We start from the raw sequence: 57,671 nt of genomic DNA, 5'->3' as shown, positions 1-57,671 counted from the left end.
TAATCCAGAACAGCCGGGGGTATTGCATCGTCAATCAAGTGGTGAGTAGCTCGCGTTTCGCCTAATTGGGATAACGTTAGTGATCAGCGGGGACGGGCGAACGACTTGCAAGCAGACGAGAAAACGCACCACCCGTCCTCCGTTGCATCACATGGTTATTTGCCGCCATGCTCGCGTTCAAATGCCGCAAGCTGTTCTTTCCGTTGTTCTTCGTAGGCATCTAGACACAGCATACCTAAAAACTGACCGACGCTCTCGAATCGGTATCCACCATCGTAGTTATCAAGTGGTCCACGAAAGTTTCCCTGCCAGAACCCAGGGTTCTTGGGCATTACTCTTGGCGGACCAACGGAGTTGACGACGTACATCATTTCGCCCGGCTGCCGTTCGGTTGTAAGCAAAGCGAGTGCAATCCCGCGTCCTCGCGCAGTCTTGATTGCACCCTCTTGGTATCCAACCGTTGTGACCATGATTCCCTTGTGGGCGCCAATGTCATCAATCTTGGAGTGAAATTCTTCAACGTCGTCCACCGGTACACGATGGCGATAGCACTTGCATTCGACCAAAAAGAGTAGGTCTGCGCCAGCAATCGAGTAGTTGAACGATACGTCAACCTTGATGTCACGTTGCGAAACTCGGCCCGTGTAGACGCGTTGGTGGTGGACGTTCACTGCAGTTAGTGATGCCATCACGTTTTGAATGAAGTGTTCGTACGCGTCGGACTCAGTCGTCATGAAGGTTTGTGCAAATAACGTTACCGATCACCGGGCGGCGGCGAACGATTCTCCATTGCGAAAAAGCTGACCACCGCCGCTCCGGTGCATCGGATGGTTATCCGCACCTGTGATTCGGGAGTGGCGATTCGATAATGTCTAGGGAATTTGGGGATGAGGCAAAACGCGTCGTAGGTCGTTGAGAAGTCGCTCGGCAGGGGCGTTGTCATCAAAGCCGAACAACAGCGTACTAGAATGTCCATTGACCGGGTCAATTTGGGGCATGTAGAAGTTTCGGCATTTCCAACATACGGACACGGAAAACAACAGGTCGTCGCCACGATAAAAGCGAAGTCCGTAGGCGGGGATGTGGCAAAACGTGGAATTCGGGCGAAACGACAGAGTGCGCCAACCGTCGGCAATCCGCTTACATTTCTCGTCGGTTATCAGTGTTGAGGAATGAATCGAGACAAAGAGTTCGCCGGGACGCACAGGAAAGGAATCTGCATCGGCATCCGGTGTGTCATCTGCATTAAGAACGCAAACCTCGATTCGGTCGATATTCGGGAGCGACGATGTATGCACTGCGTGTGTCATGCGTGCTAGTTCGGCGAACGGACCGTTAGCCACATCGGATTCACCAGCGGCGACGACGCAGGCGTACAGAATTGGGATTAGAGTCGTGAAGAATGGTCGAAGCATGGCTCTTCAGTCGGATAACGTTGGCCGTAACCGGGCGGCGACGGTAAATTGTCCATTTCAAATCCGCCGGACTTCGCCGCTCCGGTTCACGGCTTTGTTCGTCGGCGTTGAAGCGTCGAACGATTCTCCACGTGAGTCGGCCTGACCTACATTGCATTGTACGAAACGTACATGATACCCGATTTGTAATACACGCGCAATTGTTTTCCGTTTGGCGCGGAATCGGTCTCGAAGCTGAGTTCAGATTCATCGAAGCCAAGGCGAGGGCCGTCATGATGAAGCAGTCGGTTGTCGCCAGTATGCAATTGCCACGGGTGACTGTTCACCCACGACTCGAATTGGTCACGGCTCATGGAGTACGTCGCGTAGAGGTGTGAGAAATCAGGTTCGTACGTTCGGCATCCATCTTTCGGTAGCGCCGTGTTCTGCGATTTGTGCCATGCAGCGAACAATCGCTGATGGCTTGTATCGAGAACGAGGAAGCCCAAGAGCAGCCAGATCGGTAGCGCGGAAAGGATAACCGTTCGCCACGAACAACGGCGGAAGCGCAGCAGTGATGCAACGATCAACGCAAGAACGAACGAGGCTCCAATAATCGCGGCAAATGTCTTGATGTAGATGTCACCGAGATTCATTAGTCCGACGAACGCCCAGCATCACCGGGCAGGGGTGGCGTAGTGGAGGTGGTAGAATGGCGAAGCCAACCACCGGAGCGGAGACACACCTGCTCCGGTGCATGCAATCGTTATCCGCCAGCAGGAGCGGAGAGCAAACTCGCAGGGGCGTGGCTATGATCCATGTACGTCAAGCACGACAAATACAAAATGCAGCACATAAACCGCCGAGGCCAAAGGCGGACCAAAGACAACAGGAAAAGCAAACAGCCCGTTTCGTCCTGCTGTCAGCGAACACATCGCAGCACAGCAAACACCGACCATAGCGTTCGCGGCCGGGGCCAAACATATCGCCACGAACAATGCCATGTACCCCGGGTCGGACCGCGCAAGACCGACAGCCTCGACGGCAACAAAGAACGACAGGCCGGCCGACACGGCAAACGCAAACAAAGCACCGGTCGTCGCCCACGCACCAGTCGACGCAATGGACGGTGAGGCTTCCGGGCCGGCGAATCGTCAATTGGTATCGTGTATGGATTGCGGTCAGTCACGTCAAAATTTCAGTCGGATAACGGTACGGTTCAGCGGGGCCGCGCGAGCGACTCTCCACTTCAAAAAAACTCAACTCGCGGCCTCCGTTGCAACCGATGGTTCCCCGTTGTCTTGAGCGAGCATGGGGTGAACATCGCGTCGCGAATGAGTCGAACCACATTCTGGGCACTCCTGACCAACGATTCCATCGTAGAACGAATCACAGTTAATGCAGCGTCTAGTAGTCGGCGACCGGTATAGAAATGTCGGAGGGCCATCCGCGCGGGCATACTCGAAAGATTCGTCACAAGACGGACATGTCAGGGAAACGTTGAAATGCTGCTTTGGCGTTATGATACACTCGCCGACTTCCACATTGGTAGGCGTGAACAGGCATCCGCAGTCCGGGCAGTGAATCTCGTGCGAGAGCCAATACCGTGAATTCGCGGCTCGTTGACGCGAGCCGCTCCAGTCACCAGCCCAGCCGAGAATCGCAACCACTGCGACCACGATGAGCATCGTCAGAACTACGGTGCTGTATTCCATCGTAGGTCAACCTTCAGTCGGGGAACGGTCGGCGTCAGCGGGCGGCGGCGAACGACGTGCAAGCGAACGGAAACGCTAACCACCGCCGCTCCGTTGCACGCCATGGTTATCCGTCGTTTTCGCCAAAACGCGAATGAAGTTTTGAAAGGTTCCCAGCACGAGCATCAATGTATCCGGTATTGGGGTCGATGAAGTGCTCAAGTTCCCAGTATTCGGGTCCCACATACCAGAGTTTTTCCCATTCACGAAGAAAATGGTCCAATGTGGGTGCGATCGGGCGGTGGATTGTCGCTTCGTGATCCATGTAGACCACCGGGGGATCATTTAAGTCGTCGGCGATGTAGAGCCCAAGGAAGTCTGCATTTGCAATTGCTTTGAAGAGGAAAGTGTTACGCCACAGATTAGCGCAATCACGGTCAATGTCGTCAAAGACCGAGAGAACGCTCTCCGAATTCCAGTCGGCGAGTTGCTCTGACTGGCATAGGCTGGCGCCGCCATAGACGTGCGTCTCTGCGAACATGGCCGCCATTTCGGCACCGACCATCGCGATAGCCGACGCTTTGGGCGTGTGCTGAAACGTCAGGTAGTATTCGCAGTTACATGAACGAGATTCCGTGCAAAGGAAGTGTGCAAGCGAGTCCGGAATTGGGGAAGTGAGAGTCGATCGCAGTTCATCAAGCTCCGACGCAGTGAAAGGCGGGCTTGCAACTGCAGAGCGAACCGACTCTGCACCGAGTCGTTTGAGCGACTGAGTGAAGTTGACGGCGCGTTCGACCCACAGGGACATGATTCTACCTTCGGATAACGCTAGCCGTCACCGGGTACGGCGGGTTGATTTTCCATTTGTAAACGCGTCATGCCGTACTCCGGTGCACGGCATGGTTATCCGCACCGCATGAATTGGTCAGAACGTGTCAAGTGCGTAAACGTCCCCAGAAGCAGCGACGAAAGCACCTAGCGAATCGACGTCAGCGTCAAATCCAGCCAGAGCATCGGGGTTTTGCGCCATCCAAGCAACACCGGACGGCGAAAATGCAAAGATTGCAAGTCCATTCGATTCGTCGTAAACAACAGGTTGGCCGGTAATCCACGTAGATGCATCGTCACAAAGTTCAGTAAGTTCGAGCGTGTTGAGTGCACCGAGATCGCAATGCGTGAAGTTGTCAATAGCATCCAGCGAATTTGCAAGTTTGCGGAGTGCGCCAGTGTCGTCGGAGCGAATCAGGTACATGGTGGATCGAGTATGTTGCAAAGGGTGGAGCGAAGATTAGGTCAGGCGATTGTGGATCGCAAGTACTGGCATCGACCGCGCATAGTCGGATAACGCCCAGCATCACCGGGCAGGGGTGGCGTAGTGGAGGTGGTAGAATGGCGAAGCCAACCACCGGAGCGGAGACACACCTGCTCCGGTGCATGCAATCGTTATCCGCCAGCAGGAGCGGAGAGCAAACTCGCAGGGGCGTGGCTATGATCCATGTACGTCAAGCACGACAAATACAAAATGCAGCACATAAACCGCCGAGGCCAAAGGCGGACCAAAGACAACAGGAAAAGCAAACAGCCCGTTTCGTCCTGCTGTCAGCGAACACATCGCAGCACAGCAAACACCGACCATAGCGTTCGCGGCCGGGGCCAAACATATCGCCACGAACAATGCCATGTACCCCGGGTCGGACCGCGCAAGACCGACAGCCTCGACGGCAACAAAGAACGACAGGCCGGCCGACACGGCAAACGCAAACAAAGCACCGGTCGTCGCCCACGCACCAGTCGACGCAATGGACGGTGAGGCTTCCGGGCCGGCGAATCGTCAATTGGTATCGTGTATGGATTGCGGTCAGTCACGTCAAAATTTCAGTCGGATAACGCTAAGGATCAGCGGGTTTACGGGCCAATTGTGGAAATATTGAAGTGGTAGAGAGCGTAAACGAAGAGAAAAAGGGTTGAATGCCGGTGGATGAGTAAACTCCGTTGCATCCGATTGTTATTTGAACGCACTACTACGGTCTGGAGTCAGTCACTACACGAGTATGAACCATGTGACGGCGTCGACCAAGTGAATACTGATGGGGGCGACGGTGTCGAAATGAAGCCATACAGGGCGATGACGGTTTAAAGGAATTTAAATTGTCATCGCCCTTGTGTCTGAGTGAGGACTAGAGTTTTTTTAACGCATTTAAATGAGGCAAAGTGGGCGAGTCTTAGCCAATGTTCTCAGATGGCGGCATGGAGAAATGCAGCAATCAGGATGATTTCAATCAAATAACGCCCAGCATCACGTGGGACGGGCGAAAAACATGCAAGCAGTCGATAGACCGGGCGACCCGTCCTCACGTGCATGCAATGGTTATTCGCCCGCGCTGGATCAGCATGGGTATGGGATGGGTGTTTCAACGACGGATTAGCTTCGCATCGAGAGCGAGCGATGTCAAGCGAAACGGCATCCCCGCAGGGAAAACTCAGGCGAGAATCGTATTCGCCCCGCAGGGAAAACAGCAACGAGATTAGGCGGGCATCGTCATCCGGAGGCAAGCACTGTGAAAAGGATAGAAACTCGTTATGGAATTTCAAACGAGAAGCCGTGGGACATCTCAAAGCTACCGGGCCGTACGATAACTTTGTCTACAACCTGCCCATCTACACTAAGTGCATCGAGCCAGAAAGAGAGTCCCGAAGCAGGGTCACTGATATACGACTGGAGCAGGTAGGCCTCGTACACACTTACGTCCGAAGGATATTCTTGGGTGTAAACGAATGGATGGGCCCTGTCTGGCGACGCGTTTTCCTTCAGATCTGATTCGAGGGACACAATTGCTTTCCTCGCTTGTGCGAGTGTCATTCCATTTCGGATTGGAACCAAGTCAGTAATCATATTGCGACAAGCAATGAGTCCGGCATGGGTTTCACTCCCGTCAAGTATCCTCCCACGCATTCTCGACCTCGCAAACTCTCTAGCTGTAGGCGAATCAGTGAGTAGCATTGCCGTCTCGTCGGCCCATTCCGCTAATTCATCCGGGGTGTCCTCCAGAGCCAAGCGTGTTGTGATTGGATCGCCAGCGTGTCTTCTTAAAGCCACCAACAGGACGGAAACCGTCGCGATGACAAGCAGCACTGCTATCGATTTCTTGCTCAACGAGATGCGATGGGGATTCGAGGGATCTCAGTCGAATAACGGTGGAATTCACCGAGCACGGGCGAACGATGTTGTGATGGCCAAGAATCGCACCACCCGTGCTTCGGTGCAATTCATGGTTCGTCGTCATTGCCGTTCGTGACGGACCACGAGTTTAGGGCAGCGCTGTCGAATTTCCGCGACGCCACCGGCAGTCATAAGTGTACCCGATACATCAAGCGATTTGAGTCCGCGAATGGACGCGATCGCGGGAATTGCGTCATCAGATACCGCCGATCCATTAAGGCGAAGCATCCACACCGATCCGATGTTAGCAAGGACTTTCAGTTGAGCGTCGGTCACATTGCAATCCGTCAAGTGAAGCGTGCCGACGCCCTTGAGCCGTGACACATGCCGAATCGTATCGTCGCTGACGTTCGCGCCTGCGAAGTCCAGATCGTCGAATGTTTCGTACTCTGCAATTCGCTCCAATCCAACCGGGGAAACGAACCCAACACAGCTTGGATCATTGTTGTCATCGAAGCCAACGTGGTATGCACCCATCGAGTAAAGGTCAGACTCGATGCGACGCCGTTTCCGGTAGTCCCTTGTCGCAATCTCGGCGATCGCAACGATGATTGCCAGGAAAGCAACCGTTAACATCAACGTGCGAATTCGGAAACGCAATCAATCTCCAGTTCGACGAACGGTGCCGGTCACCGAGATCCGGCGGACGATGTTGTGATGGCCAATATTCTAACCACCGGATCTTCGGTGCACCGGATGGTTACCCGCCGTGGTTTAGTTCAACTCCCCTGTGACACGTTCCGCCATAGGTTCCCGCTTTGTCCAGCCGAGAAGCGGTTTGTAGTCGTGAACGAAACAATAGGTTGTGCCACGTAGATCCGGTATAGACCAGTCGTAAGCGGCGACAGCTGTGCCGCGAAGTTCCGCAATGTCATCGCGGTCAACGGCAACCAGTGTAAGTCGCGCGCCAGGAAGCCAATCGAAGCGTTTGCGATACTCGATTGCAAATTGGAATTCAGGATTGATTTCAGCGCCAGCAACCGGGAACGACTCGACGGCAAGATGTCGCTCGTAGCCCCAGGTTCCATACGTCGAAACCGCGGCAACCGTCGCAAGGAGAGTCGCAACAATCGTCCAGCGTAGACGTCGGTGAAACGTACGTCGTTTTGTAGGCATCAGTTCGCTCATTTGCGCTTCAGGCGGTCGTGAATCTCAGCCGGGTAACGACCGGGATCAGCGGGGACCGGGAGATGAGCATCCATTCGTACAAACTGACCACCGGTCCTCCGTTGCATCCGATGGTTACCCGCCGTTTTGTGTCGGGGTACCTAGTTTATCCATTGCGTATAGCGCTGCATCAACAACCGAATGGAAGTAAGTGTCGCAGTAGTCGAATGTGAGTTCATCGGTCAATTGCGTAAGGTCAATACCGCCGAAACCCGATAGTGGACCCCACACGTATTCGATTGTGGTCTGTTTGTGTGAGACTCGCAATCGCCATGAACCGAAGTGTTCAGTTACTGTCGCTGGCGAGAATGTTGCGTCCGGAAAATCGTTGTGAATCCAGTCCTGCAAATCTTGAGGGGAAACAACAGGAATTGTCAGTTTCCTATCGGGTTCGTAGTCCCAAGCGGATTGGATGCGAACGATTTCGGGGTCACCGTAATCTGGGCGATCTTCTTCATTGACCGGTGTGCAGGTGATGTTGAAAGTTCTTGTGCGAGCGATCACATACCCGCGATTCAAAGTCGAATCATCGAGTACGAAAATATCTCGTTGGATGTTGGGAGCAACGAGTTGCGTCTCAATACGATTTGCAGCGAATCTTAGCATCGAGTCAGTCGGGTAACGTCCAAGGTCACCGGGTAAGGGCGTTCGGTGAAGTTGGGACTGGGAAAAAGACTGACGTCCTTACTCCGGTGCACCGAATTGTTCCGCATCCGAACCGGCAGTCAGCGCAAGGGATCGTCTGCTTCGGCGTCCGCATTGTAGCAGCATGGTTCGAGCCTGTGCCGAGCATGGAATCGATGACGGTCAACGGCGTGGAGCTCCGCGTTCGGGTTGACGGTCGAATACGCCCATCCGAGTATGGATCGAGCATGGGGATCACGAGCCTGGATCAAGCGCACCGATCACCACGGATGACGGAGTGTGAGGTTCTGATCAACTGCGGAACTACTAAGTTATCCCCTGCTCGGCAGGGGGTAAAACCCCGTTTTAGCTTTTATCACGCTACTGAACAAGCGATTTGAGCATTATCCCTCGACTCAAAGCGAATGTACACCTACATTCGCTCGGTTCGCTATTTTTCACTCGGACCGGGGGATGCTGCCATGTCGATTGCGAGATTTGAGCGTGAGGTGCTGGGGGATCGGCTCGATGAAAACGACCAAACGTGGTTCCCGCGTTGGTTGCGGCGGTACGCAATGAATTTCCGAAAGGGGTTCGCAGACGACTTGCCTGTTACCCGTCATGCGGTGGTCAAGTATTCGCGAGATCTGCTTGCAAACGGAGCTCCAGCCTGGCAGCGGTACCAGGCAGTGCGGGCGGTTCAGTTTTACCGCGACTTTGTGCTCGAGCGGTCGGTGCCGGATCTGTCAGACATTGTTGCGACTCTGGCCAAACTCGGACGCCAAGAACGGAACATTGCACTGGAGGCTCCTCCAACGGCGGAGGAGCTCATCCAACTACGCGGCAACATCGATCGCGGCGAGCCGGCATTCATCCAAACGATGCGTGGTGAGATGCGAGTGCTGCACTATTCCATGGCGACAGAGAAGGCTTACGTGCGGTGGGTCAAACGATTTGCTGGCCACGTTGGGTCTTCCGAACTGGAGCAATTCAACGAGAATGACATCGGCGCGTTCCTGACTTCTCTGGCGGTTGAAGGGAGCGTTTCGGCGAGCACCCAAAACCAAGCCCAATCGGGGCTGTTCTTCTTCTATCAATGCGTGCTCGGCAAGCAACTTGGTTTCGTCAACGCGGTTCGCGCCAAACAGAGAGATTCGCTGCCGGTGTGGTTCAGTCGACAGGAAATCGAAGCCCTGTTAGAGAATTTGGTGGGGGTCCACCGCTTGATGTTCTTGTTGATGTACGGTGCAGGCTTGCGACACAAAGAGTGTCGGCGGCTGCGAGTCAAAGACGTCTGCTTCGATGACGGACATATCGTGGTACGTGATGGCAAGGGCGAAAAGGACCGGATCACTTTCTTGCCCGAACGCGCGGTCGAAGGATTGAAAAGCCAGATTGAGATCGCCGCTCAGTTGCACCGCATTGATGTCTTGGAAGGATACCCGCAGGTGTATTTGCCGTATGCGTTAGCGAGAAAATACCCAAATGCATGCCAGGAACTCGCGTGGAAGTGGGTCTTCCCATCGCGACAAAGATGTTTTGATAAGCGAAGTGGCCAGACGTGGCGTCATCATATCGCTGAGCAGCAGTTCGCCAACGCACTGAAGACCGCCCAGCGACTGGCCGGCATTCACAAGAATGGTGTGCCGCATAGCTTAAGGCATAGTTTTGCAACGCATCTGGTCGAGGCGGGAACGGAGATCCCGACGGTTCAAAAGCTGATGGGGCACAAGGATGTCGAGACGACCATGAGGTACGTGCATGTGACTCACCAACTTGGACGCAGCATCCAAAGCCCGATGGATACGTTGAACCTTGAAACTGACTCAGGTCGATGATTTTGGGTGCGTTTGGCGAGTGGTGCTTGCTTGAGGAAAAGCAAACTTGCACTAACCGCGAACACGTTCTTTCGGTGCATTTCCTGGTAACTGCAACCGGGTAACGGGTGGATGCTAGGAGACGCTGCTGCGTGTCCTTTGTTTCCCGTTGATGGTAACCGTGCCCAGTGGGAGTGCCCTGTGGGAGTGCCCTGTGGGAGCGCGGACTTCGTCTGCTTGGGTGACTTTCTTCCGGCAACGCGGTGTTGCCAATCAGTGCCCCTGAGCTTTCAACGCGGTGGATTATCTCCGATCCGCTGTTGCGGTGCAACTTTTTTCTAGTGAGCTTTGCGGGCGTGTTGCTTTTGGAGTGGCAGGCGGGCTGAGCGGGTTTTCGATTCGCTAGTGCTTCATCCATATTGAACTTTGGGGTGTAGTGGGCGAGGCGACGAGCCCGTCTGGTTGGTGAGTGGATGGGATTCGTCGCCTCATCCACTACGATCAACCCCAAAATGAAATGTAGCCGAAGCACTAGTGCGGGGAGGATTTTGGGCGTTTACGTGCGGGTGTGGGGGTGATGTTCTTGTGGATTGGTGTAGCTGACCGAGGCCCTCGGTCAGGGGCGGTGGGAAGCGACTGAGAGGCCTCAGTCGCTTACATGGGTGGTGGGGGCCGACTGAGGGGCCTCAGTCGGTTACGTGGGAGGGTGGATAGCAGCGGACGGTTGAGTGTGGCTGCGCAGTTGATGGTGGTGGGTTTTGGGGTGAGGTTTGTGTTGCTGACTGAGGCCCTCGGTCAGGGTTGTTGGATAGCGACTGAGAGGCCTCAGTCGCCTACGTGGTGTGGCGGGTGCCGACTGAAGGGCCTCAGTCGGTTACGTGGTGGGGTGGATAGCAGCGGGCGATTGAGTGTGGCCGCGTGGTGGGTTTTGGGGTGAGGTTTGTTGCTGACCGAGGCCCTCGGTCAGGGTTGTTGGGTAGCGACTGAGGGGCCTCAGTCGCTTACATGGAGGGGTGGGAGCCGACTGAGGGGTCTCAGTCGGTTACGTATTGGAGAGGAGGTGGCTTAAGAGGTGCGGAGGGATTCGTCGCCTCATCCACTACCGGTGGGATCCGCGTGCTGGGATTCGTCGCCTCATCCACTACGGGTTTTTCGCACCCGAAGGGCGTCTTCGGCGGTGTTCGCTTTGCTCGACCGCTGGCTGCTTGCTGCAACGCCTCCGGCGTGAGAACTTGTGGGCAATCGCTAGCACACATTACTCCGGTTCGCGGATTGGTTATCCGCTCACGAACGAGGCGAAGTGATAACGCATCATCTGCCTAGACTGACAAGACTGAATGCCCCCCACCCAACCAAACGCCTTGCTACCGAAACGCGAGGATGAACAACGACTCTCAGTGCGTCTGGATCAGCGGCATCCGCAACGCCGAATAACAAAGCGTCCTGCGTTTTATTGAACCAGTGGACTCCGCGACGACTAGCGAGTGCCGAATCAGGCGTTAGACGCTGCCTTGGGCTCGACGCCAGTTTCTCATTTGAGTTGGCAGGTCATGCTTCCCGTTCAGTTTCCGCCAGGCTTCGGATATTTCCGCTCCGACTTGCTTCGCAGACTTCCCACCATGCACACATTCTCGCACCCCAGCATCCAAGACGCCGTAGTACTCCGCGGCGCCTTGCAACTGCAACGCTGGCACAACGTTGGGATCCGCTAGCTCCTTGCGAAGCCAAGCCTGGTAGTCATCCGAAGAACTTAAGTCACCATCACCGGCACTTCCTCGGGTGTCGATTACCGAACCAATGTTACGATAAATCGGCTCGCTTCCCTGCCCGCCGGCAAGCCATCGCAGGAATCGATCCGCGGCTGCCGTTTGTCGGCACGAGGCGGCCAGCGACCCGACCAACATGAATGGGTTCATCATCGTCCGCCGCAAATCCAGGCTGCCCAAGGACAGATCCACTTGCTTTGCAGAATCAACCGTTCCACCGGGTAGCGAGGCAAACGTAACGGCAGAAACAGACTCGCCGGCTTCGACTTGTTGAGCTTCCAATTGCGGGAACCCAATTCCGCCCACAAACTCACCTTGCACGATCGCTTGATAGACTTCGCCGGGCGACAAGCCGTCGCCTTTGGCCAACGACGCATTGTGCTTGACCGTGGTGGCCATTTCCTCCAGCACCGCGATGTAGCTGGGTTCATCCAATAGCGGCCGCATGGTCTCGCGGTCGAACAACCAAGTTGCATCCAAGCTGGTACTTAGCCGCCACAAATACATCGCTCCCGCCCAACCTTGTGCCGTCGGCTCGGCACACTTACCAGCATGCTGTTTAGCAAACGCTTCGTACGCCGACCAGGTTGCCAAGCTTGGGTCTGCATCCTGCTCGCCTACCGATTCGCTCAATAGCAATGCAGGCAAGTGCCCACCCAACGGAACCGCTCGCTGTTGACCAGCGAACGAGGTCGCCACCTTCAAACCCGCCGGGGTCGTCGAGCGAGAATCGGGCGAGACCAATGCCGCATCGGCTGAACCGTTTTGACCTGACTTTGCGAGCAGCGGCATCAAACGTTTCTCGCCGATCATTTCGGCCAGCCACATCAGCGGATAAACCACCACGTCCGCTTTGGCCGCCATATCGACCACCGCTGATGCATCCGCGACCGAAGCGAATTGAGGTGGCGGGGTCAAACGCAGATCCAGCGGTTGTTCGCTGATCGATTCCCATGTCCGCCGCAAAATATCGGCTTCCACCTCATCGCCGACCCAAACGACTCGTAGCGGCACGTCGCGATTGACGGCAGCGGAATTCCCGGCGGTCTTTGCGTCGGGCGTACTTGGCTTGCATCCCGCCAAAGCGACCAGAGAGGCCGCACCCGCCAACCAGCTTCGTCGCTGAATCATTTCCGGCTTTGAAATCATTTCTGACTCTGCAAACGAGCCGCTAGTCGCCGGGTTGGATTCGATTCCTGGCTGCCTTGTCATCGATTTGGTTCTGATGGGGGAGAGAAAAAGAACGCCGTTCCCTGAATCCATGCGTCATCGCATGTCCGCGCATTTCAAGTTCCCTTCGCGCATTGCAGGTTCCCGGCGAGGAGGGCTACGCGAGACAACGCTTGAAGGTTCATTTCAAACTTGCCCCCGCTTCAGCGGCATTAACTGCTTCGCGACAAGTCGAGATTGTGGCAAACTGCAGACATCGGCAGAGTGCTAACTGGATACGCAAGTTGAAGTTCTCGCGGGATATTTATCGCCGTACATTCATCGCTGTAGACGAAGTAGGGAAAAGCCGGTGCGTGTTGAAGAGTTCGCGTCTCGAAAGGATCGATTTCAATAGGGCGACCGGACGGCTAGCGCCGATTCCACCAACCAATCTAGGTGCCGATGTTGTCCTACGTGCCGATGTTGTCGAATGAAGAGCCACCTAGTGGCATCGTGATCGGTAGCAATACCGGCCCAGAGTCATCCATCGACTCGGAATCGTCTTGCAACTCAGAGTCATTCTGCAACCTGGAATCATTCTGGCATTCCAACTCGACTGGCGATGCGCTTGCAACGTTCATCAACGCGGGGCTGATTGAACACAAGTCGATGATGCCAATGTCACTTTCCAGATCAGCTTCTTCGGTCAAGATTCCGGGACGTGGCAAGTGTTGACGATACTGATCGGCAAATGCTTCCTCACGTGTCGGCGTAGCGACAACGTTTCCATCACGCCGCTGCCGAACGAATTGCTTGAGCGACAAAATTCCGTCATAGAGTTTGCTGGCGATTTTCCCCGGCAAGGTTGGCGGGAACAGATCGATTAGCAACAACGGAATAGGCTCCGCTTTCAGTCGAGCTTTGTAAGATTCATCACCACGCATGTAATCGATCCCAGCGTAGCCGTGTTCATGCGCGTGATACATCAAATAGCTATTCAACATCGACCCGGGTGACAAGTCACTGTAGTCGTAGTCCACGCCGGTGCTGAAGCAGTACAACCGTTGGTCGTCGCCGATAAAATAGATCTGCGTCGCCAAGATCGTTTCCGCTTGGGTATCCGGATCAATCTGTACCAGTCTCGGCAAGAACAGACGACCGCGATGAAGTGCGTCCACGGCCGCTTCATGGATCATGTTTACCATTTCGGTGGCCGCATACGAACCGCGTTGTCCGCTGGCTTGCCAATGCGTTTGATGCAACTGAATCAGGACATCGATTGTACTCTTGACCGATTCTTCATCATCAGAAAAACGGACCGCGAACTTGTTATCAGGATCTTCCAGTTGTTCAATGATCAAACGAAGTCGGCGGCGTGTCCTGCGGGACGAACTTTCGAGGTGCGTCGTCCAATCCTTCTCACACGCTCGGAACCACACATTCATACGAGTTTGAATGCGGCAGACCGACTGTAAATCAGTCAAATGCTGCAGTAACTTCTGCATCCCAGGATCACCGGCAACGACACCGTCGAAGGCCAATCGATTCCAACCCAATTCAGGATCCATTGCGTGATCGACCAAAAACTTGGCGATCGTTTCGGCGACCGCGTCTTGGTCTTCGTCCCGTGTCAAAATTGAAACGTGATCCGAACAGGCATCGCCCGATGCAATCAACGTCCAACCTCGGCGGCCCAAACGGCACAACGGCAAAATGCCGCAAATCCGATCTTCCTGATCAACGACGGTGACGAAACACGTCTTCAGGTCGTTTCCGTATTGATTCCACCAAGCACGTAGCCAAGTGGTTTGCCGAAACGGCACCCCACCGGACAAACCATCCCACAAATCAGTATTCTGAAGCAGGAGGTCTTGGGGAGCAGAAACGAACGCGCGGTAGGCAAACAAAGTATTCATGCCAAAAGTTAGTTCGGCATCATCGACAAAGCCTCAACAGCAGACGCTTTTGGCTTACAATCGCAATCACCGGGGCGACGGAGGTCGTCACAATCCGAACCGCCTGCACATCTATCCCCGACCGCTGGTATCCCCGTTGCTTCCGGCGACACTTCCCGATTCCCCACCACGCCCTGTTCTGGGACGACATCGATATGCTTCCGCAATTCACTGCACGCCGACTACGACCTGTTACCCGCTTTGTACTTTTGCCCCTGGTCATCGGTGCAACATGGCGAACCACGCTGGCCGAAACGCCTACAACGGATTGGCCGCAATTCCACGGGCCATCCGGCATGGGCATCATCGAGGGAACGTTGCCCGAAAGCTGGAACGATGACGACTACGCTTGGACAATCTCGCTGAGCGGTACCGATGTGGGCTCTCCCGTGATCGTTGATGGCACGGTCTATCTGATTGAAACCGCATCAGCGGCGGCAAACGGCGGATCGGGCAAATCGAACCAGAACAGCAAATCAAACCAGACAAGTAAATCGATCGATCTGGTTGCTTTGGATTTGCAAACGGGCCGAGAACAATGGCGACGCAAGCATCCGCTGGTTGACCGAGGACGCCATTCGCGTAACTCGGCCGCCTCGACGACTCCGGTCGTATCGGGCGACCAAGTGTTCTTTGTTTACTGCGATGCAGACGGCGTTTATGTCCAGGCTTACCGCACGGACTCGACACCATTGTGGTCGCGCGACCTTGGACCGTGGTCCGGAGTTCATGGGTATGGGACAAGCCCCATGGTCGTGCAAGACAAACTCGTTTTGTTCAACGCACAACAAGCGTTGAAGCTAGATCCATCGCAAGTTCCCGGTCAAACCCTCGTACTGGCGATGGACAAGAAAACGGGTGAAGACATTTGGACGACACCGCTGGAAACAACCCGCCCCAGCTACGGTGTGCCAGCGATTCATTCCTACGTAAAGCCAGGAAGCGATCCAGCCGATCAATCGCTGGAACTGGTTTTGGCTAACACCGCCAACGGTCTTTTCTCGCTGGATGCCGACACGGGTAAGATGCGTTGGTCGATCAACGTCTTCGATAAACGCTCGTGCTCATCCCCTTTGGTCGTAACGGGACTCGCCGGTGGTGATTTGGCGATCGGAAGCTGCGGCAGTGGCGGTGGTGGAAACATTCTTTCGGCCGTTCGCATCCCGTCGACACCCGGCGAAGCCCCTGAAGAGGTGTTCCAGGTCAAACGGGCGGCACCCTACGTGCCCACGTCCGCAGTGAAAGGACAGTATCTCTTTGCGGTATCGGATTCCGGTGTCGCTAGTTGTTATGACTTGAACGAAGACGGTCGGTTGTGCTGGAACCAGCGTTTGGGAGGAAACTTTGGTGCCTCCCCGATCATCGTCGGCGAACGCCTGCTGATGATCTCGCTGGACGGGACGGCATATGTCACGACGGCTTCGCCAACTCGCAGCAAGGTTCAGCGAATGGATCTGGGCGGCCGAGTGGGAGCCACGCCTGCGTACGCGGACGGCCGTTTGGTGATCCGCGTTGGCAACCAACTTCGGTGTTTGGCACCATAAACGGCCGTGGCATCTTTGCGGCTGGTATCTCAGCATCCGGCGGATTTGCGGATGGCGTTGGCGTCCGACGAAAAAGTGTCTGGCCAAGCAAAGGCGTTCCGCAAAAAAGCGGATCGTGGTCATGTGCGTCAAAGACAAGTCAGTTGAGCGACCATTGCCAGACTGCGACTTTGCTGTAAGTCTCCGCTGAAAGTAGGTTTTCGGGCGTCGGGGCGGCGTACGACGCTTGTCCGCCGAATTCACCTTCACCGCTATCGAAGGTCAACAATTCGCCGTGGAATTGGCATCTCTTGGAAGTGTTCAGTTACACTGAACGAGCTGGCTGGCACCGGTCCCTCTGCGATCGTGCCCCTCTTTTCAGCCAGCCGCTAATCACTCTTCTCCGCTGACACCCCACTGAATCATGAAGCTGCACCCCACTCGCTCTTCTCTCGCCGCGATCGTTCTATCAATGGGAACGTTCACTGCCGGCTGTGCTGAGTTTGACCAGAACGCCGAGCTCCAAAACGCGACCGAACTGCTAAAGAACGCGACGTTATCCGTCACCGACTCAAAATCCGTAGTTTCCGATTTGGCCGCCGATGCGAAATCGAAAGCGGAAACCGCCAAGAAAGAAACTGCGAAGGCCAGCGAACAAGCCAAGTCGGTAACGACGGACGCGAAAGCGAAAGCTGCAGAGACCGCGAATAAGGCTAAAGACGCCGGCAAGTCGGCTAAGCAAAAAGCAGGCGACGCCGCGAAGGCCGCAGAAACCAAAGCAGCCGAAGCGACCCAAAAAGGGAAGGCCGTAGCGGAAGACGCGAGCAAGAAGGCAGCGGAAGCGGCTGAGAAATACACAGCGAAAGCAGCCGAGAAAGCCGAGGCGACGACAAAGGCAACAGCCAAAGCAGCAACCGAGAAAGCAGACGAAGTTGCCAAAGCGGCCAAGTCTAAAGCAAACCAATTGATAGACGGGGCCAAAGCAGAAGCCGCCCAAGCCACCGAATCGGTCAAAGCGGTCGCAGAATCCGTCAGCGAAAAAGCAACCGAAGCGAAAGAAGCGGCTACCGAGAAAGCCGCTGAACTTGCCGGCGCAGCAGAAGCTAAAACGACTGACGCCGCACAGCAAGTCAAAGCCTTGATGGACGAAGCGAAGAATCAAGCCGCCAAAGCAACCGTGGCTGCTGAGGAAGCGACCAAGGTAGCGGGTGAGAAAGCAGGCAGCTTGATGGCGGATGCAAAGTCGCAAGCAGCCAAGGCCGCCGAATCCGCCAAAGAGGTTACGAAGTCCGTCGGCGAGAAAGTCGCTGAGGCAAAAGCTGCAGTCGCGAAGAAAGCTGCTGAGCTGACCCAGGCAGCAGAAGCCAAGACAACCGAAGCCGCTGAGCAGGCTAACGCGTTGATGGCCGACGCCAAGAAGACGGCGTCCGAAGCTGCAACGGCGGCCCAGGAAGCAGCTAAGTCAGTTGGTGATAAAGCTGCCGAAGCAAAAGCAGCGGCCTCGAAGAAGGCTGCCGAACTGGCCAAGGCAGCCGAAGCGAAAACCGCCGAGGCGGCTGAGAAAACAAACGCGTTGATGGCGGACGTCAAAAGCCAAGCTGCGAAAGCGACCGAAGCTGCAAAAGAAGCGGCCACGGCAGCCGGTGAGCAAGCCAGCGACGTGATGGCCGACGCGAAAGCGGAAGCTGGCCAAGCCACGAAGGCTGCCGAAGAAGTAGCCGGATCCGTCGTCGCCAAAGCTGCAGCAGCGAAAGAAGCCGTCACGAAAGAAGCTACTGCGAAGCAAGCCGCTGAGCTTACCGAGGCAGCCGAAACCAAGACAACTGAAGTTGCTGAAAAGGCCAACACCTTGATGGCGGACGCCAAGCAAAAAGCATCCGAAGCTGCCGAGGCTGCAAAAGACGCCGCCAACCAAACAACTGAAAAGGCAGCCGATGTTGCCAAGACCACAAAGGCTCAAGCCGACGATATGACGGAAGACGCAAAAGCGGAAACGTCCGAAGCGGTTGATGCAAAAACGAACACAACGGAAGCGGCCGACACCAACGCCAATGCGAACGCAGCGACAAATGACGCTAAGAAGATGGCGGCCGAATCATCCAGTCAAGCGAGCGAAAACACGCTGCCGGCACCGGTCCAGATTGATGCCAAACCGGCTGCCGTGCCTGCGGGACCGCCTTGGGTCGGGGCGTCCGTTCGATCGGACAGTCTATCGATTTTCAAGCTGACGCCGTTTTCGCCCGCCGCAGTTTCGGACTTGAAACTGGGTGACCAAATCGTGTCGGTCGAAGGTAAGCAGGTGAACAACGGATCCGAGCTAAGCGAGCAAGTCCTGAAGTATTCTCCAGGCAAGAAGATTCGCCTTGTCATTCGACGTGGTGGCGTACAGCGAAGCCTCTTCATCACCTTAGGAAGCCAAGCGGATCGCAAGCGAGCAACCAGACAATAGGCTGCGTTGACCGGCCTGTGCACCAACAGGTTCGCCGATCGAAGAAGTGAGACTTCACCTTTTCAATCGGCGTTCCGTTTGGTTGCCGAACTATTCCTGCTCTGAATTCTCGGCGTCATCCTCATCGGACTCGGCCCCCTCTTCCTGAGCAGTAGGGTCTTCCAAAGGCGCCAGCACGATCTCTTTGATCATCTCTTCACCGGCTCGGTAGATCTTGATCTGCTGAGTCGATCCAACCGGTTGACGTTCGACCGCTTCTTGCAAAGCACCCGGCTTACGAACCCGCTGGCCAGCGAACTCGAGGATCACGTCCATGTTTTGCAATCCAGCCCGCTGTGCCGCCGAATCATCGATCACCTGATAGACCAGCACGCCCAGGTAAGTCGGCAAGCTTAACTTCTTGGCAATTTTGGGATTCAGTTCCGCCAAGCGAATTCCCATCGCGGCCCGTCGCACGCGTTCGAATTGGGCAAGTTCGCGGGCAATCCAGCGAGCTTGGTTTACTGGGATCGCGAATCCAATCCCTTGGTAGCCACCGTTGCGTGTCGCAATCGCCGTGCTGATCGCAATCACTTCGCCTTCCAAGTCAATCAACGGGCCGCCGGAATTCCCCGGATTGATCGCCGCATCGGTTTGCAACAATCGGCCGCGGCGAACTCGGTCCAACGCTCGGTTTTTGGCACTGATGATGCCAGCACTGACGGTTGCTTCCAGCTTGAACGGGCTGCCGATGGCCAGCACCCAATCGCCAATCTCCAAACGCTCTGAATCCCCCAACGTCGCCACATCAAGCGGCAGTTGAGTTTCCAAACGCAAGACGGCAATGTCACTATCCGGATCACCGTGCACCGCCGTCGCCACCAACTCAGTCTCGTCGGGCAGTTGCACAACAACTCGGCGTGCGTCCTTGATCACATGATTGTTGGTCATCACCCAGTAACCGGTCACGGCATCATTGGCTTGTCCGGAATCATTGGCTTGTCCCGAAGAATCTGCAGCCGTTTCGATTTGCAGATCAACGATCACGCCGGATCCCAAACCGGTTAACGGCAAACCTTCCTCTTCACTTTGAGGCGGCGGGGTCGGACCCAATGTTTCGTCGCCAGGCGGGATCTCTTCAGCGTCCTCACTATCGGCGGGCTTGTCCGCATTTTGGCCGTACGAAAAGACCGTCACGACCGATGGGGTCGCCGCTCGGGCAGCCTGCCGAAACGCTCGCGATAGTGCTCGCGCGTCGCCGATCACGGACTCATCACTTTGGCTTGCCTCGGACGTTTTGGCGGTACCGTTCGCTTCTGACTTTGGCTTCGCTTGAACGTCCGGCTTCGCTTCGTCTGTCGGATTCGCTGGCGCGACCGCGGATTCCGCGAGCGTGATGATTTCCTGGGCGGATACCGAATTGTCGGTGAACACACCGCCAAGCATGCCGCCTGACAAGCCACCCGGCACGCCCAGTTGTCCGGCCAAGCTGACGAGGCCAACGAGTCCAGCGGATCGCAACCACCGTCGAGCTCCACTGAAACGCCGCAATCCAACCGTCTCTAGGCCAGACGCGGCCGTGCGAGCAGGCTCCCCAGCAACGCTCAAAAACGCGGCTTGATCAGAAAACTTATCCCGCGACTCTGAGCTGCGAGCTTGGGAAACCGGTCGAATCTGAAGCGGATCGGATTGAAGTCTCATGGTGAGTTTTCGGTTCGTTGGAAGCAGGGGAGGCAAAGGGTTGCCCTGCCATGATAGCGGTTTCAAACTGATCGCAAATCCTCACTTGCCCCGCAAAACCAGATCGCCCATCCGCCCCCCAACGGAGGACTTTCACAAGCGGGAAACTCTTCAATGCATTGCTTGCCGCGACGGATCGGTTAGTCTAGAGATGCGCGACGGCACAAACGAAGCCGGTGACCTAGCCTGACGGCCAGTTCCAGCTCGTTCGTCGTCCGATCTTTTCTAGCTAGTCGGGGGTTACATCGTGAATTCAATGTCTGTGAAAACGTCTGCAAAGAACGTGTCTCTAGAAGTCGATGCTCCCACGGAAGACGAGATCGCTCGCTTAGTCCAGGCGGCAATTGCGGCCCGCAACCATGCGTATGCTCCCCACAGTCATTTCTATGTGGGTGCGGCCTTGCTGATGCATGACGGCAAAATCGTCGAAGGATGCAACGTCGAGAATGCCAGCTACTCGTTGACTCAATGTGCCGAACGCGTCGCGGTCACCTCGGGTGTTTCGATCGGCTACCGCGACTTCCGTGCGATCGCCATTGCCAGTATTGGGGGGGCGATGCCTTGCGGTGCGTGCCGGCAAGTTCTGGCTGAATTCGGACTCGACATTTTCGTCTACACGATCGACGTCATCGACGGTGATCGCCAAACGAGACGCCTTTCGGAATTGTTGCCTGACGCGTTCTGCACCGCAGATATTCCTTCGTCGTAGCTGGTATTCCCTCGTCAATAACGGGCGTCATACTTCACGCATCACCGCTGATCTGTTTCGCGAACCGCTTTTCTCGATATTTCTAAACATCATGACCAGTCAAAAGCGGTCCCCGCTTCAACCCATTGGCAAACACACACGATTGTTTTGTGCGGACCTTGTAAAACCGCGAGCACTGAAAGCGAGCCGATGGAACTCAAGCATGCTCAATGCAGGCGTTGCCTTGGCCGTGCTAGCGGGCTGGGCCATCGCGAACAATGCGAACGCTCAAACCTTCACACCGATGGGGCCGCGCTATCCAGGGGAAACGATTATCTCCGAGCGAGTGATCACTCCCAAACCGGAACCACTGCCTGCACCGAAGGCGAAAGAAAACCCCACATCGCCACCGCCTCTTTCCGTGGCCAGCGAAGAACCGATGTCGCTGTCCGATGGTGGCTGGAAAACGGAACAAGCTGACGCCGAACAGACACCCGTGTTTGCGTTAGGCAATCAAGTTTGGCTTCGTATGCTGGAACTGGAACGCGAGAACGCGGACCTAGCAGCGACGTTGGAATACGAACGAAAACTGGCGAACTACTTCGAACACAGTAATAAGATCCAACAGGAACAGAACGCACGGATCGCCGAGCTGCAGCAACAAATCAAGATGCTGAAACAGCAGCACGAACATTCGACCGCTCATTCTCAACGGCAGATCACCGAACTCACCACCCGCAACCAGCGATACGAAGCGGAACTGAAGCGTGTGCGCCGCGAAGCATCTTCTAAGCACCCAACGGAAAACGCGTCTGCTGCGGCCAAGCACCCCGCCGACTTGCCCGAACCGATGGCCCAGCCAGAATCCAAACCGTCATCGGCTCAAGAAGCCAAACCTTCACACGAACAAGCCGCCAAAGAAAATCTTGCTGACAGCAAACCGGCTGATAAGAAATCAACACAAGAGACAAAGCCCAAAGGCAAGGCGACCGACGCAAAACCCGCTGTTGAAAGATCACCTCGCGATCAAGAACCGGCCGACGAGGGAGCAAAAAAGCAGCGTCCTACCGATAAAAAGGCCAGCCGACCATCACGGGAACAATCGCAATCGCTGCCCGCCCCAAAGTCGCAACCTGAATCGATGAAGGACAACGACAGGGCAAAATCCAAAGGCAAAGCGAAAGAGAAATCCAGGCACCACAAAGAACCGGAATCTCGTTCCAAAGAACGATCGCAGCCTGCGAAGAAACCATCGCGTAAATCGCATAACGCGGGCTCGCCGGGGACTGAATCCGCTGACACCACTTTCGCGCAAGTTCGCGACGAGCGTCCGATTGTCTTAACCGTCGTGCCGATTGGCTTCCGCATGCCTTCAGCAATCGAAGGTACCCAAGAAGCCCACGCTACCTCCGAAGGCCTCGAGTCGGGACCGCTGGGCCCACTCGGCCATACCGACTGATAGCGGGCCGCTCGGTATCAGACCTGGCAACAACCAGCCGGGTAATTCCGTGGTTCTAAAACAGACTCGATAGCGCCGAATCAAACTGTCCGCGAGTGAGGACGGTTTCGATTCCTGCCTCACGAGCCGCCTTCAACCTTGCGATCTGTACGTGCGGTCCGTAAGCAATCACGCGGGCGTTGGGACAGTGCTTTCCGCACAAGTCCATCAGGCCATCGACCACCTTGGACCGCGTCGATAGATCCACCACTACAAAGGACGCGTCGCCCGCGTCTTCGGGAACATTACCAGACAAACGGAATTCACGGCCCGCGTTCTCCGCCGCCGCACGCACGCGTGATGCGAAGATAAGATCCCCGGACAAAAACACCACTTCCCCGTTGGACGGTGTGGAATCGGAATCGTTTTGTGGGGTGTTCGAATTCATGCGGTTTTGCCAGTGGCAAGAGTAACAAGGTTCCAGGCGTCGAATCGCTCAAGTCGTTGTGACCGGTACGACGATAACTGGTGCAAAGGACTCGCCGGAAATCATGACCGATACAGCAACTGCCACAACCGAAAACGCATCCAAGGTGACCCCGGCGGGTCAATCACCGATGCCCTATCGTGACAAGTTGCTGTCGATCAAGGCACCCGTGACGGTCGTCTTGGCGGAAAAAAAAGAGACACTCCGCAACATTCTAAGGCTCGTGCCAGGCTCGATGCTGACGTTCGACACCCACTGCGACCATCCGCTGGAACTCAGCGTCGGCGGTCACGTGATTGCCAACGGCGAAACGGTCAAGATCGGCGATAAATTCGGGATCCGGATTCGCGACATCGGTATCGAAAAAACCGAGTAGGGGATTCCGGTGTGTGCTGCACCGGATCTTCCCAAGGCCAGCCAGCGCCATCTTCCTGTTCGAAGTGGCCACTGGTTCCAGAGCGGTTCTCTCTCAGCGTGATCTTCCAACCCGGCAAGATTCGCTCGACAGCGTTCAGTGACAATCGGTGCCAAGACGCTCGGTGCCAAAAGAAAGCGAGCGGATTGCAAGCGTGCAAGCGATTCGGAAACAGCTACCGAAGGTCCCGACTTCGCGGGTACCTGCTTCCTGGGTCCCGATTACACGGCATACAGAATTTCGGCGTGGCAAGCCGCCATCAGGGCGAGCAGCAAACCCGGCTCTAGCCTGTGAACTTTTCTAACAACTTCGCTACCGCCGCCGGATCGTCCGACTCGCGAAGCGCCGAAATCTGGTCCTCTTTCAAACCGATCTTTTCCAGGTGACTGGCCAATCGTTTCCAGACCGTCAGGCGTTTCTTGCCTTCGCTAAGATACAGCTCGGTAACGGCCTCTTGAGCCTTCTGCAGACCGATTGAATCGCGATTCTGGTAGTAGTTGCGGATGATCCGCTCTTGGTGTGGTGTGCGATTCATGGTCGTTACCGTGCAGGTGCTTAACTAGCGATTCAGCTTTTCTTCCGCCGTTGCGGCCCGCAAAGCGGCTGCTTCGCGAGACAACTTGAACTCCGGCCCAGCCGGGAAGTATTGCACGTCGTCCTGCAAATAGTAAGGACTTGGCAGCGTTTGGCCGTTCAGAGAAACCTGACAGCCCGTGCTGGATACCATGACGGCTGCAAAAAGAAGCCCAGCGAAAGATGTGGTGACGAGTCGTCGCATGTTCATCGTTTGTGTCATCTGGATTCGCCCCAACGCGATGGAATTGCCGCCCGTGGCAGCATAACTGTGTCCCGGTACAAAGCGGCATTTCCTTGCCTCAAATCGACCGGTGGCACAATCGTTATCGGCGGCACAACCGTTTCATCTTCAATCCATTTGCAGAATTTCGTACTTCATGGCCCCGGCCGATGCCCATCTAGCCCGTCCCGCGATCGTCTGAAACTTTGATTTTACGGGTATTTTACGATTCGATCGGCTGCGGGGGAGGCGACTGGACCAAACGGCGTGTTCTCATCCCGGGGACTCCAGGAAGGTCAAAATACTCCACAAGGTCGCTCAAACCCGACGATTGCCCCTCGAATTCCGCATCCGTGTAAACCGATTCGGTCAAAACGGTGTCCCCGCCGACACGGTCCGAAAGTGCGGAAACCGCCCGAACGGTACTTCCGAAATAGTCCAGTTGATTGTTTTGCGTCGTCACGAGCGTCGGCCCGCAGTGGATCCCAATCCCCACTTCCATCTCGGCAATAGCAAGCTCGGCCAGCTCCGATCGCAGACGTTTCGCCGCCGTCACCGCGTTTTTTCGAACCACAAAGGTTGCCAATGATTTCTCACCGATCGTTTTCACCAACGCACCGCCTGAACTAATCACACAGCGTTCTAAAACCGAATGATGTTGCTGAACGACGGCATAGGCTTCGGCATCGCCGAGTGCAGAGTAGAGGCTATCAATGCTGTTGATGCTGGTCGCCATGAACGCCATCGTCTCCGTTGCAATCGGATTGCTGTCGGCGAACTTTTGGTGCGGAAACAATTTTCGAAACATAGGATGAGCGGAAGCCGCCGCGGCGGTCACCACGTCACCTCGCGGAATCATGCGTTCGATCCGCAAAATCTGTCGCGTCGGCAAGTCGTTGTGCAACGTCAATGTTTGACGGCCTGCTCGCAACTTCGGGATGTGGTTACTGGTTCCCAAGGACGACAATGATGCGTCCCAAGTCGACGGTGCCGAACGGGAATGCACTCGAATGCTTTGCGTGTTGGGAAGATGAGGGCCTCGCAGCAAATAGTCACCAGAATCCAAATCAATCGGTAACCGCAAACACTCACCTGCTTCCATCCGTAGTTGAACAACCACGTGCGGGGAATGTTCCGGACCACCCACGCAATATTGTCCGGAATTCGCTTCCCGGATTTCCGGATGCGTTTGAAAAACCATTTCGATCGCACCAGCAAGGTTGGACTGGAAATCGACGTCACAAGCCTCGCAATGAGTGTGTGCATCGATATCAGCTAGCACTTGTTTCGTGTCGGCGGAAACACGGCACGTCGGACAAAGGATGTCCCAGTGCAAGTTCAGGATCCCTAAGTCAGCCGCAATCAAACAAGCGTCGATCATTTCATCGCCAGCGACCTTACCGTGATCTGCTAGTGCTAAGGGGCGCATGCTGGCCAGTTCTTGAGCCGAGCTTTCGCGGATAATCGCAGCCAAACAGTTTGCAACCTCGGGGCTCACACCCGCCTCGACAAGCTGCTCGATACGCTGTCGCAGCCGGCGATCTTGAGCGGCTGACATACGCGGTGTGACAGCAAACGGATCGCTACCTTGATTCGCTTGCAACTTCCCTTGCAATGCCCGATCCATCCGCTGGTAAACCTTGGTAAGGTTCCGAAATCCCTTCCAGTCTGCTTCAACGGTGGCCAACACACGTCCTAGCCAATTACGAGGTTCGATACGAACCTGATGCGACAAACTCGTTCCACCATCCGGACGCGGCGTCAGCGTGACAACGCTCATGAACCACTTCATGGGGCCACTGTCAAACTCGCGAAGGATTCCCATACGCTGCCCCTCGATCCACTCGAACGGGTGTTCCTCCCAAGTGATCTTGATACCGCTCAGCGTGAACGACCCAAACTTGCGAATGCCGAACTGAGGGTCTTTTTCAGTTCGATACTCGGCGGGTGGCAAACCGATCGCTTCATTCAAGCGTTCTGTATTGGACACCAGTGGCCAGAGTTTCAGCGGCTCGCTCTCTAAATCCCAAGCTACTGTCTTTTCCCAGACCCTTTCTTGGTCATGCCCAACAGGCAACCGAGGATGAGCCTGCACGTCGGATGCGTCACCTCGCAACAGTTGCAACAGGTCCGCTAGCAATTGCGAAGCGTCGCCATATCGCTGCGAAGGATCCTTGGCCATCGTTCGTTGCACGATCCGGCTGGCTGCATCACTCACCTTGGCGTTGCGTTTCTGCACCGCTGGGATGGGATCCGTACAGTGCATTGCCGCGAGCGTTATGAATTCATCCGATTCGTACGGTACGGATCCCGTCAGCAACTCGAAAAGAGTGACGCCAATTGAATAGACATCTGTTGTCGGTCCCAATTCAGCCGACGACTTACACTGTTCCGGCGACATGTACTTCGGGGTCCCCACTACCGTTCCCGCGCGAGTCACCTCCATCGACTCGGATTGATGAACGTGCCGAGCGATCCCGAAGTCCGTTAACATCAATGTGAAATCAGAAATAGGACGTTGCGACAACGGCGTCTTTTCCGCACCCGTCTCGATTGCGTGACATCGCCGCAGCAACACGTTTTCTGGTTTAACGTCACGGTGAATTACGCCCTGCGAATGAGCGTCCACCAAGGCTCGAGCCATGTCAGCAGCAATCCGCAACGCATCCGCTTCGGACAATTCCGCGTGGCCTTTAAGCCATGTCTTCAAGTCAGTGCCATCGACGTATTCCATCGCGAAGTAGTGCACGCCACCTTCTTCGCCAACATCGATCAAACGAGTGATATGGTCATTCTGGATGTCCGCAAGCAGGCGAGCTTCTTTAGCAAACCGGCGTACTGCGTGAGCAATGTTCTTTCCATTGGCTCGCAATATTTTGACGGCTACGGTCTCTTCGTTGGATAGATCCAAAGCTCGGTAAACGGCTCCCATGCCGCCTTCACCGATCAGATTATCGATTCGGAATCGTCCTAATTGCTTTGGAATATCGACCACTTCGTTTAATTCGAAAACGTCGCTTACATCCAATCCAACATCAAAAGCGTCTGTCGCTGAATTCGAATCGTCAACCATCGGGATTGGCTTGAGCGGCGCATCCAGGACGCCCGTCGTTTCCAGCGAAGCCGATTGTGACCCGAAGTCCTCCAAGATGGATCGCCACTGACTTAGCGATGGTGCAGTGTCATCTTCATCGAAGTGAATCCATTGCCGAAAGATTGCTCGCTGGCGACCACCAAGTCGAGTCGACACATCCGACGGCAGCGGAAGTTCCAATGCATCGCCCACCAACCATGCAAACAGCTTCCGCAATCCATCCAGATCATGCTCGACCGAAAGCTCTGCTTCCGTACTTTTTCCCGAACCGATATCGTCGTCTAGAGTATCGCGATTCCCAGCGCACCGTGTTGCAGTGAAATCGACCGACAGACGAGGACGATGAGAATCGGAAGTGGAAGGGGAATGGAAGTCAACAAGAATGCTTGATGCGAGGAAACCACCTTGATGTAAACCAACCTGATGAGCAACTTCGCACGCCTCAACGATATCCACTGCGATTTGAAGCTTTTGAAGTAACTCCAACTCGCCAGCCAAACTAACGAGTTGGTCCGCGACCGGATCAAGATGCTCGGGAACCTGCAACCCGAGCTCAGCAACAGCACCGTCGAAATTCGAAAAGAGCACCGGACGAATACTGTGATGCGTGATCAACGAAAGCAGATCAATCTGCCGCGAGATCTGCTCTCGTCGCTTGGACGTAGCTCGATTCATCACACGAAGTTCAAAACTACCGCCGTCGTATAACGCGTCACCATCCTTGCCTTGCGAAACAATCCGCATGGGTCTTGGTGAAACGTTGAGGTCTAACGTTGCATCGGTGGACATAAATCGCATCCCAAACTGTGCTTAACACTATCGATGGGCACCACACCAACGCCGGACGCGTCGCCACTCAACCCGCTGCACTGCCACCCAATCTAAAGCTTAAGACGATGGCAATGGCTAGAAATCCAGATCCATTTCAATCTCGAGGTGAATCCGCAGCCTACCCGCTACGGAACAAGATCGACGGAAAAGCTAGTAGGTGCCGCTACCGACATCATTGGGGCATAGGTAGCACGATGAGCCCTTCTTGCATTTCCGAACGGATACCAAACCAGTCCTAGGAACGCGTCGACGGTTCCTGTATCGGCTGGGGTTATCAAATTTGTTTCACCATACATCGCCAACGAATCATTCAATGGAGCAAGAAAGTCCGCACCGAAGAGTACGGCGTCCTCGTGAGCGGGTGCCGCACCAAATGCCGCATTGGATTCTCCATGTTCTTCCGCCAATCCTAACCAAACCGTTCCTTGAACGCCTGATTGAAAGAGATGCCGTACAAAAAACGATCCCTGGTTAATGGTCTGCAATGTGACCAAATTTCCATTGAATTCAGCAGTGTCATCGAACGCTCGCAGCCTTCCCTGCAACCCGACCTGGGTTTGAGCGGTCATGTCATACGAAACTCGTCCGCGAAACTGGCCCAACGAAGTGTTGTCAAATCCTTCTTGGTATTGGTAGTCCATGACCACTCCGACGCCCCACCGCCCGGAACGGCGAAAAAGCCCCAACGTGGTGTAGCTTTGGAACCGAGTTGTTGCCTCACCCAGCAACTCGAAAACCTGCACCGCGTTATCAGTCCAAGTCAGTGCCGATCCAATTTGAAAACCAATGCCATACTGTTCAAACAAGGGCGCTGCGTACTGACCACGCAAACGAATGCCTAAGTCGGCATTGACTCCATAACCTTGCGGTTGTTTCGATCCATCGATCGCAGCTAAGAACGATAGCTGTTCCAGAGGATGCCTTTGTGAATGGCAACTGCATTGCCCGATCGACGAACTGCAACGGTCGCAGGAAGTCGATTCGCTCACCATCTCGGTGAAGTTCACCGGCTCTACTTTCGAATCGACGTACAGGTCCAATGGATCGATGAACCACGGACTGTCCGAATGGCGATCTTGCTCTGCAACGATCAACTCCGGTTGTCCGTCTATCAAGACGCCCGAAGCTGGATCTTCAGCCCGGATGATTGATGCATCGCTCGCCAAAGCGATACACAGAACGGCCACGGCGATCCAGTTCCAAGATGACAACGAAAACATGTCGGTTGCGGATGGACTCATTGTCAATTTCCTCTGTCGAACGACTCATCCGCGTCAACTCGAAACCAACTCGAGCAATGCCAGTTGCATACCTGACTGCGATTGCAATAGTGATACTTGTGAGGGCAGTGCGGCTTATCGTGCAAGTTTGCCTGATAGCGATGGTATCGACCGGCCCCACTGCCCGAGTCGTTCCAATTCTTCCGATTCGATCGATCGTTGACACGGACTTAGACGCGACCAACACAACCGGAATATTTTACAGAGTCCCCAAACATTGCCGCCCTTCAATACGTTGGCGGTCTAGCGCATGTGCGAGACGACTGACGCAGTGACGAAAATCTCACGAAGCAGCCGAACACCTCACGGCAACTCATTTGGATGGAGGAACTGAATCTCCAGCGCTGAGTGACTTGTCGTTGGCATTTGGTGGCTTGGTATCAGCAATTGCTCGCAGCCAACCATCACGCCACTTTTGCGATTTCTGTCCATGCAAGCCTAATATTCGCGGCCATTGAGGTGGCTTGTCAGATTATCCGGATTGTGGCCCAATAACGGCCTCATTCCGGCTCCACCTATTGGATTTCGACAAGATGACTCCCTATCCACTTCAATTTGCTCCGCTTATCAAGCAAACCATTTGGGGCGGTCGACGTCTTGGAACGCATCTGCACAAGCCGATTGGGGACGCCGAAGACTACGCCGAAAGCTGGGAAATCGTCGATCACGGCGACGATCAAAGCGTGGTCACCAACGGTCCTCTCAAAGGCCAGCCCCTCAATTCCCTCGTTCAGCAACACCCCGAATGGTTGATGGGTCAGCGATGGGTGGCGGCCAATCGCGGGACAAACTCTTTCCCATTGCTGTTGAAATTTCTCGATTGCAATCGAGTGCTGTCGGTTCAAGTCCATCCCGACGACGCCTACGGAGCGACGATGACGCCGCCCGACTTAGGAAAAACGGAAGCCTGGGTCATCTTGGCGACCACGCCCGACAGCGTGATCTATGCCGGACTGAAACCGGATATCGATCATCAAACCCTGCGTGATTTAGTGGCGGCCGGTCGTACCGAGGACGCACTTCACTCGTTTCACCCCGAGCCCGGCGACTGCGTCTTCATCCCGGCCGGAACCGTCCACGCACTGGGCGGTGGTTTGCTGGTGGCTGAAATTCAACAATCCAGCAACACCACATTCCGATTGTTCGACTGGAACCGGCTCGACGCCAACGGCAACTCGCGCGAGCTGCACATCGAACAATCACTCGAAGTCACGGACTTTGAAAGTGGCCCCGTCGATCCGATCCGCGCGACGACCGAAACGGGAATCACCGAATTGGTTTCGTGCGACAAGTTTGATCTGACATCAATCCGCAACACGGACTGCGCCGTTAACGAACATGACCGATGCCAATTGATCACCGTTGTCGATGGCACCGCCGAACTTACGTACGATCGAAGTTCGATGGAGCTAAACGCTGGTGACAGTGTCTTAGTGCCGGCGGAATTAAAAGCGTTCTCGATCAATGCCTCCAGCGGACACGTTCTGCAAATGTCACCGGCGATTGCAAAAGTCTGACAATCTCTCATGAGACGTCATCTCCAAAGCTAACATTGTCTTCGCTAAAGCTTGGTCAATAGTTAGCGCTGAACAGTTTTGCTGCTTGGCCGGTCGTACAAGCAATCTTCTTGCCGCGATGGCAAGAAGGTTCTATAGAATCGTTCGACGATCAATCGAGATTAGAATTCCTCAATCGTCTCTTTCATTGCGCGAGTTCCCAACGCCCCCCACAAACCGAATGGGCTTGCCCTGCCAACTTGAGGACGGATGTTGTGATCACCAGCTTCGATCGAATCGGTGATAAAGCGAATCGCGCCGTCACCCATACAAACATGAGCTCCTCCCTGGTGACGACTACCGACAGTTGACAGCCCCTGCCCCTTGTCACGGTTTCGAACGCACGACGGTTTATTGGGTGGCAAGATGGTTTGCACAGATGTGTACAACAACCGGGCATCACCCCAGACGAATCCGCGAGCGGACTTGCCGGCGCTGTTAGAACACTGAGTCCCCGACTTGAAGAACTGCGGCCGATTCACGTCGACTCGGTCCAGGCAAACTTGCACACTCCAGTCCGACGCACTGATCAAAGCGTTATCCGTCAAGTGGGCCACGTTTGCATTAACTTCGTTCGCACCAAGACTTGTCGCAATTTCGCCTGCCATGATCGTGTTCGATAGCCCGTCTAGCACATCACGGAAACGAGTCGAATGACGCATCCAGAACATGCCTCGGTTAGTGCCACGAGCTTCCACTGCTGCTGACGAATCGTCAACCAAATTGGTTCCACCGATTCCCGCATCGGAATCGTCTGGACCTTCATAGAAGCCTCGCTCATTACGTCCGCCACCATTGGTCAACCGCATGTGATCACCGATGCATGCACCGTAATTGCTGCGACCATTCGCTGGCAATCCGAAACCCGGATCGCTTGGGCATCGGAACGCAGGAATATCAGTCATCCAAGGTGTGAATGATTGATCCCAAGGCTGTGGCCCCATCGGTTGGAACGTCGTCCCATCGGAGTCAACACCAGTCACAATGTTCTCCCAAATCGCTTGTTGCTCCACAAATGGCGTGATCGCTACTAACCAGCTCAAATAGAGCCGAGCAGTGGATTCACTAGAGTTAGCAGGTACGAATGCGGTCTCTGCAGACCCACAACCTTGCTGCGGCAATTGATTAAAAGCGGAATGGTAGTTATGCACTGCCAAGCCTATTTGCTTGAAATTGTTGCTACAACTCATCCGACGCGCAGCCTCTCGTGCAGCCTGGACAGCGGGCAACAACAGCCCCACCAAAACGCCAATAATTGCAATAACAACTAGCAACTCAACCAATGTAAAACCGACTTTTCGTGTCTGAAATCTCATGCGTGCTCTCTTCATCAATAGAAAGAAAAATAGGGGTAAAACAGAATGCTCTTAACATGCATTCGAAACTCACTACTCGTTCATGTATGCCTCGTATTCTTCGTTGGCGATCCGCAAATCCTCGGCCTCTTTAGCGGAAAGCTGATCGGGATCGACGACCGCAGAGGAACCACCATCACACCCAATCAAACCGACAACAAGAATCAAAACTCCAACGAGACCGAAGCATTTTCTCAACACTAAACAACACCTTTATGTAAAACGGACAAACAAAACCAACGCTTGCGATGCATCCACAAAGAGCCTTTTGGGAACACCCAAAGCCCTTGCGAGCAAATCACAAGAGAAGTAAAAAGGGGGTATCGAGCTACCGAACCTGTAACTAACCCGACCTGCGTTGCATCTTTTGCAACAAATTCCAGAAGTTTCGCTAAAGAAATCATGTGGCACTGTTTCACTAGTGCCCACTAAGCGAGACAACTGGAAACGCAGCCCCTAATACAGTTCAAAGCTCATGACATTGATTAACCAAGCTCCTTCAGGTTCAATCCAACGCCGCTCCTTTTTAGGTGGAATCGCCGCGGGGATCGCAACCGTTTCCACACCACTGCGAGTTCACGCGGCGGCGTCCATTGACGAAATTCGCGTTGCGGTTCTTGGTGCTGGCGGGAAAGGCAGCCAGTTGGCCTCGTACTTCGCGAAAGCGGACGGAGCAAAGGTGATGATGGTCGCTGATCCTGACCTCCAACGCGCTGAAACAACCGCAGCGTTGTATCAGGCAACCGCCGTCAAAGATCTTCGTAAGGCTTTGGACTCACCCTCGGTCGATGCCGTCGTTATTGCGACCTGCGATCACTGGCATTGCTTGGCTGCGATCTGGGCGTTGGAAGCGGGAAAAGATGTTTACGTTGAAAAGCCACTCGGACATAATCAGTGGGAAGGACGGCAAGTCGTCCGCACTGCGGCGAAGCATAACCGAATCGTACAGCTGGGAACGCAACAACGCAGCGATCCGATGCAAACCCAGATTCGCGAGTTCCTGCACACCGAGAAAGGCCTCGGGGAAATTCAATACGTCCAGGCAAACCGCCTGGGACTGCGAGGTCCGATCGGTAAGCGATCCGATGCACTCCCCTTCCCAAAAGAGGTTGACCAGGAATTGTGGTTTGGGCCCGCCGCGATCGAGCCGATCTATCGCAATCAATTGCATTACGATTGGCACTGGGACTGGAACACCGGCACCGGAGAGATGGGAAATTGGGGCGTCCACATTCTCGACGATGTCCGAAACGTGGCCTACCAAGACAGCCAAGACCTGCCGGATCGCATCACGGTGGGTGGTGGTCGCGTCGGCTGGAATGATGCCGGCGAAACACCCAACGTGCACTTTGCGTTGCTAGAAACCAAGACGTTCCCAACGATGATTGCACTTAGCAATCTACCAACCCAACCCAAGCAAAAAGGGGCGTGGAAGGTCAGTAGCACATCCTCACAACAAGCTTGGCCTAAAGAAGCTCCGAGTAGCGGCTATGTGATCGTTTGCGATGGTGGCTATTTCCTCGGCCAACGTGGTAGCGGCAAAGCGGTCGACCAAGGCGGCAAAGTGATCCGAAAGTTCCACGTAGACTCGAACATGATTGCACTGCACGTCGATAATTTTATCACGGCGGTTCGAGATCGAAACGCCTCGGTGTTAAACGCGCCGATCGAAAACGGACACTTCAGTACCGGATGGTGCAACCTCGCCAATGTCGCATTTCGTGCTGGCAGTGCTTTCTCCCAGGAAGAACTGACGTCACAAACCGCGGTTCCCGAGTGGACTCGGTTGATTGACGGAATGACATCTCGCCTGACACAGTACGGCGTTGACACAGCGGCCTTAAAGTCCACTGCAACGCTAGTTCACGATGCCAACACGGAAACCTTCGTCGGCGAAAAAGCCTATGCCGCAAACCAATTCTTGCGTCGGGAATATCGCCATGGATACGAGATCAAAGCGACGTAGTTACGACTCGAAGAAGGATCCGAAGCCTACACTCGCTCAACACCGCATCTAAGGATTCACCGACGGCTTCGGTGCGTCCTTGGAGACCGCCAACGCAGCGTCGAGCGCAGCGATGGTTTCCGGAGACGGTTTGACGCTGCCTGGACGCTTGCCACGACCAATGTCGTGCGGTGTCCAACGTCGCCGATTAGGTCGATTCCAGATTTGCGGGTCCGCACCCAGACGAGCCAAAGTGGTGACCGTGCTGGGGAACGTTCGCAACGCGGCACCGTGCATGGCGGTTTCTCGATTCTGATTGACCGCGTTGGGATCCAACCCGAGACCAACCAGCAACTCAACCGCGGTGTCCACTTCTTGGGGTGTGCCAGGCTCTTCACCGACAGCAATGACTCCTACGCCAGCCGCCGCCATCAACGCGGTCGTGCCAACAGAATTGGGGATCGAGGGATCCGCTCCCAGCTCCAAGAGCAACTTCATAAGCGACAAATCGGCTCCGCGAGCAGCCAACAAAAAGGGAGTCGCCCCTTTCGGATTCAAGCGTTGTCCTCTCGATTTCCCCGAAGTCAGCCGCAAATTGACATCCGCCCCCAATTGGACGATTTCACGTACGAAAGCGAGCGTATGAAACGCCCCCGTGATCCGGGGAGCAGGATCACCTTCGGCGGAATCCCCTAGCTCGGTCCGGCGCACCCAGGTGATTGCGTGCAGGGGCGCAAAGCCGCTGCGTTGATCGTTGGGATCGGCGCCGCGACCGACTAGTTTCAATGCAAGTTCTAAATGCCCGCTTTCCACGGCCAACAACAGCGCCGACATGCCCTTACGCGGATTTCGACCGCTCGTTTGCTTCGGCTGCATGATCGCGTTGACATCCAAGCCCGCATCTAGCAATCGCATCACCACATCGGATCGTCCATTTCGAGCAGCGAACATGATCGCGGAAAAGTCAGACCGTGGCAGCCTTGCATTTAGGTCCGCGCCGGCCTGGATGAGTTCGTCAACAACTTCAACGTTGCCCGCAGCGGACGCCCACATCAATGCCGTTTGTTGCCGGACTTCCCGCGCATCGACTTGTGCGCCATGATCAATCAGATGCTTCACCGCCCGCACATCGTTGGCCAATGCCGCCAGCATCAACGGCGTTTCCTTCCCCAACCGAGACAAACTTGGATCGGCTTTCGCAGCCAACAATGCAATCACCGCGTCGGTATTTCCATACTCGCACGCCAAGCTTAGCGGGGTGACTTGATAATCGTTGGTCGCATTGACATCGGCCCCGGCGTGAACCAACGAATCGATCGCTTCGGCTTGGTTGTGGAACGCCGCCCAGTGCAGCGCCGTCGCTCCATCGGCTTGGATTTCGTTGGGATCAGTTTCAGCAATGGCAAGTCGGCTGGACATTTCATCCCAACGTTTCTGCTCAGCAAGATCAGAAAAACTCGACTGGGCAACCGCCGATCCTAACCACATCAGCAACACAACGCATTGCAATACCTTTCGCATGAAAATGGGCTCGATCGTTTTGTTGCAGGAGGAAATGAAAGCAAAAGGACAGCGTTGAGTGCCGAACTAATTCAGCGTGACTGGATCAAAGAGGTGATCGATCGTGCCGGTGCTGTCGGCAAACGTTTCCAGCGGAACCCCCACTTGATTGAGCAAAGTGAGATGAACATTTGACAGCGGCGTGGTCTCTTTAAACGCCAAGTGACGGCCTCCTTTCATCCCGCCCGCCGCGCCGCCGGCGACCAAGATTGGCAAGTTGGTGTGATCGTGCGCGTCGGAATCCCCCATGCCGCTTCCATACATGTACAGCGTATGGTCCAACAAACTGCCGTTCCCCTCCGGCGTGTCAGCCATCCGCTTCAGAAAGTCGGCAAACAGCGACACATGATACTGGTTGATCTTGGCAAGCTTTTCCAACTTCTTGGGATCGTGCCCATGATGGGAAATTGGATGGTGTGGATCGGGCACACCGATTTCGGGATAGGTCCGTGTACTGGCTTCGCGAGCAAGCTGGAAAGAAACGACGCGTGTGATATCGCCTTGAAACGCCAATAATTGCAAGTCGAACATCAACTTGGCATGCTCGGCAAAAGACGCCGGAACGCCAATGGGTCGATCCAAATCAGGCAGCGGATTGTCGCTCGCGTTTTCTTCGGCCAATTGGATCCGGCGTTCCACTTCGCGAATGCTATCTAAGTAGCCATCGATTTTATTGCGATCGCTCGCACCCACCCGCTTCTTGATTCGATGAATCTCTTGAGTGACCAAGTCCAACAGGCTGGAACGTTTGCGACGAGCCTGGGCCATTTGCTCCGGCGTGCCACCCTCCCCGAACAAGCTTTCAAAGACCAGTCGAGGATGCGCTTCGGACGGCAATGGCTGCGTCGGCGACGCCCACGAAAGACTGTTCTGATAAACACACGCGTAACCGTTGTCGCACTGCCCGACGGTGGACAACAAGTCCATCGATAATTCCAACGAAGGCAACTGTGAATCCTGGCCAATGTGGCGAGCGGCAACCTGGTCAACCGTCGTACCGCTGCGATAGTCACTGCTCTCGGTGCGTTTCGCACGAGCAGCGCTCAAGAACGTCGAGTTCGATGTCGCATGCGATCCAGGATAAGCGTTCTTCAAATCGGTATTCGTGATCACCGTCAATTGATCCTTGACGGCTTCCAATGGCTGCAAGCTCGATGGCAACTGATCAAGCGACTCGCCCTCGGGGGTCCATTGTTCCGGGCTGTACCCCATCGGAATGTAGATGTAGCCGATCCGTTTTAGCTTTTCAGGGTCCGCAACGGTCGCGGCCGAAGCGGTCATCGCTGGAACCATGGCGTCCAGTAGCGGCAATGCAATCGCAGTACCGGAACCGCGAAGTAACGTCCGTCGGGAAATTGACATACGTCTCATGGTTGCGTTATCCGTTTGCGAAAGGGATCGCTCATCGCGATGCCGGTGATAATGGAAGACAGTGTGTTGTTTTGGGTGGATGCGAAATCAACGACCCGCCGAATCGCAGGTCCGTCATCAGGCTCCACTGATCGGCCCAGTGCGTATGTCATCAACTTTTCGGTCAAGGTTTGCACGAACACAGCGGGACGAGCCACGATGCCCGCTTCCAGTTCATCAACCGAACTCAAGCTGGAACCGTCGGGAAGCTGACCGCTGGAGTCAATTGCTAGATCAGATTCAAATTCACGCCAACGCCCTACCGCGTCAAAGTTCTGCAAAGCAAAACCAAGCGGGTCCATCCGATCATGGCAGCTCGCACAAGCCGGATTGTCGCGGTGCGCGGCCAAACGCTCACGCAACGTGGTGACTTCGATCGGTGTGTTCTCTTTCAAGTTCGGAACATTGGCCGGCGGCGGAGGCGCAGGGGTTCCAAAGATGTTCTCTAGAATCCAATTGCCACGAATCGTCGGTGAAGTTCGTGTCGCATAAGACGTCGCCATCAAGATACTGCCGTGACGAAGGATCCCACCTCGACGACTCGATGGCGACAAAGCAACCTGCCGAAACTCGCTGCCCTGAACACCGCGGATACCGTAGTGGGTCGCCAGCCGCTCGTTCAAAAACGTCGAATCGGTCGTAATCAAATCCAGCACACTGCGATCATTCTGCAGCACGTCTTGGAACAACAACTTGGTTTCCTGCACAAACGCCTGACGTAGATTGTCATCGAAGTCCGGGAACATCCGCAAATCGGGCGTGATCGATCCAAGGTTGCGAAGATACAACCACTGCGATGCAAAGTTATCGACCAGGGCGACCGATCGCTTATCGGCTAGCATCCGATTCACTTCATCCTGCAGAACATCTTCGCGTTGGAGCTCACTCGCGGCCGCGAGTTCAAGCAAACGAGCGTCAGGCAAACTGCTCCACAAGAAATACGAAAGTCGCGAAGCAAGCTCGTAATCGCCAATGCTCACAACTTCCCCGCCAACACCATTGACCTCGCGGTGACCAGCGTCCTTGTTGCGACCAGCGTCCAGTGCAACGGATTCACCACCGGCTTCGATACGAAACAAGAAGTTCGGATTGACCAGAATCGCCGTCAACGCGGACTCAACGCCTCGTTCAAAACCGCCTTCGGCTTCCCCTGCATCATAGAATTGCGAAAGAATTTCCATGTCACGATCGTCCACTGGACGTCGATACGCTCGCTGTGCCAAGCGTGCCAAAATTCCTTTGGCATCTTCCCGGCCAAATGAGCCGGTGCTGGAATTGTGAGCGTATTCAGGCCCAAAGATCAATTGACGACTGGCGGTCATGCCCGGATCGTGGGCAGCAAGCGACTCCTCGTTTGCCTCGCGGTTTTCGGTTTGCAATGGACCAACCAAAGAAACCTGAAAGATCGCTGGAGTCAGCCGGGGATGACGGTGACGATTGAAGTTCGCATCGAACGGCTGTCGCTTGCCTTCGTTCAAGGACGAAAATGTTTTCGGGAACGTAACACCCACCGAGCGACTGCCTGCTTGGATTGGAATCCGCGTGTGCAAGTGCGAGTCGGCGTGAGTGAAATCGTTTCCATTCCAGTCACCCTTGGCCTTGATGGGTTGAACTCGAAAGCGGTGAACCTGGTCTCGGTCAATCAGCACGTCGATATCGTGCGGCCGATCCAGGCCTTCGATTTTCTCATCGCGATCACGCGTCAACTTGATTTCGATTTCATACGTACCGGATTGATGAAAGTGATGCTGAAAGATCAATCCGCCCCGAGTACCAAATGGTAAACCAGCGACATGAGCCTCCTGGGAACGATCGGCGGGTTGCCGAATGGTGACGCCCGCCGGTCCGTTGCCGCGTCCGCCCACGGCCGCACGGCTGATACTTTGCCCCGCCGTCAGATAGCGGTTTAAGTGCGTCGGCGAAAGTTCGCCAACCGTGATGTTGTCAAACCCATGGCTGGATTCATCCTTGGGTAGATAGTCGGCAGCATCGATTTCAATCCCCAACAAGTCGCGAATGGAATATTGATATTCAAGTCGAGTGAGTCGGCGAATCGTCGCGACCTTGCCTGGGCGAGGGAACTCGCTGGCATGGTGATCCAGGACCGTTTGCAACGTTTCAGCGATCGCCTCGTATTCCGACTCGTCCGGCCGATCGACACTCGGCGGTGGCATTTGCCGAGTTTGGATGCGGCGCAGGATTTTTTCCCAAGCCGAATTCTTGAAATCGGGCTGCGCAAACGCCTCGGAAGAGAAGTCCACCTTATCCAGATCGAAACCGCCTTCGGCATCACCTGTCCCATGACAATCACGACAATGGTTGTCAACAAAGTCCGCGATCCGGCTTAATCCCGCGTTGATCGAATCGCTTGCGGCCGCACTGGATAAGACACCACCGCCCCATAGCAGGATCGCTATCGAACCAGCCAAGCATGCACTGCTTAACCAGCTTGGAGACCGCAACGAAAGATTCAGCGACGGAGCACTCATCGTTTTGCGACCACTTGGTTGCCGACCACAGAAAGTTCAACACCTGAAACTGGAGCCGTGGACGGAACGACAAGCTCGTTTAACTCGAATCGCACCGGAGACTCGAATGCTCTTCCATGACGGTCACCCCCAAAAACAAGTGTGTTTGAGAGGCGAGAGAGGACTTTCACGGAATGCTGCAGGGTCCGTTTCATGCACAAAGTCGCAACCATTATGGGTGGGAGGCGTTGTTCGCCGAAATGGGGTAGGCCGTGGCGGGGGTAGGAGCGTCTACTTCCGATGTTCCAAGCAAGTAATTCGCACGCCCTATTCTGGTCGTTTCTCCACCAACAATCAACAACCGCGGACTAACTTCCGCTAATCGTACGCAAGGGGCCTCTCGCAACCAGCCGTTTCGATCGAATCGGCCCGACAGGAGGACTTCCTTCACGTTCAAGCGTCCCGTGCGCGTTTCGGCTGCCCCCTTTTAATCTCAAGGCCGTCGCACACTTTCAAAGCTCTGCTGCACTTAAGCTGGCCCAAACCTAGTGATCTACCGTAAGATAGTGCTGTCTGGAGGGCGTACAGGATTTCCCTAGCTCATCCAAAACACTTCCAATTTCAAAGCGGAAAACCATGCCTCGCTCCTTCCTTGATCGCCGGCAATTCATCCACCGTTGTGCTGCGGCGGGAAGCCTGGCTTTGGCATCGTCGACCGCATCATTAAAAGCGCGGGCCGAAAGCTCTCGATCTGCTGTGCGGTCCAATGCCAAATGGGAAAGCTCGATCTCGCGAGGGCTCGACTGGCTAGCGGGACAGCAATCTTCACGAGGACAATGGAACACAACGGTCTATCCCACCGCGATGGCCGCCTTGTCTGGCACTGCGATGATCGCCAGCGGCAGCACGACCACCCAAGGTCCTTACGCTCGCCAAATCGCTAGAGCGGCTGATTTCATCATCAGTAAGTCTCGTGGCAACGGCTTGATCGGCGATCCGCAAACCGATTCTCGGTACACATACGGCCACGGTTTTTCGATGCTGTTCTTGTCACAGGTCTTGGGCGAAGAAGGGCTGCTGGACCGTCGAGAAGAATTGGTCGATGTCTTGACCCGCGCCGTCCAGTTCAGCGGTAACGCCCAAACCGCGGCCGGCGGCTGGGGCTACGTTTCGGCTAAGGAAGGCAATGATTTCGACGAAGGAAGCACAACAATCACGCAAGTCCAAGGCCTTCGTGGTTGCCGAAACGCGGGTATCCCCGTCAGTAGCGAAGTGATCGACAAAGCCAAAGAATACATCTATCGATGCAAGAACCCCGATGGCGGCATTAGTTACAGCAGCCGCCAAACGGGCAGCAGTCGCCCAGCCATCACCGCCGCGGCGCTTGCCGCGTTGTACAACGCCGGCGACTACGACAGCGAACACGTTCCTGAAATGTTGAAGTACAGCAAGAGCACGCTACACGACATCAGCGACTCTACCGCAGCTTTCGGGCACTGGCATTACACGTATTTGTACTACAGCCAGGTGGTCTATCGCCAAGGTGACGAGCTATGGCTTCCCTTCCGCGATCGCTTGTACGACCGAATCGCGGCGGAACAAGAGCCCGACGGTTCTTGGGAAGGTCAAATTCACCCTGTGTACGTCACCGCGTGTAATCTAACCATGCTGCAATTCGACCGCGGCTTCCTACCGATCTACCAGCGGTAGAGCAGGTCGATCAGCCGTGGGCTCGATAGTTTCACATGGCGTGCGAGCATCGACGCTTGGTTAACAACATCGATCTGTCACCGATCGTCACGACAACCATCATCACCACGTTGCAATCCGCACATCGCCCGGGCCCACGATTAGCATCCCGATGCATTTTTCGTCTTTGGCCGAGAGCACTGGAGCACCGTGCCAAAGGTCCTTACTCAGCGTTGACGATCGGCTTTTCCAGTAGCCGGCTTCTTCCACCAAGTCTTCGGCACCGATCATTTCCAGCAACGTCGCCGTTTCTTTGGTCGAGTGATCGGACGCTTGAGAATTCCGCACCACGAAGCAGTCTTCGATCTTGCTAGGTCGCCGCAAACGTTGACTAACCAAATTCAGCGAGCGATAACCGCCGACCAAACTTGCATCCAGCGGTACCCGCACGAGCAGATCGTCGCGGACCTGAGTTTCCTTTGCGTCCACGCTATTAGGGCTTACCGCCAGCGTTTCGAATTGATCGCCCAGTCGAGCTTGTAGGACATACGAATCGTCGATCGCGGATGCTCGCGACAGCAAGAAATCACGTGGCATGACTACTACCGAACGTCCGGCTTCATCCATCACCAAACCCAGTGCCGTCGCGGTTCGAGCGCGGGTGAAGCCGAATTGCCTCTCTCGCCAAGTCGCTCGCAGATCCACCGTTGGCGGAATTGGATACTGCAAAACGTTGATCGCCGCTTGCGAGTCAAGCCAAGCCGGATCGGCACGTTCGTGCAACTCAAACACCGTCCCCGTCTCGATCGGTTCTCGCGGCGTCTCTTCACCTCGCGAAGGCCCAGGAGTTGCAAACGCGACGCCTCCCCGCAGCACCGTTGCCAGCGACTGAGCGGAAAACTCAAGTCCCTTTAAGCTGACCGCGATATCAATCCCACTGGTTTTCCAAAATTTGGTCCGTTCCGAAACCAAGTGCTGGTGCGGCGCAACAATTTGCACCGTCGTGTCGACATGTTTGGCATCGGGTGACAAACGACTCGACAACACACGCCCCACTTCGATGCCGCGAAAGGTAACCGGCGAACCAACCGACAACCCGTATCGATCTTCGCCCCGCAAGACCACTTCGCTGCCGCCTTGCTCAGCTCCTTCCGGGGGCGCGATCGACATACCGTCAAACACACTTTGAGTCGTCGGCCCTTTCCCCGGTAAAACTCGCACGTACTTTGCACCGATCGCCGTATCCAATCCACTCACACCGTCGAAGTTCAATTGCGGGTGAACAATCCAAAACCGCGAACCTTCACGTGCCACACGGTCCGCGTGCTGTTGCAGTTCACCAACCACTTCGATGCCGGCTAAGTCAGGCAACAACCGCACCTCCTGGACCGTGCCGATTTCGATTCCGCGGTGCCGAATAAGGTCCCCCGGCGCCAGCCCATGACCTTGATCAAAACGGATGGTGATTGTTCGCCCCGGTGTCTCCAACGATGCCCAAGTCAGTCCGACGGCCAACAACAAACAAACCGCAGCCACCCACCACATTCGTGATACCGCAGCCGCTTTCTTATTAGCCGCACCGCCCACTTGCGATCGCTCGGCCATCGGAATCGAATCGAGTTCACTCATGCGGTGGTATCCTTCCAAAGAGAATGAGGGTCAAACGAAAGCGAAGCAATCATGCTCATGGTCACGCATGCCGTGAACGCGATAACCGCTGGTCCAAAGTCAAAGTGAACGAGGTTGCCAAGCTTCACCAGCATCACCAAGAACGCTAACAGCATGACGTCCATCATGCTCCAGCGGCCCGCATGTTCCATCCACCGTAGCGTCGCTGCTTTATGCCGCGCATGTAAAAGTTGCAGACACGACAACTCCAATAGCAACACCAACTTGGTCATGGGGAACAAGATCGAAAACAGCAACACGACGGCACCGACAAAGTAGTTCCCCGTGCTTAACAATTCGATGGTTCCCGACAGCACGCTTTGCTCATGATGCCGTCCTAGTTTTTCGATCGACAAGATGGGCAACAAGATCGCCGGCCAGAACAACACGAACGCCGCAAATGCCGCCGCGGCAGTTCGACTTGCGGACAACTCGGCTGACTTGCCCGATCGCGCAGACACAATCGGAGTCCGGCAGCGAGTGCAGATCGCACTTTCACCGGCCGCCAAATCGGGCAACCGGTGGATCAATCCACAACAGTGACACGCCTTCAAGTTGGACATCAAACCTCTCAACTTTCACGTCGAAACAAGCATTTCGGAATCCGTTCGCCGGCATTGTATCCTGGAAAGCGAACCGCGTCCCTGATACCGTTGTCGGACAAATCATCGCCACCGCCCTTTTTGTTTTAGTTTCCGCCATGTCATCTCTTTCTGACTCCGCTTCGCCCAATTTTGACGCCGGGGTTCCTTGCGAAGCCAGTGGCGATCGACTGCTGCCCGCGATCGCCCAAGACGCCGAGAGCGGTCGGGTATTGATGATGGCTTGGATGAATCAAACGGCCTTCGACGAAACCATGCAAACCGGCCGCGCCGTGTACTTCAGTCGTTCGCGAGGAAAGCTATGGCGAAAGGGCGAAACCAGCGGCCACCAACAAACCGTCCGCAAGGTCCAAGTTGACTGTGACGCGGATACGATCTTGCTACAGGTCGATCAAGTGGGGGCCGCATGTCACGAAGGCTATGCGAGTTGCTTCTTTCGAACCGTGGCCGCGGACGGATCGGCAACCGTCGAAGAACCACGTTTGGTCAATCCAGAAGACGTTTACTAACGTGCCAACGTCACCGATGCATCAGATTATTCGAGCGAAATGGCTGGTCCCCATTGCGAGCGATCCCATTGAAAACGGATACCTCGAAATCCGTGAGGGACGCATCGCAAAAACAGGCCGTGTCAACGAATCCACCCTGAGTGCGTTCAACGTCGTCGACCTGGGCGATGTTGCGATCTTGCCGGGATTGGTTAACGCGCACACACACCTGGAGTTCAGCGATCAAGCGAAACCGATCGGCACACCGGGCATGGAACTTTCCGACTGGATCGCCGAAGTGATCGCCGCCAGGCAAGGTAACCAACACCCGGACAAGTCCACCCCGGAATCCATCATTCGGCAAGGGCTCAACGAATGCTCACGCACGGGCACCGTGCTGATTGGTGAGATCGCGACAACCCCGTGGCCAGTATCGGTAGCGACTTCGGATCAGTGGTACGGTACCGCCGAGGTTGTGGCCTTTGCCGAAACGCTCGGTCTGACTTCGGAGCGTTCGAGCCACAAACTTGAACTTGCCCAGGCTCATCTAAAGGAATACGGACGAAGCGGTGGAATCAGTCCACATGCTCCGTACTCCACGCCACCTGCGGTGATTGAACAATGCGTTGCGATGGCTCAGCAGTACTCGTGCGGGCTGGCAATGCATGTCGCCGAATCGCCAGCCGAACGAGAACTCCTTGAACGCGGCAATGGCCCGTTCGCGGATCGCTTACGCAGCTTCGGACTTCAACCGGATCACTTCTTTCCGTGGAAACAGGACTCCGGCTCGATGCAGGAATCCGGCTCACTTTCCAGTGCGTCGCCCATCGAGTCACTCATTCGGCTTCTGGCAACCGCTCCATCCGCGATGCTTGTCCACGGCAATGACTTGCAAGCCAACGAAATTGCTGAATTACAAAAACATCCCCAGCTAAGCGTCGTCTATTGCCCACGCACCCATTATTTTTTCCGTCATCGCCCACACCCCGTGGACCGGTTACTCGCCGCTGGGATCAACGTTGCTTTGGGGACTGATTCCCGGGCAAGCAATCCCGATTTGAACCTGTGGGGTGAAGTTCAGTGGTTGCTGAACGAACGTCAAGACTTAGCCCCGCATCAAGTCCTAACGATGGCAACCTTAAGCGGCGCCATCGCATTGGACAGAGAAAGCGATTTCGGAAGTTTGGCCGTAGGCAAACTTGCTAAGCTCGTCACCGTCCCTACAACTGCCACCGACACTGAAGCCCTGTACCGGGACTTCACTCAGGAGGATGCAGTTCCGGTCGATTTGGCTTCCGACGCCGCCGACCACAACTGAACCGCGTCGTATAGAGCATGTGCGACGATCGGAATCAATAGATTGCCGGACAAGACTAACAACACTGCGAAATAGAATCCCATCACGCCCGTTACGAAGATGTACAACTTCGTCATTGGGTGGACGAAGCCAAACATAACCGACGAACCGATCAACGCGATCACCATGGGCCATCCCTGGGTCGTCGTCCACCATAGCTGGAACTGTTCTATCCAAGTGGCGTTCGCATCCGGGTGCAAGGCAACCTGGGCCGCAAACCCGCCCCATGCCCACCAAGGACGATCAATCGATGAATCCGCTGGCAGTAACGACAGTCCTTCCAGCCCCGGTGACATGAACTCACCGGACAGATTTGCCAAGAATGGCATCAGCCAACCGCGAAACAGTAACTCCTCGCCAACACCGGCACAAAGGCTGATCGCGAGCAGTTCCCAACCATTCAGCTTCAACATCAACCCGATCATCGGGTGATCACTCAGCTCGTCTAACTTTTCGATAGCAGGGTGTTTGATCCGCCGCAGCACGCTCATGAAGAGCAACAGCGGAATCGTGGCTACAATTCCGATACCGATTCCGCCGACGATCGCCGCCCACTGCTGTGTGGTTGGAACCAGCTCGCGAGCACTTGGGCCAATTAGATAGCCCGCCAGCAAGGCCAGTGCACCTAGGCCTCCTTCGACGACAACCGCAGTGCGAAACAACTCGTCGGGCGTTTGCTGTTCATCCAGTTCCGAGTCCGTCACGGGTATTTGTTTTCGCAAAAAGAGGGGCCGACAGCAGGTGAAAGATCTTCAAATCCTAACCTTTTGTCACACCATCATGCGATGCCCCAGACCGGGGACGCCCGTACTTAGCTGATATTCGCCAACGTTTTCAGCGAATGATCACCAAGACTCGGCTCAAGATATCACGCCCTGAACCCGCCGCAGCGGTGCCCATCGAAAGACCTTGGCGTGTCATTGGCATAAACGTCTTATCGTCCAACAACCGCCGCAACACCGCCAAATCATTCTCTTGGCCTGACTGCAATTCAAGACTGACGGCTCGTTCGTTTTCACCCGTGGAGGCAACGAAACCATCGTGCTGAACTTCAGTTGGATCGATCTTTTCCAGATTATCGGTGATTTTCAAAATGGGCGAATCCGTCACCAAGGACAACCCTACCGACTCCACACCTTCACGATCGTTCAACAATGTGTCGAACAAGCGATCCAGCTTCTTCGCCGAAGCTCGCAGATACAAGATTTGAAACTTGGACTCACCATCAAGCGATTCCACCGACTCGGCCGCTTCCACCAGTGCTCGATCGATCGGTTGCCGAGTCGTTTCCGCCATCCCCACAAGATCCATCGCTTTGTTGACCGATCGGCTGACTCGTCCCGCGGTCGTCAACTTAATGTCGTAAACCAAAACGGCACCAGCAAAAAACTGATCCTCGGGTTGCGACAGCGATACGGATCCAGCCGACGGCATACCGGCCGCGGCAACCGTTCCTGGATCAGCAGCTAGGTCATTCTTCGAATCGACTGCTGAGGCAATCTGTTCCAGATCGGACGCAACATCAGGCTGCGCGGTTGGCTCTTCCATCCGATCCGACTGGGTCGCCGGTTGCCGCGCCGCTAGCGAGGGCATATCCGCAGTCGGCAAAACATCCGCGATCGACATTGGCTCAATCGCTTCGGAAGAGAGCGATGGCTCATTCGAAAACGGTTCCGCAACTGCGAGCGCGGCCTTAGCATCATTGGCTTCAATACCGCTGAACTCACCACCAGGGATGATCTCTTGTGTTTCGTTTTGCGCGAGCGTTCCAGGGGTCCCCGTATCTCGCGTTGCCACGGAAGCTACTGCCACGACCGCGGCCGCGGTGGTGACCAACGCCCCAACCCAAAGCTTCTTGTTCCAATTGCTGGTTCGCTGCGTCGCGACTGGGTATGCCGTGCCTGGGTATGTCGTGCCTGAGAATACTGTCGGTGCGATTTCATCGATTCGGCTTTCGCCAACGCCCTGCTGATCCGCACGTCGCTGGTTCGCGAGCGCCACAACCTGGGCTGCGAAATCTTTGGGCAATCCAGGCATCGCTTGCCGGGCCACCTCACGCAACGATTCGCGATCGGCCAACATCGATTCGTACTGAGCCCGAACGGCAGAATCGTCCCGCAACTTGGCTTCGATGAATTCCAAGTGTTCACCCTCGAGCCATCCATCCAGATGGTCGCTGAGAAGCTGTTCGATATCGGGTGTCGGAACTGACATAACTGTCGGGTCTCAAGATCAGGACGCATCGACAAGTTTCACGAGTCGACGCGGCACATCCGTGCGGTTACAAAGGTTTTTAGGCCAAACGGGCAATCCATGCCAATCGGCAAAACCTGGGATGCGGTGATGTACTCAAAAGTTCCTAAAATAGCGGAAATGCCCTGCAATCCTCGACTCTGATCGTGTAGAGGAGCAGATTTAGGCGGTTTTCCCCCCGTAAGGGCCCGCCGTTTCTATTAAACGCATCGAGCAAATCCGGTCATTTTGAACATGGATCGAGAATCAGTGTTACGGGCCAATCGGCTCTGTTACCAGAAAATGACCGCCGCCGACGCCCCACTTTGCCGAATTGTCTCGGACGAAGAACTAGCCAACCCGCTGAAAACGGTCGACTCGATCAATTGGCTCGGCGGCAATATCCACGGCTGGAAGGTGCTCTGCCTGGCCGGCGGCGGGGGCCGGCAAAGTTGCCTGTACGCGGCCGCCGGAGCCGAGGTAACGGTGGTGGACCTCAGTCCTGCGATGCTGGAACTGGACCGTCAAGCGGCCCGCCGTCGAGGCTTCTCGCCCCGTTTGATCGAAGGGTCCATGGACGACCTATCGATGCTCGCCGGGGCCGATTTTGATCTAGTCGTCCATCCCGTTAGCACGTGTTACCTGCCTGACATAGTGGCCGTTTATCGCCAGGTCGCCACCGTCATGCGAGCCGGTGGCTTGTACATCAGCCAACACAAATCGCCCACTAGTTTGCAAACGTCAATCGGTCGCCAGCACGGCAACTACCAATTGCATCACGCCTATTATCGTGACACCCCGGTGCCGCCACCCGCCAACTCAGATGCCGTTTCTCGCCGGTTGCGTGAACCCGGCGCGACTGAATTCCTGCATCGCTGGGAAGACCTGATCGGCGGGCTGTGTCGATCAGGATTTGTGATCGAAGATTTACGCGAGCCCATGCACGCCGAGGCCAGCCCGGCGATCAATACGTTTGCGGATCGTGCCCGATTTGTCCCCCCGTACGTTCGAATCAAAGCTCGACGCTGCTCCACCGGTTCCGCCGGTGGGGGCTCCGATCAGGCCTCTGAACAGCCGCGTCCCCTGCTGCTAATCTAGTTACTGAATTCCTCTGAATCTTGCTCACTTCGGATCCGCCGTTTCCCACCAGCACGGATCCCAAAGATTCTCTATTCAATCGCACTTTTGAAGGATCTGTTTCGCGATGTCCAACGCAATCATTGCTCCCGACATGAACATCCAAGCCGCCACGGAAATGCCGGAGGAACCCAAGGCGGCACGGCCCTTCACTCACCTGCACTGCCACAGCCACTATTCGCTGCTCGACGGAGCCGGCGACATTGGCAAGCTGGTCAACCGAGCCGTCGAGCATGGGATGAACGCGCTGGCGCTGACGGATCACGGCAACCTGCACGGTGCGTGCGAGTTCTATCGAAAGGCGAAAGACGCCGGGGTGAACCCGATCATCGGCTACGAAGCCTACATCGCGCCCGGTAGCCGATTCGACAAAGGCGGTGCCCGCAGTTCCAAAGCGGCTAGCTACCACCTGACCTTGCTCGCCAAAAACCGGACCGGGTTTAAGAACCTGATCAAGCTCGCATCCGCGGCTTCTTTGGAAGGGTTCTATTTCAAACCACGAATCGATAAAGAGATTCTGGAAAAGTACAACGAAGGCATTATCTGTTTGTCCGGTTGTGTCAGCAGCGAGTTTAGCCGAGCCATTCTGAAGGGCATCGATACCAAGGAACACGAAACCGAAGCTCGCAACATTGCGGGCTGGTTCCACAAAGTCTTCGGTGACCGCTACTTCATCGAGATCATGAACAATGATGTCGAAATTCAGCGGCAACAACTCGAGGGTGCCGTGGAGATCGCCAAACGCATGGGGCTGCCCTTGGTCGCGACGAGTGATTGCCACTACGTCAACCAAGAAGACGCCGAAGCACAGGACATCATGCTGTGCATCAACACGGGCCGTTTCCGAACGGATAACACACGGATGAAGATGGAGAACGACCAGTTCTTCCTTCGTAGCCCCGACCAGATGTACGAGAAGTTTCCTGGCTTGGAAGACGCCTGTGTGCGCAGCCAAGAGATCGCGGACACGGTTGATATCCAACTGGAATTCAACAAGTACTTCTTCCCCAGCTTCCCGTGCCCCGATGAAAAGACGCCGCTGCAATACCTGCGTGAGTTATGCGAACAGGGATTGATGGAGCGGTACGAAGGTGACGACGAACGCATCATCGACGGAAAACTGTCCGACGAAGTGGTGGCTCGCCTGGATCGCGAACTCGACGTTATCGAAAAGCTCGGATACCCGACGTACTTCTTGATCGTTTGGGACTTTGTCAACCACGCTCGCGACATTGGCATCAGCGCAACGGCCCGGGGTTCCGGTGTGGGGGCGATTGTTTGTTACGCCCTTTACATGTCGCACGTGTGTCCGTTGCGATACGACTTGCTGTTCGAACGATTCCTCGACGAATCCCGAACCGAGCCACCAGATATCGATATCGACTTCGAAAAAGAACGTCGAATCGAGGTCATCGACTATGTGAAAGAACGTTACGGCAGCGACATGGTTTGCCAGATCGGAACGTTCGGAACCTTGGCGGCGAAAGCGGCGATCAAGGACACCGGGCGCGCCCTCGGTATCCCGCTTTCGCGAGTCAACCAGATCACCGAACTGGTGCCCGATGAGCTGAAGATCACCATTTCAAAGTCTCTGGAAAAGAGCGCCGACCTGAAGATGGCGTACGACGGTGATCCGGAAATCCGGGAACTGCTCGACTTGGCCATGAAGATCGAAGGCCTGGCCCGCAACGTCGGCACCCACGCGGCGGCGGTTGTGATCGCCGACAAACCGCTGACGGAATACGTTCCGCTGGGACGCGTGCCTGGTAAGCAGGATGTGATTACCCAGTGGGCGATGGTCGACGTGGAAGCGTCCGGCTTGCTGAAGATGGACTTCCTGGGTCTGCGCAACCTGACGATCCTTTCACGAACGGTCAAGCTGGTCGAGGAAACCACGGGCGAAACAATCGACCCGCTGAAGTTCCCGCTGGACGACAAACCGTCTTATGAGCTGCTGCAACGCGGTGAAACGAAGGGAGTCTTCCAGCTCGAGTCCGGCGGAATTCGAGACTTGTTGCAACGGATGAAGCCCGACACGTTCAATGACATTATCGCGACCGCAGCGTTGTACCGCCCGGGACCTCTCGAAGGCGGGATGGTCGACGACTATGTCAATATTAAGCACGGTCGACAACAGCCGGAGTACAAGCACCCGGTCTTGAAAGAGATCTTGGAAGAGACCAACTCGATCATGGTCTACCAAGAACAGGTGATGCGGATTCTCAACCGCCTCGGTGACGTGCCGCTGGCCAAAGCGTACACGTGTATTAAGGCGATTAGTAAAAAGAAACAGGCATTGATCGATGCCAACCACGACGTCTTTATCGAGGGATCAGTCAAAAACGGTCTGGCTGAAAAAGATGCCGAGGACATTTGGAATCTGATCGTTAAGTTCGCCGGGTACGGTTTCAACAAGTCGCACTCGACCGCGTACGCGTTGGTTGCCTACCAAACGGCTTACCTGAAAGCACACTACCCCGTCGAGTTCATGGCGGCGTTGCTGTCCAGTGATATCTCGGGGCGTAACTTCAAACGCAAAGACGCTCTCGTCGAGCACATGGAAGATTGCGACCGGATGGAAATCGAGGTCATTCCACCGGACGTCAATACCTCGGCGGCCGACTTCAGCGTGCTGGACGGCAAGATCCCGTTCGCACTGTCGGCGATCAAAGCGTGTGGTGGTTCGACCGCCATCAGCATCGAAGAGGAACGCAAGAAGAACGGACCGTTCAAGGACATCTTCGATTTCTGTGAACGCGTCGACCCACACGATTGTAACCGCAGCTCGATCGAAACACTGATCAAGGCAGGTGCGTTCGACAGTTTTGGCTGTAAACGAAGCCAACTGGCGGCAATCATCGAACGTGCGATGCAGGCTGGTGCCAAAGTCCAAGCCGACAAAAAGTCAGGACAGGCCAGCCTGTTCGGGGCGTTCGACGAAGAGGAAGAAGCCGACGGCGGCAGCGAAGCGAGTCCCGCCGTGCCGCTACCGGATATCGAAGAGTGGCCGGACCGCGAAAAGCTGCTGGCCGAGAAAGAGGTATTGGGCTTCTACTTGCACAGCCACCCGCTCGCCGAGTTCGAACCCAAGCTATCGACCTTCCGCACGCACACAACTGCGTCGCTGGCCGAATGCAAGGACCGCGACGAAGTGATCATGGGCGGCATGATCAGCAGCATCAAAATCGCTCACACTAAAAACCCGAAGCCGGGTAACCCCAGCAAGTACGCCAACTTCGATCTCGAAGACATGCAAGGCAACGTTCGCTGCATCTGTTGGCCCAAGGGCTTTGCCGTTTGCGGCGAACGGATTCAGCCGGACGCCGTTGTGCTGGCGAAGTGCAAAGTCGACCGCCGGGGCGGTGGTGATGAAGTCAACTTGATCATTGACGAACTGACACCACTGGACGAACTGGACACCCGCTTCACCCACGGGATGCGAATTCGTCTGGACGAAGCTGACCACGACGAAAACACGATCTCCAAGGTCCGTGAAATTGTTCGTGGGTACCCCGGCAACAAGGAACTGCTGCTCTCGATGGCTTTGCAGGAAGGGGAAACACTCCACTTCAAAGCCAACAAGTTCCGTGTCGACATCACCCCACAACTACGTGAACGACTCGACGACTTGTTAGGCAACGGGCACTACAAGTTATTGATGAGCAAACCGCAGCGGTAATCCTCAAAGCTCCAACAAGCTCACCAACCTGGTGAGCTTGGGGCTTCTGATGAGCTTGGGACCTAGATTAAGCCATCACCCAATCATGTGACCGGCGATCCGAAGCCCATCACGTTGATGACGCAACGGGCAACCGGATTGCCGAACGCTTACCGAGCCTCACTCTGACGCTTTGCTTGCTTTCACTAAAACTTGCCCGTCTTCCAAAAGTTTTTTCTTGAGCGTGTCATAGCTCACCTTTTGAACTGGCGTCCCGTCGTCAATCGCTAAACAGGCGGCGGTACCGGCGGATTGACCTAAGATCATGAAGACGGGCTCCATGCGAATCGAGCCGAACGCGATGTGGCTCGATGAGACGCAAACCGGGACCAGCAAGTTTTCGCACTGGGCCTGCTTGGGAACGATCGAACCATAGGCAATTTCATACGCACGGTGCGGATGAACGCCGATGTCGCCCTCGTTCTGCACCGTACCATCGGGTTTGACGTATCGCTGAGTGTTGTGGGAATCCAGAGTGTACGATCCCATACCAACCGAATCCGGCGTGCTCCGTTTGCCGAAACAATCGTTTTCCGTCATCACGTATTCGCCGATCATCCGGCGAGCTTCGCGTATATAGAGCTGATGCGACCAGCCACCGTTGTCGAGAAACTCATCCTTCGGTAGCCCCCATTTCGACATCGCCTCGCGAACTTCTTCAGGGACGCGTGGGTCATTCGCCATGAAGTACATCAGACCTTTCTGATAAAGTTCATGTTCCGCGATGATCTCGCGTCGACGTTCGTAACTGCCGTTGGGGTAGTCATAGTTCATCCCGATGTTATCGGTACTGAAAGGACCGTGATTGTTCGTGTCGGTCTTCCCATTAGGCATGCGGTCAAATTTCCTGAACTGCTCTCGCCAGCCATAATCGAAAACACGAAGCAACAATTCGTATTGATCTGGGTCGTAGCCTTCGGGTTTCGCAAACGGGATCCGATTTTCGGCGACGTTGGTCAAACACATCCGAAAGCAATAAGCCTGAATCCGGTGGTCGGCTTCGCCACGCTTCCCCGGATCTTCCGCACTGATCCGCGGCAACAATCCGCTGCTGGGATCTCCGGGCGTCCGATAAGGATCGGTGGGCTCGGTGAAGTGATGCTTGTGGTGCAAAACCCCGACCTGAACACCATTCCATTGTTCGTCATAGACAGAATTCGCTTCGCGACCAACATGGAAGTCCACTCCTGCGGCGGCCATTAGATCACCTTCATAGGTCGCATCGACAAAAATCTTGGCTGAATAGACCGTGCCATCGATCGTTTGAATCGAGGTAATTCGCTTTCCGTCACAACTGACGCCCCGAACGGTTTGCTTCCCGGACGGATCCTCCAACGGAGCTCGGTCGATCCACTGATCACGAAACACATCAATCTCATTTTCCTCGACCCAAGCCTCAAAAATGCCTTCCGCAACGTGAGGCTCAAAAACCCACATCGCTGAATCGCTTGGATCGTTCTTGGATATCGTTTGATTCGCATCGCCAAAGTCGGACTGCTTCTGCCAAGTCCACGCCTCGGGCGACTGATAGTGTTGCCAGACGCGTTGATAGAATTCGCGACTCAAGCCTCCGATAACCGACTTATCGCCCGAATCGGTCCATCCCAGACCACCGGAGGTCAGACCACCCAAATGTTTTTCGGGGCACACGATGGCAACCGACTTGCCCATACGTTTGACCTGCACGGCCGTCGTGACGGCAGCACTGGTACCGCCGTAAACAATAACGTCATAGTTGGATTTTGATTGCGCCGAAACTTGGCTAGCAAATGACAATAGAGCGACCGCAACGAGCGTGACAACACGCGTAAAAACGGGGGAGAAACGCATCAATGTTCCTATGAATGGCGTGGTGAATCGAACGAATTTTGAAGCGGGCAAAAGGCGAGTTGAAGGTAACGGTCGTCAACCGAGAGGACTCAATCCGCTCGCTACTGCCCAGGCCTTCGTTGCCCGACCGAAAGAGGTGCGGGAAAACTATAACCAATCAAAAACGCCAGCACACGCATTTTCCGCTCATCGCACCACTTAAGCAGATGCACGACTGAACAGCACACACACACTCAACCGCGACTTTTGACGAACCACTGGCCTCCCAATCGATTGAGATGGCTCACGCGCACAGAACCGACTCGCACACACAGTAACCGCAGTGTGGTGAACGCCGGTTACCGCAAGTCGTCGACGGCGAAGGCTTCGACCTCGAAAGGATTTTCGCGATAGCCATCGCGACCGATGGCGTAAAGAAAGCCGGATGCCAGAAGATAGGCGGGTAAAAAGAAAGGCCCCCATCGAGCGTACTGCCGAACGTGCACTCGTTCGTGAAGTCGTGTCACATCCAACAAGTGAGTCGTCTGGCCCAAAACCACATGCCCGATCGTCATCGCGGCCGCCGGGTTAGGCAGTCGCTTCAAGATCCGGGCGATATGTCGGCCGTGGATTTCGACCACTCCTTCGACGACTTGAAAACGTCCGCCCAAAAGCAAGCCAATTGCCAGCGCCAAAAGCGTATTGGGTGAAGCCCAAAGATACCCCAGTGCAACCATCAAACGGCGAGGGTGGCGACTAGACATCAGCAAGAATCATTCGCCCGCGGTCTCTTCATAGATGGGCAAATGGCGGTAGTAGACTTCCAAATTCAAAAGATTCATCGCGCTAACGTACAACCGCCCACCGTGCGGGCTCCAACGATCGGGAACCGGAAACTCGGGATCCCAACTTCCAGCTTCCGGACCACGTTTGATTTGGCTGTCGATCAAAACGGGATTCAGATAACGATTCCATCGGTCCCAATAATCACCGCCCATGTGGAACATCACTTGGGTCGCGTAATACCAATAATAGGTATCGCGTTCGGGAACTCGCCGCGTGCCCACACTCGGCGGGTATTTCAAAATGTATTCCGCCGCCGATTGCATGTCAGGATTGTCACGACTCCATCCCGTATACATTCGCATCAGAATACCAACCGCTGTCATGGTCGGCGTCGCTTTACGTCCGTGAGCCTGTTCGGGCGTGTTGGGTGCAAACGGGTTGTAGACGTACAAGTCACGGCGAGTCGGACTGACCTTGGCGAGCCCCAACCATCGCTCGATCCCTTTGTACGTATCTGACGAAACCTCCAGCCCGGATAAATCACCACTCTTCAGCGCCATCATCATCCAACCGGTCACGCTGGTATCGCTACTTACCTGCGGCGTGTAACGCCAACCGCCTCGACGTGAATGCTGCGTGGCCTCGATGAAGTTCAAGCACATCTGGGCCGGTTCACGGAGCTCACTGTCTTGGGTCATGCCGTAAGCTTCACTCATCGCCAACGCAGCGATACCATGGGAATACAAAGCGACGTTGGCGTCACTGACAGGGTTTTCGAGCCGATACAGATCCCCGTTGGTTTTCTGATTCCGAACCAAAAATTCGAGACCCTTGGCCACCACCGCGGCATATTGATGCTGGCGGTGGGTGTAGCCAGCGCCTTGGAACGCCAAAAGACACATTCCCGTTGCCGCCGTATCGCTACGCAGCAAAACGTCTTCCCCATGTCCTTGCAGCGACCAACTTCCGTCGGGGTTTTGAATCGACGCAAGATAAGCGAGCCCTAACTCGATCGCTTCTTCCGTAGCCGGCCCCACCATGCCTGCCGGTGCAGGAGCAGCACCACCATTGGTTCGCTGGACACGACGACTGAATTGCTCAACCGCGGCGACAGCCATGCCGGCCGGAGTGACGGGACCACCCACTTCACGGCGTGGTCTGGGATCCCGCTTCATATCCATCGAAGCCATTTCGACAGGCTCTTCGGATGGTACCATCCCCGCTTTTTCAGTGAAACGCTTGGCTAACCCCACTGGACCATCGGGAGCATCCAGTTCGAAGACCGGATCCGCCGACGCTGACAATTCCGGCAAGTTCGATTCGGAAGTTGTGCTGGAACGCTCGACCTCCAAATCACGTTTCGCCATCGCGGACAATTCCTCGTCCTCTTCACCGGCATCCCCGTTCGCATCCGCTGCGTCGGCCATCATTTCAGAAATCGCACCCACATCGGGAGCATCGCCAGCGGCTTGGCCTTGACCGCCTCGACCACGACGACGCGTCGAACGAGGTCGACCGTAGTCTTCCATCTTGGGCTGTGGCATGCCCGCCATTGATGCCAGCTCGCTACGCTGCGGCAGATCACCAGTGGAATCGGATTCCTCGCTACTGACACTCGGCGAGGGCGTCTCCGACGGCGCGGCTGAGATTTGTGCACCGACCGCTTCGCTACGACGCTGCATCGGAGTGTCCAGGGGAACCAGCATTCGCTCGGCGCCCACATCCAGCTTTGCCACTGCAACGGTTGGCGGGGCGGGAGCCGATCCCGCCGGCGCGGCTCGCTCGGTACGACGACGCTGACTTCGATCGCGAGCGACACCGGACGATCCCACCTGAGGCATCGAATCGGCAAGCTTACGAATCGCTGGCGTCGGTGATGGGGTTGGATCAAGTTTTGGCAAATCCGGAGCCGTGGCCGCGATCGACATTGACGGTTTGCTTCGCTGGCGTCGCGGCCGACGCGGTTCGTTTGCCTTTTCAGCCCGCGCGACTTCCGCGGCAGGCATCGGAGTCGGTGCCACAGCCGGAGCTTCAGGAGCCGCTTCGCTTACGACCGACGGAGCATCACGCTGGACTCGACGACGCGCCAATTTCGATGGCGAGTCAGCCGGTTTCGGCTGCGATGCGACCGGCTCAGGCCGCTTCATCAAAAACTTCTGCGGCGTGTTCTGTTGCGGCTGGCTTGGCTGTGGCATTTCCAACCGTGGCGCCGAACGCTGAACCGGAGGAAGCTGTCGCTCTTCGCGTGGGATCACCCGTGAAGTGGTTTCCGCGTCGACGGGTTGAGACCAATCCGGCGTCGCGGATTTGGTTTCCGTTGGCTTTTGAAATAGGTATTCAGGGACCGTCTTGCGAATGGGAGATCGGTCGGGCTTCACCCCTGCG

The 57,671-nt window shown here is 55.4% G+C and carries 43 protein-coding genes (2 of these 43 running past the window's edge); 13 read left to right on the top strand and 30 right to left on the bottom strand.

Features of this window, described 5'->3' with window-relative positions:
* The 10 genes from ACR3ZL_RS07630 to ACR3ZL_RS07585 form a co-directional block, all read right to left on the bottom strand.
* A protein-coding gene (locus ACR3ZL_RS07630; RefSeq protein WP_473648477.1) for a DUF3592 domain-containing protein crosses the window boundary here: on the bottom strand, nucleotides 1-28 show its start. 389 nt of this gene lie to the left of the window's left edge; 28 of the gene's 417 nt are visible here — the first part of the coding sequence; it begins with the start codon at nucleotides 26-28; its stop codon lies beyond the left edge, outside the window.
* 127 nt (nucleotides 29-155) lie between these two features.
* Entirely contained in the window at nucleotides 156-734 is a 579-nt protein-coding gene (locus ACR3ZL_RS07625) for a restriction endonuclease (protein WP_473648478.1), read from the bottom strand.
* A gap of 138 nt (nucleotides 735-872) precedes the next feature.
* On the bottom strand, nucleotides 873-1,415 hold the full coding sequence (locus ACR3ZL_RS07620) for a hypothetical protein (RefSeq protein ID WP_473648479.1): 543 nt from the start codon (nucleotides 1,413-1,415) through the stop codon (nucleotides 873-875).
* 146 nt (nucleotides 1,416-1,561) lie between these two features.
* On the bottom strand, nucleotides 1,562-1,768 hold the full coding sequence (locus tag ACR3ZL_RS07615) for a hypothetical protein (protein ID WP_473648480.1): 207 nt from the start codon (nucleotides 1,766-1,768) through the stop codon (nucleotides 1,562-1,564).
* Nucleotides 1,769-3,215: 1,447 nt separating this feature from the next.
* Nucleotides 3,216-3,896, bottom strand: coding sequence for a hypothetical protein (locus tag ACR3ZL_RS07610; protein ID WP_486173341.1), 681 nt, complete (start codon nucleotides 3,894-3,896; stop codon nucleotides 3,216-3,218).
* 117 nt (nucleotides 3,897-4,013) lie between these two features.
* Nucleotides 4,014-4,340: a hypothetical protein gene (locus ACR3ZL_RS07605; RefSeq protein WP_473648482.1), complete on the bottom strand. Its 327-nt coding sequence runs from the start codon at nucleotides 4,338-4,340 to the stop codon at nucleotides 4,014-4,016.
* Nucleotides 4,341-5,666: 1,326 nt separating this feature from the next.
* Nucleotides 5,667-6,242, bottom strand: a complete 576-nt coding sequence (locus ACR3ZL_RS07600; RefSeq protein WP_486173340.1) for a hypothetical protein — start codon at nucleotides 6,240-6,242, stop codon at nucleotides 5,667-5,669.
* A gap of 126 nt (nucleotides 6,243-6,368) precedes the next feature.
* Entirely contained in the window at nucleotides 6,369-6,884 is a 516-nt protein-coding gene (locus tag ACR3ZL_RS07595) for a leucine-rich repeat domain-containing protein (protein WP_473648483.1), read from the bottom strand.
* 138 nt (nucleotides 6,885-7,022) lie between these two features.
* A complete protein-coding gene (locus tag ACR3ZL_RS07590) occupies nucleotides 7,023-7,436 on the bottom strand; it encodes a hypothetical protein (RefSeq protein WP_486173339.1) in 414 nt (137 codons plus the stop codon).
* 114 nt (nucleotides 7,437-7,550) lie between these two features.
* Nucleotides 7,551-8,081, bottom strand: coding sequence for a hypothetical protein (locus ACR3ZL_RS07585; protein ID WP_473648485.1), 531 nt, complete (start codon nucleotides 8,079-8,081; stop codon nucleotides 7,551-7,553).
* 443 nt (nucleotides 8,082-8,524) lie between these two features.
* Here ACR3ZL_RS07585 and ACR3ZL_RS07580 point away from each other — a divergent pair, with 443 nt between their 5' ends.
* On the top strand, nucleotides 8,525-9,937 hold the full coding sequence (locus ACR3ZL_RS07580; protein ID WP_473648486.1) for an integron integrase: 1,413 nt from the start codon (nucleotides 8,525-8,527) through the stop codon (nucleotides 9,935-9,937).
* 1,478 nt (nucleotides 9,938-11,415) lie between these two features.
* Here the strand turns inward: ACR3ZL_RS07580 and ACR3ZL_RS07575 are convergent.
* On the bottom strand, nucleotides 11,416-12,894 hold the full coding sequence (locus ACR3ZL_RS07575) for an ABC transporter substrate-binding protein (protein WP_473648487.1): 1,479 nt from the start codon (nucleotides 12,892-12,894) through the stop codon (nucleotides 11,416-11,418).
* Nucleotides 12,895-13,301: 407 nt separating this feature from the next.
* Nucleotides 13,302-14,747 (bottom strand): GNAT family N-acetyltransferase, encoded by a 1,446-nt coding sequence (locus tag ACR3ZL_RS07570; protein ID WP_473648488.1) that lies wholly within the window; start codon nucleotides 14,745-14,747, stop codon nucleotides 13,302-13,304.
* A 194-nt stretch (nucleotides 14,748-14,941) separates the two neighbouring features.
* On the opposite strand from ACR3ZL_RS07570, the gene ACR3ZL_RS07565 reads away from it, so the two are divergent.
* Nucleotides 14,942-16,330, top strand: a complete 1,389-nt coding sequence (locus tag ACR3ZL_RS07565) for an outer membrane protein assembly factor BamB family protein (protein WP_473648489.1) — start codon at nucleotides 14,942-14,944, stop codon at nucleotides 16,328-16,330.
* A 403-nt stretch (nucleotides 16,331-16,733) separates the two neighbouring features.
* Nucleotides 16,734-18,758: a PDZ domain-containing protein gene (locus ACR3ZL_RS07560; RefSeq protein ID WP_473648490.1), complete on the top strand. Its 2,025-nt coding sequence runs from the start codon at nucleotides 16,734-16,736 to the stop codon at nucleotides 18,756-18,758.
* Nucleotides 18,759-18,848: 90 nt separating this feature from the next.
* On the opposite strand, the gene ACR3ZL_RS07555 is transcribed toward ACR3ZL_RS07560, so the two are convergent.
* Nucleotides 18,849-20,438 carry a S1C family serine protease gene (locus tag ACR3ZL_RS07555; RefSeq protein WP_473648491.1) on the bottom strand — a complete coding sequence of 530 codons (1,590 nt, stop codon included), beginning with the start codon at nucleotides 20,436-20,438 and terminating at the stop codon, nucleotides 18,849-18,851.
* 295 nt (nucleotides 20,439-20,733) lie between these two features.
* Between ACR3ZL_RS07555 and ACR3ZL_RS07550 the strand changes: the two genes are divergently transcribed.
* Complete coding sequence (locus tag ACR3ZL_RS07550) at nucleotides 20,734-21,186, top strand: cytidine deaminase (RefSeq protein WP_473648492.1); 453 nt, start codon at nucleotides 20,734-20,736, stop codon at nucleotides 21,184-21,186.
* Nucleotides 21,187-21,277: 91 nt separating this feature from the next.
* On the top strand, nucleotides 21,278-22,624 hold the full coding sequence (locus ACR3ZL_RS07545; protein WP_473648493.1) for a hypothetical protein: 1,347 nt from the start codon (nucleotides 21,278-21,280) through the stop codon (nucleotides 22,622-22,624).
* A gap of 55 nt (nucleotides 22,625-22,679) precedes the next feature.
* Here the strand turns inward: ACR3ZL_RS07545 and ACR3ZL_RS07540 are convergent, their stop codons facing one another.
* Nucleotides 22,680-23,051 carry a histidine kinase gene (locus ACR3ZL_RS07540; protein WP_473648494.1) on the bottom strand — a complete coding sequence of 124 codons (372 nt, stop codon included), beginning with the start codon at nucleotides 23,049-23,051 and terminating at the stop codon, nucleotides 22,680-22,682.
* A gap of 103 nt (nucleotides 23,052-23,154) precedes the next feature.
* Between ACR3ZL_RS07540 and ACR3ZL_RS07535 the strand changes: the two genes are divergently transcribed.
* Nucleotides 23,155-23,466, top strand: a complete 312-nt coding sequence (locus ACR3ZL_RS07535) for a FliM/FliN family flagellar motor switch protein (protein WP_473648495.1) — start codon at nucleotides 23,155-23,157, stop codon at nucleotides 23,464-23,466.
* A gap of 322 nt (nucleotides 23,467-23,788) precedes the next feature.
* Here ACR3ZL_RS07535 and ACR3ZL_RS07530 read toward each other — a convergent pair whose 3' ends face one another.
* The 4 genes from ACR3ZL_RS07530 to ACR3ZL_RS07515 form a co-directional block, all read right to left on the bottom strand.
* Complete coding sequence (locus tag ACR3ZL_RS07530; protein ID WP_473648496.1) at nucleotides 23,789-24,040, bottom strand: hypothetical protein; 252 nt, start codon at nucleotides 24,038-24,040, stop codon at nucleotides 23,789-23,791.
* A 24-nt stretch (nucleotides 24,041-24,064) separates the two neighbouring features.
* Entirely contained in the window at nucleotides 24,065-24,301 is a 237-nt protein-coding gene (locus ACR3ZL_RS07525) for a hypothetical protein (RefSeq protein ID WP_473648497.1), read from the bottom strand.
* Nucleotides 24,302-24,524: 223 nt separating this feature from the next.
* Nucleotides 24,525-28,184, bottom strand: a complete 3,660-nt coding sequence (locus ACR3ZL_RS07520) for a protein kinase domain-containing protein (protein WP_473648498.1) — start codon at nucleotides 28,182-28,184, stop codon at nucleotides 24,525-24,527.
* Nucleotides 28,185-28,351: 167 nt separating this feature from the next.
* Entirely contained in the window at nucleotides 28,352-29,467 is a 1,116-nt protein-coding gene (locus ACR3ZL_RS07515; RefSeq protein WP_486173338.1) for a DUF6666 family protein, read from the bottom strand.
* A gap of 572 nt (nucleotides 29,468-30,039) precedes the next feature.
* Between ACR3ZL_RS07515 and ACR3ZL_RS07510 the strand changes: the two genes are divergently transcribed.
* A complete protein-coding gene (locus ACR3ZL_RS07510) occupies nucleotides 30,040-31,023 on the top strand; it encodes a type I phosphomannose isomerase catalytic subunit (RefSeq protein WP_473648500.1) in 984 nt (327 codons plus the stop codon).
* Nucleotides 31,024-31,184: 161 nt separating this feature from the next.
* Here ACR3ZL_RS07510 and ACR3ZL_RS07505 read toward each other — a convergent pair whose 3' ends face one another.
* Together ACR3ZL_RS07505 and ACR3ZL_RS07500 are read right to left on the bottom strand one after the other, a co-directional pair.
* Nucleotides 31,185-32,378 carry a DUF1559 family PulG-like putative transporter gene (locus tag ACR3ZL_RS07505; RefSeq protein WP_486173337.1) on the bottom strand — a complete coding sequence of 398 codons (1,194 nt, stop codon included), beginning with the start codon at nucleotides 32,376-32,378 and terminating at the stop codon, nucleotides 31,185-31,187.
* Nucleotides 32,379-32,450: 72 nt separating this feature from the next.
* A complete protein-coding gene (locus tag ACR3ZL_RS07500) occupies nucleotides 32,451-32,618 on the bottom strand; it encodes a hypothetical protein (protein ID WP_473648501.1) in 168 nt (55 codons plus the stop codon).
* Between the two features lie 274 nt (nucleotides 32,619-32,892).
* Here ACR3ZL_RS07500 and ACR3ZL_RS07495 point away from each other — a divergent pair, with 274 nt between their 5' ends.
* Nucleotides 32,893-34,383, top strand: coding sequence for a Gfo/Idh/MocA family oxidoreductase (locus ACR3ZL_RS07495; RefSeq protein ID WP_473648502.1), 1,491 nt, complete (start codon nucleotides 32,893-32,895; stop codon nucleotides 34,381-34,383).
* A gap of 48 nt (nucleotides 34,384-34,431) precedes the next feature.
* Here the strand turns inward: ACR3ZL_RS07495 and ACR3ZL_RS07490 are convergent, their stop codons facing one another.
* From ACR3ZL_RS07490 to ACR3ZL_RS07480, 3 genes are all read right to left on the bottom strand, one after another.
* A complete protein-coding gene (locus tag ACR3ZL_RS07490; protein WP_473648503.1) occupies nucleotides 34,432-35,883 on the bottom strand; it encodes an ankyrin repeat domain-containing protein in 1,452 nt (483 codons plus the stop codon).
* Nucleotides 35,884-35,949: 66 nt separating this feature from the next.
* Nucleotides 35,950-37,293, bottom strand: a complete 1,344-nt coding sequence (locus tag ACR3ZL_RS07485; protein ID WP_473648504.1) for a DUF1552 domain-containing protein — start codon at nucleotides 37,291-37,293, stop codon at nucleotides 35,950-35,952.
* Entirely contained in the window at nucleotides 37,290-39,821 is a 2,532-nt protein-coding gene (locus ACR3ZL_RS07480) for a DUF1592 domain-containing protein (RefSeq protein WP_473648505.1), read from the bottom strand. The genes ACR3ZL_RS07485 and ACR3ZL_RS07480 overlap by 4 nt, the downstream gene beginning before the upstream one ends.
* A gap of 615 nt (nucleotides 39,822-40,436) precedes the next feature.
* Between ACR3ZL_RS07480 and ACR3ZL_RS07475 the strand changes: the two genes are divergently transcribed.
* A complete protein-coding gene (locus ACR3ZL_RS07475) occupies nucleotides 40,437-41,510 on the top strand; it encodes a prenyltransferase/squalene oxidase repeat-containing protein (RefSeq protein ID WP_473648506.1) in 1,074 nt (357 codons plus the stop codon).
* A gap of 102 nt (nucleotides 41,511-41,612) precedes the next feature.
* On the opposite strand, the gene ACR3ZL_RS07470 is transcribed toward ACR3ZL_RS07475, so the two are convergent.
* Both ACR3ZL_RS07470 and ACR3ZL_RS07465 read right to left on the bottom strand, forming a co-directional pair.
* Nucleotides 41,613-43,118 carry an MlaD family protein gene (locus tag ACR3ZL_RS07470; RefSeq protein ID WP_473648507.1) on the bottom strand — a complete coding sequence of 502 codons (1,506 nt, stop codon included), beginning with the start codon at nucleotides 43,116-43,118 and terminating at the stop codon, nucleotides 41,613-41,615.
* The gene (locus tag ACR3ZL_RS07465) at nucleotides 43,115-43,720 is read right to left on the bottom strand and encodes a paraquat-inducible protein A (RefSeq protein WP_473648508.1); all 606 of its coding nucleotides are present in this window, start codon (nucleotides 43,718-43,720) and stop codon (nucleotides 43,115-43,117) included. The genes ACR3ZL_RS07470 and ACR3ZL_RS07465 overlap by 4 nt, the downstream gene beginning before the upstream one ends.
* 137 nt (nucleotides 43,721-43,857) lie before the next feature.
* Here ACR3ZL_RS07465 and hisI point away from each other — a divergent pair, with 137 nt between their 5' ends.
* Together hisI and ACR3ZL_RS07455 are read left to right on the top strand one after the other, a co-directional pair.
* Nucleotides 43,858-44,268 carry a phosphoribosyl-AMP cyclohydrolase gene (gene hisI, locus ACR3ZL_RS07460; RefSeq protein WP_473648509.1) on the top strand — a complete coding sequence of 137 codons (411 nt, stop codon included), beginning with the start codon at nucleotides 43,858-43,860 and terminating at the stop codon, nucleotides 44,266-44,268.
* 16 nt (nucleotides 44,269-44,284) lie between these two features.
* A complete protein-coding gene (locus tag ACR3ZL_RS07455; RefSeq protein WP_473648510.1) occupies nucleotides 44,285-45,565 on the top strand; it encodes an amidohydrolase family protein in 1,281 nt (426 codons plus the stop codon).
* On the opposite strand, the gene ACR3ZL_RS07450 is transcribed toward ACR3ZL_RS07455, so the two are convergent.
* Nucleotides 45,511-46,308, bottom strand: a complete 798-nt coding sequence (locus ACR3ZL_RS07450) for a CPBP family intramembrane glutamic endopeptidase (RefSeq protein WP_473648511.1) — start codon at nucleotides 46,306-46,308, stop codon at nucleotides 45,511-45,513. The two genes, ACR3ZL_RS07455 and ACR3ZL_RS07450, sit on opposite strands and share 55 nt — an antisense overlap.
* A 130-nt stretch (nucleotides 46,309-46,438) precedes the next feature.
* Nucleotides 46,439-47,818, bottom strand: a complete 1,380-nt coding sequence (locus ACR3ZL_RS07445) for an anti-sigma factor family protein (RefSeq protein WP_473648512.1) — start codon at nucleotides 47,816-47,818, stop codon at nucleotides 46,439-46,441.
* A gap of 321 nt (nucleotides 47,819-48,139) precedes the next feature.
* Between ACR3ZL_RS07445 and ACR3ZL_RS07440 the strand changes: the two genes are divergently transcribed.
* Together ACR3ZL_RS07440 and dnaE are read left to right on the top strand one after the other, a co-directional pair.
* Nucleotides 48,140-48,934 carry a class I SAM-dependent methyltransferase gene (locus ACR3ZL_RS07440; RefSeq protein ID WP_473653373.1) on the top strand — a complete coding sequence of 265 codons (795 nt, stop codon included), beginning with the start codon at nucleotides 48,140-48,142 and terminating at the stop codon, nucleotides 48,932-48,934.
* A gap of 106 nt (nucleotides 48,935-49,040) precedes the next feature.
* Nucleotides 49,041-52,652, top strand: coding sequence for a DNA polymerase III subunit alpha (dnaE, locus tag ACR3ZL_RS07435; RefSeq protein ID WP_486173336.1), 3,612 nt, complete (start codon nucleotides 49,041-49,043; stop codon nucleotides 52,650-52,652).
* Nucleotides 52,653-52,811: 159 nt separating this feature from the next.
* Here dnaE and ACR3ZL_RS07430 read toward each other — a convergent pair whose 3' ends face one another.
* From ACR3ZL_RS07430 to ACR3ZL_RS07420, 3 genes are all read right to left on the bottom strand, one after another.
* A complete protein-coding gene (locus ACR3ZL_RS07430; RefSeq protein ID WP_473648513.1) occupies nucleotides 52,812-54,521 on the bottom strand; it encodes an FAD-dependent oxidoreductase in 1,710 nt (569 codons plus the stop codon).
* Between the two features lie 338 nt (nucleotides 54,522-54,859).
* Entirely contained in the window at nucleotides 54,860-55,264 is a 405-nt protein-coding gene (locus ACR3ZL_RS07425; protein ID WP_473648514.1) for a hypothetical protein, read from the bottom strand.
* Nucleotides 55,265-55,273: 9 nt separating this feature from the next.
* A protein-coding gene (locus tag ACR3ZL_RS07420; RefSeq protein ID WP_486173573.1) for a hypothetical protein crosses the window boundary here: on the bottom strand, nucleotides 55,274-57,671 show its 3' portion. It continues 287 nt past the right edge of the window; only the last 2,398 of its 2,685 coding nucleotides appear in the window; the start codon falls outside the window, past its right edge; it ends in the stop codon at nucleotides 55,274-55,276.

The organism is Rhodopirellula sp. J20-39, from assembly GCF_057365095.1.
Note: the sequence above shows the minus strand (reverse complement) of the source record. Positions and strands in the feature narration are given on the sequence as shown.

Coding starts and splice junctions, on each gene's coding strand:
- ACR3ZL_RS07625 (WP_473648478.1), bottom strand. CDS start 734: ATGACGACTGAGTCCGACGCGTACGAACACTTCATTCAAAACGTGATG.
- ACR3ZL_RS07620 (WP_473648479.1), bottom strand. CDS start 1,415: ATGCTTCGACCATTCTTCACGACTCTAATCCCAATTCTGTACGCCTGC.
- ACR3ZL_RS07615 (WP_473648480.1), bottom strand. CDS start 1,768: ATGAGCCGTGACCAATTCGAGTCGTGGGTGAACAGTCACCCGTGGCAA.
- ACR3ZL_RS07610 (WP_486173341.1), bottom strand. CDS start 3,896: ATGTCCCTGTGGGTCGAACGCGCCGTCAACTTCACTCAGTCGCTCAAA.
- ACR3ZL_RS07605 (WP_473648482.1), bottom strand. CDS start 4,340: ATGTACCTGATTCGCTCCGACGACACTGGCGCACTCCGCAAACTTGCA.
- ACR3ZL_RS07595 (WP_473648483.1), bottom strand. CDS start 6,884: ATGTTAACGGTTGCTTTCCTGGCAATCATCGTTGCGATCGCCGAGATT.
- ACR3ZL_RS07590 (WP_486173339.1), bottom strand. CDS start 7,436: ATGAGCGAACTGATGCCTACAAAACGACGTACGTTTCACCGACGTCTA.
- ACR3ZL_RS07585 (WP_473648485.1), bottom strand. CDS start 8,081: ATGCTAAGATTCGCTGCAAATCGTATTGAGACGCAACTCGTTGCTCCC.
- ACR3ZL_RS07580 (WP_473648486.1), top strand. CDS start 8,525: ATGTACACCTACATTCGCTCGGTTCGCTATTTTTCACTCGGACCGGGG.
- ACR3ZL_RS07575 (WP_473648487.1), bottom strand. CDS start 12,894: ATGACAAGGCAGCCAGGAATCGAATCCAACCCGGCGACTAGCGGCTCG.
- ACR3ZL_RS07570 (WP_473648488.1), bottom strand. CDS start 14,747: ATGAATACTTTGTTTGCCTACCGCGCGTTCGTTTCTGCTCCCCAAGAC.
- ACR3ZL_RS07565 (WP_473648489.1), top strand. CDS start 14,942: ATGCTTCCGCAATTCACTGCACGCCGACTACGACCTGTTACCCGCTTT.
- ACR3ZL_RS07560 (WP_473648490.1), top strand. CDS start 16,734: ATGAAGCTGCACCCCACTCGCTCTTCTCTCGCCGCGATCGTTCTATCA.
- ACR3ZL_RS07555 (WP_473648491.1), bottom strand. CDS start 20,438: ATGAGACTTCAATCCGATCCGCTTCAGATTCGACCGGTTTCCCAAGCT.
- ACR3ZL_RS07550 (WP_473648492.1), top strand. CDS start 20,734: ATGTCTGTGAAAACGTCTGCAAAGAACGTGTCTCTAGAAGTCGATGCT.
- ACR3ZL_RS07545 (WP_473648493.1), top strand. CDS start 21,278: ATGACCAGTCAAAAGCGGTCCCCGCTTCAACCCATTGGCAAACACACA.
- ACR3ZL_RS07540 (WP_473648494.1), bottom strand. CDS start 23,051: ATGAATTCGAACACCCCACAAAACGATTCCGATTCCACACCGTCCAAC.
- ACR3ZL_RS07535 (WP_473648495.1), top strand. CDS start 23,155: ATGACCGATACAGCAACTGCCACAACCGAAAACGCATCCAAGGTGACC.
- ACR3ZL_RS07530 (WP_473648496.1), bottom strand. CDS start 24,040: ATGAATCGCACACCACACCAAGAGCGGATCATCCGCAACTACTACCAG.
- ACR3ZL_RS07525 (WP_473648497.1), bottom strand. CDS start 24,301: ATGACACAAACGATGAACATGCGACGACTCGTCACCACATCTTTCGCT.
- ACR3ZL_RS07520 (WP_473648498.1), bottom strand. CDS start 28,184: ATGTCCACCGATGCAACGTTAGACCTCAACGTTTCACCAAGACCCATG.
- ACR3ZL_RS07515 (WP_486173338.1), bottom strand. CDS start 29,467: ATGAGTCCATCCGCAACCGACATGTTTTCGTTGTCATCTTGGAACTGG.
- ACR3ZL_RS07510 (WP_473648500.1), top strand. CDS start 30,040: ATGACTCCCTATCCACTTCAATTTGCTCCGCTTATCAAGCAAACCATT.
- ACR3ZL_RS07505 (WP_486173337.1), bottom strand. CDS start 32,378: ATGAGATTTCAGACACGAAAAGTCGGTTTTACATTGGTTGAGTTGCTA.
- ACR3ZL_RS07495 (WP_473648502.1), top strand. CDS start 32,893: ATGACATTGATTAACCAAGCTCCTTCAGGTTCAATCCAACGCCGCTCC.
- ACR3ZL_RS07490 (WP_473648503.1), bottom strand. CDS start 35,883: ATGCGAAAGGTATTGCAATGCGTTGTGTTGCTGATGTGGTTAGGATCG.
- ACR3ZL_RS07485 (WP_473648504.1), bottom strand. CDS start 37,293: ATGAGACGTATGTCAATTTCCCGACGGACGTTACTTCGCGGTTCCGGT.
- ACR3ZL_RS07480 (WP_473648505.1), bottom strand. CDS start 39,821: ATGAGTGCTCCGTCGCTGAATCTTTCGTTGCGGTCTCCAAGCTGGTTA.
- ACR3ZL_RS07475 (WP_473648506.1), top strand. CDS start 40,437: ATGCCTCGCTCCTTCCTTGATCGCCGGCAATTCATCCACCGTTGTGCT.
- ACR3ZL_RS07470 (WP_473648507.1), bottom strand. CDS start 43,118: ATGAGTGAACTCGATTCGATTCCGATGGCCGAGCGATCGCAAGTGGGC.
- ACR3ZL_RS07465 (WP_473648508.1), bottom strand. CDS start 43,720: ATGTCCAACTTGAAGGCGTGTCACTGTTGTGGATTGATCCACCGGTTG.
- hisI (WP_473648509.1), top strand. CDS start 43,858: ATGTCATCTCTTTCTGACTCCGCTTCGCCCAATTTTGACGCCGGGGTT.
- ACR3ZL_RS07455 (WP_473648510.1), top strand. CDS start 44,285: ATGCATCAGATTATTCGAGCGAAATGGCTGGTCCCCATTGCGAGCGAT.
- ACR3ZL_RS07445 (WP_473648512.1), bottom strand. CDS start 47,818: ATGTCAGTTCCGACACCCGATATCGAACAGCTTCTCAGCGACCATCTG.
- ACR3ZL_RS07440 (WP_473653373.1), top strand. CDS start 48,140: ATGACCGCCGCCGACGCCCCACTTTGCCGAATTGTCTCGGACGAAGAA.
- dnaE (WP_486173336.1), top strand. CDS start 49,041: ATGTCCAACGCAATCATTGCTCCCGACATGAACATCCAAGCCGCCACG.
- ACR3ZL_RS07430 (WP_473648513.1), bottom strand. CDS start 54,521: ATGCGTTTCTCCCCCGTTTTTACGCGTGTTGTCACGCTCGTTGCGGTC.
- ACR3ZL_RS07425 (WP_473648514.1), bottom strand. CDS start 55,264: ATGTCTAGTCGCCACCCTCGCCGTTTGATGGTTGCACTGGGGTATCTT.